This window comes from Klebsiella sp. KTE92 (assembly GCF_000398905.1).
In the GTDB taxonomy this organism is placed as follows: domain Bacteria; phylum Pseudomonadota; class Gammaproteobacteria; order Enterobacterales; family Enterobacteriaceae; genus Klebsiella; species Klebsiella variicola.
The window spans coordinates 5214970-5271755 of record NZ_KB976100.1; the positions used below are offsets into that span (position 1 = coordinate 5214970).

General features: G+C 57.0%; 55 protein-coding genes, 2 pseudogenes and 1 other annotated feature (2 of these 58 only partly in view). Of the genes and pseudogenes, 20 read left to right on the plus strand and 37 right to left on the minus strand.

The features are described from left to right. The 5 genes from uhpB to ivbL form a co-directional block, all read right to left on the minus strand. A protein-coding gene (gene uhpB / locus A1WC_RS01150; RefSeq protein WP_162493297.1) for a signal transduction histidine-protein kinase/phosphatase UhpB crosses the window boundary here: on the minus strand, positions 1-496 show its 5' end (the start). The gene continues 989 nt to the left of window position 1, outside the view; only the first 496 of its 1485 coding nucleotides appear in the window; its start codon is at positions 494-496; the stop codon falls past the left edge of the window. A gap of 17 nt (positions 497-513) precedes the next feature. Beyond that, positions 514-1107: a transcriptional regulator UhpA gene (gene uhpA / locus A1WC_RS01145; RefSeq protein WP_015369064.1), complete on the minus strand. Its 594-nt coding sequence runs from the start codon at positions 1105-1107 to the stop codon at positions 514-516. A gap of 150 nt (positions 1108-1257) precedes the next feature. After that, positions 1258-1545, minus strand: a complete 288-nt coding sequence (ilvN, locus tag A1WC_RS01140; RefSeq protein WP_016162014.1) for an acetolactate synthase small subunit — start codon at positions 1543-1545, stop codon at positions 1258-1260. A 3-nt stretch (positions 1546-1548) separates the two neighbouring features. Beyond that, on the minus strand, positions 1549-3237 hold the full coding sequence (gene ilvB, locus A1WC_RS01135; RefSeq protein WP_016162015.1) for an acetolactate synthase large subunit: 1689 nt from the start codon (positions 3235-3237) through the stop codon (positions 1549-1551). Positions 3238-3341: 104 nt separating this feature from the next. After that, positions 3342-3437, minus strand: a complete 96-nt coding sequence (ivbL, locus tag A1WC_RS26860; RefSeq protein WP_016162016.1) for an ilvB operon leader peptide IvbL — start codon at positions 3435-3437, stop codon at positions 3342-3344. A gap of 12 nt (positions 3438-3449) precedes the next feature. Between ivbL and A1WC_RS28130 the strand changes: the two are divergent. The 5 genes and pseudogenes from A1WC_RS28130 (at position 3450) to emrD (ending at position 6990) form a co-directional block, all read left to right on the plus strand. Next, positions 3450-3618 (plus strand): annotated as a pseudogene (locus tag A1WC_RS28130) (hypothetical protein). A gap of 452 nt (positions 3619-4070) precedes the next feature. Beyond that, positions 4071-4190, plus strand: a complete 120-nt coding sequence (tisB, locus tag A1WC_RS26865; protein ID WP_004145059.1) for a type I toxin-antitoxin system toxin TisB — start codon at positions 4071-4073, stop codon at positions 4188-4190. 90 nt (positions 4191-4280) lie between these two features. Continuing rightward, the gene (locus A1WC_RS01130; protein WP_012540266.1) at positions 4281-4727 is read left to right on the plus strand and encodes a GNAT family N-acetyltransferase; all 447 of its coding nucleotides are present in this window, start codon (positions 4281-4283) and stop codon (positions 4725-4727) included. A gap of 69 nt (positions 4728-4796) precedes the next feature. Beyond that, positions 4797-5630: a DMT family transporter gene (locus A1WC_RS01125; RefSeq protein ID WP_016162017.1), complete on the plus strand. Its 834-nt coding sequence runs from the start codon at positions 4797-4799 to the stop codon at positions 5628-5630. A gap of 175 nt (positions 5631-5805) precedes the next feature. Next, positions 5806-6990, plus strand: coding sequence for a multidrug efflux MFS transporter EmrD (emrD, locus tag A1WC_RS01120; protein WP_012540264.1), 1185 nt, complete (start codon positions 5806-5808; stop codon positions 6988-6990). Positions 6991-7109: 119 nt separating this feature from the next. On the opposite strand, the gene dsdC is transcribed toward emrD, so the two are convergent. Both dsdC and A1WC_RS28135 read right to left on the minus strand, forming a co-directional pair. Beyond that, a complete protein-coding gene (dsdC, locus tag A1WC_RS01115; protein ID WP_016162018.1) occupies positions 7110-8033 on the minus strand; it encodes a DNA-binding transcriptional regulator DsdC in 924 nt (307 codons plus the stop codon). A 13-nt stretch (positions 8034-8046) separates the two neighbouring features. Next, a pseudogene (locus tag A1WC_RS28135) lies at positions 8047-8166 on the minus strand (hypothetical protein); the annotation flags it as partial. Positions 8167-8257: 91 nt separating this feature from the next. Between A1WC_RS28135 and dsdX the strand changes: the two are divergent. Both dsdX and dsdA read left to right on the plus strand, forming a co-directional pair. Beyond that, positions 8258-9595 (plus strand): D-serine transporter DsdX, encoded by a 1338-nt coding sequence (dsdX, locus tag A1WC_RS01110; protein WP_012967014.1) that lies wholly within the window; start codon positions 8258-8260, stop codon positions 9593-9595. Between the two features lie 17 nt (positions 9596-9612). Then, positions 9613-10941: a D-serine ammonia-lyase gene (gene dsdA, locus A1WC_RS01105; protein ID WP_016162019.1), complete on the plus strand. Its 1329-nt coding sequence runs from the start codon at positions 9613-9615 to the stop codon at positions 10939-10941. 3 nt (positions 10942-10944) lie between these two features. Here the strand turns inward: dsdA and A1WC_RS01100 are convergent, their stop codons facing one another. The 5 genes from A1WC_RS01100 to A1WC_RS01080 all read right to left on the minus strand — a co-directional run bounded on the left by A1WC_RS01100 (position 10945) and on the right by A1WC_RS01080 (position 15183). Continuing rightward, positions 10945-11367, minus strand: a complete 423-nt coding sequence (locus tag A1WC_RS01100; RefSeq protein ID WP_032430009.1) for a hypothetical protein — start codon at positions 11365-11367, stop codon at positions 10945-10947. Positions 11368-11441: 74 nt separating this feature from the next. Then, positions 11442-11804, minus strand: a complete 363-nt coding sequence (locus tag A1WC_RS01095) for a DUF202 domain-containing protein (RefSeq protein ID WP_008806755.1) — start codon at positions 11802-11804, stop codon at positions 11442-11444. After that, positions 11794-12141, minus strand: a complete 348-nt coding sequence (locus tag A1WC_RS01090; RefSeq protein ID WP_002923305.1) for a YidH family protein — start codon at positions 12139-12141, stop codon at positions 11794-11796. The genes A1WC_RS01095 and A1WC_RS01090 overlap by 11 nt, the downstream gene beginning before the upstream one ends. A 100-nt stretch (positions 12142-12241) precedes the next feature. Further along, positions 12242-13564, minus strand: coding sequence for a 6-phospho-alpha-glucosidase (locus tag A1WC_RS01085; RefSeq protein WP_008806754.1), 1323 nt, complete (start codon positions 13562-13564; stop codon positions 12242-12244). Then, positions 13561-15183 carry an alpha-glucoside-specific PTS transporter subunit IIBC gene (locus tag A1WC_RS01080; RefSeq protein ID WP_008806753.1) on the minus strand — a complete coding sequence of 541 codons (1623 nt, stop codon included), beginning with the start codon at positions 15181-15183 and terminating at the stop codon, positions 13561-13563. The genes A1WC_RS01085 and A1WC_RS01080 overlap by 4 nt, the downstream gene beginning before the upstream one ends. Before the next feature lie 298 nt (positions 15184-15481). Between A1WC_RS01080 and A1WC_RS01075 the strand changes: the two genes are divergently transcribed. Continuing rightward, positions 15482-16228: a GntR family transcriptional regulator gene (locus A1WC_RS01075; RefSeq protein ID WP_008806752.1), complete on the plus strand. Its 747-nt coding sequence runs from the start codon at positions 15482-15484 to the stop codon at positions 16226-16228. Here the strand turns inward: A1WC_RS01075 and A1WC_RS01070 are convergent. The 3 genes from A1WC_RS01070 to ibpA all read right to left on the minus strand — a co-directional run bounded on the left by A1WC_RS01070 (position 16196) and on the right by ibpA (position 18961). Then, the gene (locus tag A1WC_RS01070; protein WP_012540259.1) at positions 16196-17857 is read right to left on the minus strand and encodes a putative transporter; all 1662 of its coding nucleotides are present in this window, start codon (positions 17855-17857) and stop codon (positions 16196-16198) included. The two genes, A1WC_RS01075 and A1WC_RS01070, sit on opposite strands and share 33 nt — an antisense overlap. Positions 17858-18002: 145 nt before the next feature. Continuing rightward, positions 18003-18431 (minus strand): small heat shock chaperone IbpB, encoded by a 429-nt coding sequence (ibpB, locus tag A1WC_RS01065; protein WP_008806750.1) that lies wholly within the window; start codon positions 18429-18431, stop codon positions 18003-18005. 116 nt (positions 18432-18547) lie between these two features. After that, the gene (ibpA, locus tag A1WC_RS01060) at positions 18548-18961 is read right to left on the minus strand and encodes a small heat shock chaperone IbpA (protein WP_004151523.1); all 414 of its coding nucleotides are present in this window, start codon (positions 18959-18961) and stop codon (positions 18548-18550) included. Next, positions 18955-19030: a sequence feature (ROSE (Repression Of Heat Shock gene Expression) occurs in the 5'-region of heat shock genes and acts as an RNA thermometer to modulate expression.), on the minus strand. Its footprint overlaps the gene before it by 7 nt. A 245-nt stretch (positions 19031-19275) precedes the next feature. Here ibpA and A1WC_RS01055 point away from each other — a divergent pair. Continuing rightward, positions 19276-19608 carry a YceK/YidQ family lipoprotein gene (locus A1WC_RS01055; RefSeq protein ID WP_004151524.1) on the plus strand — a complete coding sequence of 111 codons (333 nt, stop codon included), beginning with the start codon at positions 19276-19278 and terminating at the stop codon, positions 19606-19608. 1 nt (position 19609) lies between these two features. On the opposite strand, the gene A1WC_RS01050 is transcribed toward A1WC_RS01055, so the two are convergent. The 8 genes from A1WC_RS01050 to dnaA form a co-directional block, all read right to left on the minus strand. After that, positions 19610-20836, minus strand: a complete 1227-nt coding sequence (locus tag A1WC_RS01050) for a DUF3748 domain-containing protein (protein WP_016162020.1) — start codon at positions 20834-20836, stop codon at positions 19610-19612. A gap of 77 nt (positions 20837-20913) precedes the next feature. Then, positions 20914-22047, minus strand: coding sequence for a BamA/TamA family outer membrane protein (locus tag A1WC_RS01045; RefSeq protein WP_008806748.1), 1134 nt, complete (start codon positions 22045-22047; stop codon positions 20914-20916). After that, positions 22044-23126, minus strand: coding sequence for a hypothetical protein (locus tag A1WC_RS01040; RefSeq protein ID WP_077249697.1), 1083 nt, complete (start codon positions 23124-23126; stop codon positions 22044-22046). Before A1WC_RS01040 ends, A1WC_RS01045 begins: the two co-directional genes overlap by 4 nt. 149 nt (positions 23127-23275) lie before the next feature. Further along, positions 23276-24088 (minus strand): sugar-phosphatase, encoded by an 813-nt coding sequence (gene yidA / locus A1WC_RS01035; RefSeq protein ID WP_008806746.1) that lies wholly within the window; start codon positions 24086-24088, stop codon positions 23276-23278. A 200-nt stretch (positions 24089-24288) separates the two neighbouring features. Further along, positions 24289-26703, minus strand: a complete 2415-nt coding sequence (gene gyrB / locus A1WC_RS01030) for a DNA topoisomerase (ATP-hydrolyzing) subunit B (RefSeq protein ID WP_012967008.1) — start codon at positions 26701-26703, stop codon at positions 24289-24291. Positions 26704-26731: 28 nt separating this feature from the next. Next, positions 26732-27805, minus strand: coding sequence for a DNA replication/repair protein RecF (gene recF / locus A1WC_RS01025; RefSeq protein WP_012967007.1), 1074 nt, complete (start codon positions 27803-27805; stop codon positions 26732-26734). Positions 27806-27951: 146 nt separating this feature from the next. Continuing rightward, positions 27952-29052: a DNA polymerase III subunit beta gene (gene dnaN / locus A1WC_RS01020; protein WP_008806743.1), complete on the minus strand. Its 1101-nt coding sequence runs from the start codon at positions 29050-29052 to the stop codon at positions 27952-27954. Positions 29053-29056: 4 nt separating this feature from the next. Further along, complete coding sequence (gene dnaA / locus A1WC_RS01015; protein WP_012540254.1) at positions 29057-30460, minus strand: chromosomal replication initiator protein DnaA; 1404 nt, start codon at positions 30458-30460, stop codon at positions 29057-29059. Between the two features lie 621 nt (positions 30461-31081). Between dnaA and rpmH the strand changes: the two genes are divergently transcribed. The 10 genes from rpmH (at position 31082) to A1WC_RS00975 (ending at position 39187) form a co-directional block, all read left to right on the plus strand. After that, positions 31082-31222 (plus strand): 50S ribosomal protein L34, encoded by a 141-nt coding sequence (gene rpmH / locus A1WC_RS26875; RefSeq protein WP_000831330.1) that lies wholly within the window; start codon positions 31082-31084, stop codon positions 31220-31222. 15 nt (positions 31223-31237) lie between these two features. Next, on the plus strand, positions 31238-31597 hold the full coding sequence (gene rnpA, locus A1WC_RS26880) for a ribonuclease P protein component (RefSeq protein ID WP_004151535.1): 360 nt from the start codon (positions 31238-31240) through the stop codon (positions 31595-31597). Next, the gene (gene yidD, locus A1WC_RS26885) at positions 31561-31818 is read left to right on the plus strand and encodes a membrane protein insertion efficiency factor YidD (RefSeq protein WP_004151536.1); all 258 of its coding nucleotides are present in this window, start codon (positions 31561-31563) and stop codon (positions 31816-31818) included. The genes rnpA and yidD overlap by 37 nt, the downstream gene beginning before the upstream one ends. Positions 31819-31820: 2 nt before the next feature. Continuing rightward, entirely contained in the window at positions 31821-33467 is a 1647-nt protein-coding gene (yidC, locus tag A1WC_RS01005; protein WP_008806741.1) for a membrane protein insertase YidC, read from the plus strand. Positions 33468-33589: 122 nt separating this feature from the next. After that, positions 33590-34954 (plus strand): tRNA uridine-5-carboxymethylaminomethyl(34) synthesis GTPase MnmE, encoded by a 1365-nt coding sequence (mnmE, locus tag A1WC_RS01000; protein WP_008806740.1) that lies wholly within the window; start codon positions 33590-33592, stop codon positions 34952-34954. Positions 34955-35073: 119 nt separating this feature from the next. After that, on the plus strand, positions 35074-35493 hold the full coding sequence (locus tag A1WC_RS00995) for a GNAT family N-acetyltransferase (protein ID WP_012969248.1): 420 nt from the start codon (positions 35074-35076) through the stop codon (positions 35491-35493). A gap of 99 nt (positions 35494-35592) precedes the next feature. Next, positions 35593-36771: an MFS transporter gene (locus A1WC_RS00990; RefSeq protein WP_016162022.1), complete on the plus strand. Its 1179-nt coding sequence runs from the start codon at positions 35593-35595 to the stop codon at positions 36769-36771. Continuing rightward, the gene (gene yidZ, locus A1WC_RS00985) at positions 36746-37705 is read left to right on the plus strand and encodes an HTH-type transcriptional regulator YidZ (RefSeq protein WP_004151541.1); all 960 of its coding nucleotides are present in this window, start codon (positions 36746-36748) and stop codon (positions 37703-37705) included. Before A1WC_RS00990 ends, yidZ begins: the two co-directional genes overlap by 26 nt. A 309-nt stretch (positions 37706-38014) precedes the next feature. Next, positions 38015-38584: a 4'-phosphopantetheinyl transferase family protein gene (locus A1WC_RS27715; protein ID WP_162493349.1), complete on the plus strand. Its 570-nt coding sequence runs from the start codon at positions 38015-38017 to the stop codon at positions 38582-38584. A 36-nt stretch (positions 38585-38620) separates the two neighbouring features. Then, the gene (locus A1WC_RS00975; protein WP_008806736.1) at positions 38621-39187 is read left to right on the plus strand and encodes an NADPH-dependent FMN reductase; all 567 of its coding nucleotides are present in this window, start codon (positions 38621-38623) and stop codon (positions 39185-39187) included. Positions 39188-39232: 45 nt separating this feature from the next. On the opposite strand, the gene A1WC_RS00970 is transcribed toward A1WC_RS00975, so the two are convergent. Beyond that, entirely contained in the window at positions 39233-40570 is a 1338-nt protein-coding gene (locus A1WC_RS00970; protein WP_016162023.1) for an NCS2 family permease, read from the minus strand. 170 nt (positions 40571-40740) lie between these two features. On the opposite strand from A1WC_RS00970, the gene yieH reads away from it, so the two are divergent. Beyond that, positions 40741-41406: a 6-phosphogluconate phosphatase gene (yieH, locus tag A1WC_RS00965; protein ID WP_016162024.1), complete on the plus strand. Its 666-nt coding sequence runs from the start codon at positions 40741-40743 to the stop codon at positions 41404-41406. Between the two features lie 79 nt (positions 41407-41485). On the opposite strand, the gene A1WC_RS00960 is transcribed toward yieH, so the two are convergent. The 13 genes from A1WC_RS00960 to atpG all read right to left on the minus strand — a co-directional run. Then, positions 41486-42205: a glucosamine-6-phosphate deaminase gene (locus tag A1WC_RS00960; RefSeq protein ID WP_008806733.1), complete on the minus strand. Its 720-nt coding sequence runs from the start codon at positions 42203-42205 to the stop codon at positions 41486-41488. A gap of 49 nt (positions 42206-42254) precedes the next feature. Then, positions 42255-43421: an alpha/beta hydrolase-fold protein gene (locus tag A1WC_RS00955; RefSeq protein ID WP_012969244.1), complete on the minus strand. Its 1167-nt coding sequence runs from the start codon at positions 43419-43421 to the stop codon at positions 42255-42257. 38 nt (positions 43422-43459) lie between these two features. Next, entirely contained in the window at positions 43460-45094 is a 1635-nt protein-coding gene (locus tag A1WC_RS00950) for a carbohydrate porin (protein WP_008806731.1), read from the minus strand. Positions 45095-45576: 482 nt separating this feature from the next. Beyond that, positions 45577-46302: a phosphate signaling complex protein PhoU gene (phoU, locus tag A1WC_RS00945; protein WP_004145007.1), complete on the minus strand. Its 726-nt coding sequence runs from the start codon at positions 46300-46302 to the stop codon at positions 45577-45579. 50 nt (positions 46303-46352) lie between these two features. Next, on the minus strand, positions 46353-47126 hold the full coding sequence (gene pstB / locus A1WC_RS00940; RefSeq protein WP_004145006.1) for a phosphate ABC transporter ATP-binding protein PstB: 774 nt from the start codon (positions 47124-47126) through the stop codon (positions 46353-46355). Between the two features lie 47 nt (positions 47127-47173). Continuing rightward, positions 47174-48064: a phosphate ABC transporter permease PstA gene (gene pstA / locus A1WC_RS00935; RefSeq protein ID WP_008806730.1), complete on the minus strand. Its 891-nt coding sequence runs from the start codon at positions 48062-48064 to the stop codon at positions 47174-47176. Then, complete coding sequence (gene pstC, locus A1WC_RS00930; protein ID WP_004145004.1) at positions 48064-49023, minus strand: phosphate ABC transporter permease PstC; 960 nt, start codon at positions 49021-49023, stop codon at positions 48064-48066. The genes pstA and pstC overlap by 1 nt, the downstream gene beginning before the upstream one ends. Positions 49024-49151: 128 nt before the next feature. Then, positions 49152-50192, minus strand: coding sequence for a phosphate ABC transporter substrate-binding protein PstS (gene pstS / locus A1WC_RS00925; RefSeq protein WP_012543307.1), 1041 nt, complete (start codon positions 50190-50192; stop codon positions 49152-49154). Positions 50193-50529: 337 nt separating this feature from the next. Further along, positions 50530-52359 (minus strand): glutamine--fructose-6-phosphate transaminase (isomerizing), encoded by a 1830-nt coding sequence (glmS, locus tag A1WC_RS00920; RefSeq protein ID WP_008806727.1) that lies wholly within the window; start codon positions 52357-52359, stop codon positions 50530-50532. A 183-nt stretch (positions 52360-52542) separates the two neighbouring features. Next, positions 52543-53913 (minus strand): bifunctional UDP-N-acetylglucosamine diphosphorylase/glucosamine-1-phosphate N-acetyltransferase GlmU, encoded by a 1371-nt coding sequence (gene glmU / locus A1WC_RS00915; protein ID WP_016162025.1) that lies wholly within the window; start codon positions 53911-53913, stop codon positions 52543-52545. Between the two features lie 694 nt (positions 53914-54607). After that, entirely contained in the window at positions 54608-55027 is a 420-nt protein-coding gene (locus A1WC_RS00910) for a F0F1 ATP synthase subunit epsilon (RefSeq protein ID WP_008806724.1), read from the minus strand. 20 nt (positions 55028-55047) lie between these two features. Further along, a complete protein-coding gene (gene atpD, locus A1WC_RS00905) occupies positions 55048-56430 on the minus strand; it encodes a F0F1 ATP synthase subunit beta (RefSeq protein ID WP_008806723.1) in 1383 nt (460 codons plus the stop codon). Positions 56431-56456: 26 nt separating this feature from the next. After that, positions 56457-56786, minus strand: partial view of a F0F1 ATP synthase subunit gamma gene (gene atpG / locus A1WC_RS00900; protein ID WP_008806722.1) — the final stretch only. Its footprint extends 534 nt past the window's final position; 330 of the gene's 864 nt are visible here — the last part of the coding sequence; its start codon lies beyond the right edge, outside the window — the gene reads right to left on this strand; its stop codon occupies positions 56457-56459.

A 56786-nucleotide genomic window follows, 5' to 3' on the forward strand; every position in this document is an offset into this window, starting at 1 on the left:
GCCCCAGTGGCCTCCAGACGGTACTGGTAAGATAGTGCCAGATAACCAGGCAGGTCGGCGCCAGCGTCAGACCGCCGGTCAACGTCAACAACAGCGCGGTCAGTCCCTCACTGCCTTCTTGCGCCAGCCACGGCAGCGATTGCAGCAGCGAGGCGGCGATCAGCGCCCCGCCCTGGCGCAACAATGTCAGCCAGTCTCGCTGCTGGCGATAGCGTGAAATCAATGCCACCGGCAGCAGGGTCAGCAGACTTCCGGTCATCAATATTATCGGATGCGCCAGCGCCACCTCCTGCGCCAGCCAGAAGATAAGCAGCCACTCGGCGCCCAGCAGCACCGGCCAGTAGCCACGCGGGCACTGCAGCATCAGCCCTAAACGCAGGCCAAAGGGAAACAGCAGCACCGCCAGGTCCGCGCGTTCCACCAGATGCAGACTGATGCTCCACAGGCAGAACCAGGCGGCTGAGAAGATAAAGGCGCAGCCGATCACCGACAACAATCGTGAGACGACGGCCTTCATTGCCAGCTATCGAACATGCGGCGCGCCAGCTCAACGTCGTTACTGACGCCCAGTTTTTCCAGCAGGTTGGCGCGGTGAACGTGAACGGTTTTCGGCGACAAGCCGAGCTCGGCGGCGATCTCTTTCACCGCCATGCCCTGCGCCAGCTTTTCCGCCACCTGGCGTTCACGTTTGGTGAGCGGATCCTGGCGCCCTGCAGCCAGCTTCATGGCGATATCCGGCGTGAGATAGCAACCGCCCGCCGCCACCGTGCGGACCGCGGCGATAAGTTCATCCGGACTGCAGCGTTTCGACAGGAAGCCGCGCGCGCCGGCGTTCAGCGCCTGCTCGATCAGCGCCGGGCTATCGTGCACCGACAGCATGATGGTCGCCATCCCCTTAGGCAATTGGCTTAGCAGCTCCAGCCCGGAAATATCCGGCATTGAGATATCGCAGATACAGACCTGTACACCGCGCCCCGGTAGCCCCGCCAGCGCCTCCCGTCCACAGCCGAATTCAGCGACAACCTGAAAATCAGCTTCCAGCCCCAGCAGCTGAGCAAAACCGGAGCGGACAATCAAATGATCGTCAATAAGGGCGATGGTAGTCATGGTGTTTCCTGGTGCCTGAAAGCGCCGGATGGCGGCGTAAACGCCTTATCCGGCCTACGGATCCACTCCCTGTAGGCCGGATAAGCGCAGCGCTATCCGGCAAAGGCGCTTACCTTAGCGGTAAGCGCGTAGCTGTTCAAGCCTTGAGCGTTATTCGAAGAACACCGCAATTTTGTTAAACATGGTGGGATCGGACTGGTTACGCGCCACGTTGGTGACATCTTCCAGCTTTTCAATCTGGCTAATCATCTGCCCCAGCCGCTGGTCATCATTTACCAGCAGCCAGATGCGGCTGTGCTCGCTGCCCTGGATCGGCAAGCAGAGAATGCCTTCAACGTTAAACGCGCGGCGGGCAAATAGCCCGCAGACGTGGGTCATGACGCCAGGGTGGTTGCGGACGGTGAGTTCCAGAATGACGTTATCGTGTTGCTTTTGCATGGCTTATTCCCCCACCATCTCAGTATTGGCCGCACCCGGCGGTACCATCGGATACACTTTCTGCTGCGCGTCGATACGCACGTGGATCAACGCCGGACCCGGACGGTCGATAATCGCCTGCAGCGCCGCCTGCGGATCTGCTTCGTTATTTAAATCACAGGTTTGCAGACCAAAACCGGCGGCGATCTGCATAAAGTTAATCATCCCCGGATAGGTCGCGGCGAAGACGCCCTGTTGATAGAACAGGCTCTGCTGCTGATGCACCAGCCCCAGCGCTTCGTTGTTCATCAGGATGATTTTTACATCCAGCTGATTTTCGGCAGCGGTGGCCATCTCCTGAATATTCATCATCAGGCTGCCGTCGCCAGAAAAGCAAATAACCTTACGCTGTGGATTGGCCAGCGCCGCGCCGATGGCCGCCGGCAGGCCGAAGCCCATGGTACCGAGACCGCCGGAAGTCAGCCACTGGCGCGGACGGTTGAGCGGATAGGCCTGCGCCGTCCACATCTGATGCTGGCCAACGTCGGTGGTGATGATCGCCTCATCATCAACGCAGGCGGCCACGGCGTTAATCAGGCCGTAATGGGAGAGCGGGTCGCTTTCCTGCGGGATGGCGCAGGGGAATTCTCTTTGTAAATCAGCCACCAACTGGCGCCACTCATCACGCAGCTGCACTTCAATCTGCGGAATAAGCTGGGCTAAGACCTCCGCCACATCGCCCTGAATCGCTACGTGCGGTTGCTTAATTTTGCCCAGCTCCGAGCGGTCGATATCGACGTGAATAATCTTCGCGTTCGGGCAGAACTGCTCGGTCTTGCCAATCGCCCGGTCATCAAAACGCGCACCTAAAACAATCAGTAAATCAGCCTCTTGCAGAATAAAGTTAGTGCTGCGCGCGCCGTGCATCCCCAGCATGCCCAGCGACAACGGATGTGCCTTCGGCAGCATACCCAGCGCCATTAAGGTCATGGTGGTCGGCAGGTTGGCTTTTTCCGCCAGGTCCCGAATCGGCTGCGGCGCGTTAATCACGCCGCCGCCCAGATACAGTACCGGGCGTTTCGCCGCGTTGATCATTGCCGCCGCTTCACGCACGCTTTCAGGCGCGAATGCCGGTGCCGGGGCGCGCTCGCCTGGCTCCGGCAGCGTTTCCAGTTCAATCGTCGCCGACTGCACATCCTTAGGAATATCTATCCACACCGGGCCCGGTCGCCCGGACTGGGCAATACGGAAGGCGTCGCTCATCACCTGCGGCAGCTCGGCGATGTCGCGCACCAGGTAGTTATGCTTGGTGATGGGGATAGAAATGCCGTAGGTATCGACTTCCTGGAAGGCATCGGTGCCGATCATTGAGGCCGGAACCTGGCCGGTGATGCAGACCAGCGGAATAGAATCGAGGCGGGCATCGGCGATGGCGGTAATCAGGTTGGTGGCGCCAGGGCCGCTACAGGCCATGCAGACCGCGGGTTTACCTTCGGTACGCGCCATCCCCTGAGCGATAAAACCCGCCCCCTGCTCGTGGCGCGCCAGGATGTGGCGGATCTGCGTGCTTTGGCTCAAGGCATCGTAGATGGGCAGGATAGAACCGCCCGGAATGCCGCTGACCATAGTGATACCCTGGCGTTCCAGTAAATGAACAACCAGCTGCGCGCCGGTAAAGCGCATTGTGTTTGATGTGGTGCCCGAACTTGCCATGCTCCAGTCCTTTTATTCTGGGCCGACTTTACCGGGGGGCTCGCCAACAAAAAACCCCGCTCGGTTTGCGCCGGCGGGGTTTGGAATTCGTGTTGTTCCGGACCCTACGGCGCATTGCCGACGACGACCACCACAGACACGACGACCACCGCGGCAGGCGCGGTTTTTAGTAGGGTCGAAGTCATCATGGCAGCGTTCATTAGGGACCTGTTGTGTCGAAAAATAAGCTGAATTTATACAAACACAGGTTTTGCGTTTTCACAATGGATTTATTTTCATCCACGAGAATTTGCGCGAAAGATCACAATTCGCGACATCAGCGGCAGAAAACAAAAAACCCCGCCGGAGCGAGGTTTTTATCAGCATTTTTACGGGTGGTAGCCGCAAGCACACTGTATTACGTCAACGACAAAAGTATACGCGATCGCTGCAATTCGCGCAATTTAAGGTCGAAATTTCTCTGTCATAGAGTATGGATGGCGGGTGCGAATTTGTCCAAAAAATACTGTTCATACATACAGTATTTATCTATACTGGATGTGTTCACTTTGTGCCATTCGGGGGCCGCAAGTTTGACCGGCGCAACGAAGTCCTGGCTGAAACGGGTGGTGCCGTCAGTGCCTTAACCCCGAGAGAGCACACTGTGTTACGTCAACAACGTGCAGTCACTGGCCCGCGCGGCAACGCGTGGTTCAGCGCTGCGCACCCCTGTCGTTGCAGGCGGCGGGCCGGGAAGCCGTTCATGGAAAGAACGAACTATCGGCCAGGGCAGACGCCGCCAGCGACAGACAGGGGTAAGCTGGCAACGGGCAGCGGAAAGGTACGTCAGCTTATTGTGCTCCTTAACCACAGGAGACGCGCGTATGGGCGGAATGGATATTATTATTTTAATCCTGAAACTCATGGTTGCTGTGTTGCAACTACTTGATGCAGTCCTGAAACAGTTCCGCTGATTCAGGTTCAAGTCGCACCTGAGGGGGGCGGGAAACCGCCCCCCTGCAGGCGCCCGCCGGGCGTCCCGGGATGACTTGATGGAGGAAACTATGCCACCCCTGTTAATTGCCGCCACAACGCCGGACGATCCGGGGTTCGTTGCGCTGCGCACTGAAAGCCTTGAACAGCATTTCAACATGCTGCGCCGCCTGGCGGAAAACTGGCAGAGCGGCAAAAACCGCTTTAACGCGCCGGGCGAAACGCTGCTGGGCGCATTCGTCAACCACCAGCTGGTAGGGGTATGCGGCATCAATAGCGATCCCTTCAGTCCGCAGCCGCGGGTCGGGCGCATTCGCCATCTCTACATTAGCGAACGTTACCGTCGCCGGGGCATCGGCCAGCAGCTGCTGGTCTCGGTCATTACCCACTCCAGCGCCTGGTTCGATTTTCTTAACACCCATGCCCCGGCGCAGGCCTGGCCCTTTTATGAAAGGCTTGGTTTTCGCCCGGTTTACGATGAACCGCGGGTGACGCATCGCCTGTTTTGTTCGCTTTAACCCCCCCGCTGGCAGGCAGCGCGGGCGCGTGTTACATTCCGGTGACCTTCACTGTTGAACCTGTCTGCGATGACCCTCACCGTATTCTGCATTTTGCTGTTCGCCGCCCTGCTGCACGCCAGCTGGAACGCTATCGTCAAAGCCAGCGGCGATAAAATGTACGCGGCGATCGGCGTCAGCGGCTCGGCCGCGCTGATCGCCCTGGTGATGCTGCCCTTTGCCCCGCAGCCCGCGCTTGCCAGCGCCCCCTATCTGCTGGCGTCGTGCGCGTTACAGGTGGTGTATACGGTGCTGGTGGCGAAGACCTATCAGGTGTCGGATATGAGCCAGACCTATCCGCTGATGCGCGGCACCGCGCCGCTGCTGGTCGCGGCTATCAGCGTGATATTTCTCGGCGATCGCTTATCGCCGCTGGCCTGGCTGGGCATCGGCGTTATCTGCCTGGCGATTCTGGCGATGGCCTTTCACGGCCGCGTTAGCTCTCGCAAAGGCATCGTGCTGGCGCTGATCAACGCCTGCTTTATCGCGGGATATACACTGGTGGACGGCACCGGTGTCCGGCTGGCGGGCTCGGCGCTAGGCTACACCCTGTGGACCTTTTTTATGAACGGTTTCTGCCTGCTGTGCTGGGCCATGGTGGCACGACGGCGAGAGGCCAGTCGTTATTTACGTCAGCACTGGAAAAAGGGCATCCTCGGCGGTGTCGGCACCATGGGCTCCTACGGCCTGGCACTATGGGCGATGACCCAGGCCCCGCTGGCGGTGGTCGCCGCGCTACGTGAAACCTCCATTCTGTTCGGCGCGCTGATCGCCTTTATCGTTCTGAAAGAACAACTGATGCCGCTGCGCATCGTGGCCGCCTGCGGGATTGCCGCCGGGGCGATCCTCCTGCGGCTGTCATAGCCTGAAATGGCAACATTAGTTGCCGAACCTGTTTACATAATCTGCCTGGAATTCCCTCAACAATCGGCGCTTTGCAGTTGTCCTGTCATTTTAATATGGTAGATTCCTCCATCGTTTACGGTATGTGCCAGTCACATATTCTTCATTTCTCTTTACTCGCAAAGTATTCATCGACATGAAACGGCATAAGAACTTCAATTTGTTGTTGATGCTGGTACTGCTGGTGGCCGTCGGCCAGATGGCGCAGACCATTTATATTCCGGCTATTGCCGACATGGCGGTCGCGCTGAACGTCCGCGAAGGGGCGGTACAAAGCGTGATGGCGGCCTATCTGCTGACCTATGGTATTTCACAGCTGTTCTACGGCCCGCTCTCGGACCGCGTCGGTCGCCGTCCGGTGATCCTCGTCGGGATGTCGATTTTTATGCTGGCGACGCTGGTAGCTATTACCACCCATAGCCTGCCGGTGCTGATCGCCGCCAGCGCCATGCAGGGGATGGGCACCGGGGTCGGCGGCGTAATGGCGCGCACCCTGCCCCGCGACCTGTACGAAGGCGCGCAGCTGCGTCATGCCAATAGCCTGTTAAATATGGGTATTCTGGTCAGCCCGCTGATTGCGCCGCTGCTCGGCGGCATCCTCGACACTCTGTGGAGCTGGCGCGCCTGCTACGCCTTCCTGCTGGTGCTGTGCGCGGGCGTGACCTTCAGCATGGCGAAGTGGATGCCGGAAACGCGCCCGGAAGGGGCGCCACGCACCAAACTCCTGACCAGCTACAAAACGCTGTTCGGTACCGGGGCGTTTAACTGCTATCTGCTGATGCTGATCGGCGGCCTGGCCGGGATTGCGGTGTTCGAAGCCTGTTCCGGGGTGCTGATGGGCGCGGTGCTCGGCCTGAGCAGCATGGCGGTGAGTATTCTGTTTATTCTGCCGATCCCGGCGGCGTTCTTCGGCGCGTGGTTTGCCGGCCGGCCGAACAAGCGTTTCCCGACGCTGATGTGGCAGTCGGTGATCTGCTGCCTGCTGGCAGGTTTGATGATGTGGATCCCTGGACTGCTGGGCATCATGACCGTCTGGACCCTGCTGGTGCCGGCGGCGCTGTTCTTCTTCGGCGCCGGGATGTTATTCCCGCTGGCCACCAGCGGCGCGATGGAGCCGTTCCCGTTTCTCGCCGGAACCGCCGGGGCCCTGGTGGGCGGCTTGCAGAATATCGGCTCCGGCGTGCTGGCCTGGTTGTCGGCGATGATGCCGCAAACTGGTCAGGGCAGCCTCGGCCTGCTGATGATGCTGATGGGCCTGTTGATTCTGCTGTGCTGGCTGCCGCTGGCCTCGCGCTTCACCCACCATCAGCAGCCGGTATAAGCGCGGCGGTCGTTCCCCGGATGGCGGCTGACGCCTTATCCGGGCTACCGGACTGTAGGCCCGCGCAAGCGCAGCGCCGCCGGGCGATTATCAGGCACCGAGCCGTTGCTCACCTCTTTTCAGGTCAGGCTGTGCAGCCATTCGATAAAAGCGTCGATTTTCGGCCACTGACGGCCCGGCAGGGTCGTCACGTAATAATGCTGATGGCATTTCAGCGTCATGTCGCCAAAAGGCGCAATCAGCTCGCCGCTCTCCAGCCGCTTCTGCACCAGCCGTTTACGCCCCATCGCTACCCCCACATGATTCATCGCCGCAATCACCGCTAAATCAGAACGATCGAAGCCAATGCCCGATGATGGCGGCAGTTCCACCGCAAATTTCTGCGCCCAGCTATACCACTCATCGGTCCCCGAGTCGTTGCTCCATGCCTGGCGATCGTGGAGCAGTGTGCAGTGGCGCAGATTGTCAGGATGCTGCGTTAACTGGTGCTGGCGGGCATAATTCGGCGTACATACCGGCACGATCGCCTCATCCATCAGAAAATGATGGCTCAGCTGCGACGACGGCGCATCATCAAAATAGATTGCCAGATCGATACCCGCCCGCTGCAGGTTGACGTTATCGTTGCCGGTCAGTACAGTCAGCGAGATGGCCGGGTAGCGGTGAGTGAAATCCCCCAGCGCCGGCACCAGCCAGCATTGGGCTATCGACGGGCGCGAATAGACCGTCAGGCTGCCAGAGAGCTCCTGGTTTTTGATGTCCAGAATCTCCTGATTGAGGCCATCCAGCGACGACTTCAGCGCCCAGTAAACGCGCTTCCCTTCTCGCGTCAGCTCCACTTTGCGGTGCGAGCGGACAAAGAGCTGGATCCCCAGCTCCTCTTCCAGCTGATTAATCCGGTGACTGACGGCGCTTGGGGTGAGCGCAAGCTCGTCTGCGGCCAGGGCGAACGACTCGTGCCGCGCCGCCACCTCAAACGTCGACAGCCTGGAGAGTTGCCAGCCGTTGAGCAACCGGGTACCTAAGGTTTTGAGTACATCCATTATGCGCTCCTGGCAAAAAAGGGGATCTGGATGATAAAAAAATAACGCCAGAACTTCCGCTCAAGGATGAATTAATTTGACCCATAGCATATTCATAGGTCGCTTTTAGAGCTAAATCACCTTTTTGATTCAATTTGGCTCACCTGAAAGGCCATTTATATCGTTTGTCAGCCCATGCCGAGTTTCTGTTCAATAACCACACGTTACTTACGGCGAGGTGGGGTATGGAATCGCAAATCTGGGTTGTGAGCACGCTGCTGATTAGCATCGTGTTAATCGTCTTAACGATCGTCAAACTGAAGTTTCATCCGTTTCTGGCGCTGCTGCTGGCGAGCTTTTTCGTCGGGGCGATGATGGGGATGGGCCCGCTGGAGATGGTCAACGCCATTGAGAGCGGCATCGGCGGCACGCTGGGCTTCCTGGCGGCGGTGATCGGTCTCGGTACCATCCTCGGCAAGATGATGGAAGTCTCCGGCGCGGCGGAGCGCATCGGCCTGACGCTGCAGCGCTGCCGCTGGCTGTCGGCGGACGTGATTATGGTGCTGGTCGGCCTGATCTGCGGTATTACCCTGTTTGTCGAAGTCGGCGTGGTGCTGCTGATCCCGCTGGCGTTCTCCATCGCTAAAAAAACCAATACCTCGCTGCTGAAGCTGGCTATTCCGCTGTGTACGGCCCTGATGGCGGTGCATTGCGTGGTGCCGCCGCATCCGGCTGCGCTGTTCGTGGCGAATAAACTGGGCGCCGATATCGGGACGGTTATCGTCTATGGCCTGCTGGTCGGTCTGATCGCCTCGCTGGTCGGCGGCCCGCTGTTCCTCAGGCTGCTCGGCAACCGCCTGCCGTTTAAATCGGTGCCAGCCGAGTTTTCCAACCTCGACGTTCGCGAAGAATCGACGCTGCCCTCGCTCGGCGCTACGCTATTTACCGTGTTGTTACCGATTGGGCTGATGCTGGTGAAAACCGTCGCTGAACTGAATATGGCGCAAGGCGGCACGCTGTATACAGTGCTGGAATTTATCGGCAACCCCATCACCGCGATGTTTATTGCCGTCTTTGTCGCTTATTACATTCTCGGTATTCGTCGGCAGATGGGCATGGGCGTCCTGCTGACTCATACTGAAAACGGCTTTGGGTCGATCGCCAACATTCTGCTGATTATCGGCGCCGGCGGCGCGTTCAACGCGATTTTGAAATCCAGCGGCCTGGCCGATAGCCTGGCGGTGATCCTCTCGAATCTGCATATGCATCCGATTTTGCTGGCCTGGCTGGTGGCGCTTATCCTGCACGCCGCCGTCGGCTCCGCTACCGTGGCGATGATGGGCGCTACCGCCATCGTTGCGCCGATGCTGCCGCTTTATCCTGGCGTAAGCCCGGAGATCATCGCCATTGCCATCGGTTCCGGCGCCATTGGCTGCACGATCGTCACCGATTCCCTGTTCTGGCTGGTAAAACAGTACTGCGGCGCCAGCCTCAGCGAAACGTTCAAGTACTACACGACAGCGACATTTATCGCGTCACTACTTGCACTGGCCGCCACCTTCCTGCTTTCTTTCATTATCTGAGCGCAAAGAGACGTATGATGAAACACGCTGACCTGACCACCTTAACCGCGACCTTCCCGCTTGTGCAGGATCTGATCGCCCTGAAAGAAACCACCTGGTTTAACCCGGCCACCACCACCCTGGCGCAAGGGTTACCTTACGTCGGTCTGACCGCCGACGATGTGCAAGACGCCCATGCCCGCCTTCAGCGCTTCGCGCCCTATCTGGCGGAAGCTTTCCCGGAAACGGCCGCCAGCGGCGGGATTATCGAATCGGAAGTGGTTGCCATTCCGGCAATGAAACGCAGCCTTGAGCAAAAGTTCGGCCAGCCGATTAGCGGCGATCTGCTGCTGAAAAAAGACAGCCACCTGCCGATTTCGGGTTCCATTAAGGCGCGTGGCGGGATTTATGAAGTGCTGACCCATGCGGAAAAGCTGGCGCTGGAGGCCGGACTGCTCACCACCGCAGATGATTATCGCAAATTGCTGACACCGGAATTTAAACAGTTCTTCAGCCAGTACAGCATCGCTGTCGGCTCCACCGGCAACCTCGGGATGTCGATCGGCATCATGAGCGCGCGCATCGGCTTTAAGGTTACGGTACATATGTCGGCGGATGCCCGGGCGTGGAAAAAAGCCAAACTGCGCAGCCACGGCGTGACGGTCGTTGAGTACGAAGAGGACTACGGCGTCGCCGTCGAACAGGGGCGCAAGGCAGCGGAATCCGACCCGAACTGCTTTTTCATTGATGATGAAAACTCGCGCACGCTGTTCCTCGGCTATGCCGTAGCCGGCGAGCGCCTGAAGGCGCAGTTTGCCAAAGCAGGGCGCGTGGTCAATGCCGATCACCCGCTGTTCGTCTACCTGCCGTGCGGCGTTGGCGGCGGCCCCGGCGGCGTGGCATTCGGCCTGAAGCTGGCCATCGGCGACCACGTTCACTGCCTGTTCGCCGAACCGACCCACTCGCCCTGCATGCTGCTCGGCGTCTATACCGGGCTTCATGACCAGATTGCGGTGCAGGATTTAGGCATTGATAACCTGACCGCTGCCGACGGTCTGGCGGTCGGCCGGGCGTCCGGGTTCGTTGGCCGGGCAATGGAGCGCCTGCTCGACGGGTTCTATACCCTTGATGATCAGACGATGTACGACATGCTGGGCTGGCTGGCGAAAGCGGAAAACATTCGCCTTGAACCGTCCGCGCTGGCCGGAATGGCCGGGCCGCAGCGGGTCTGCGCCAGCAAAGCGTACCATCAGCTGCAGGGACTGAGTGAGCAACAGCTGCAGCAGGCCACCCACCTGGTGTGGGCCACCGGCGGCGGCATGGTGCCGGAAGAGGAGATGGCGCAATATCTGGCGAAGGGGCGCTAATCTTCAGCGCAGCAGCGGCATCAGCGCCTCTGGCGGCCGCTGCTGTCGGCGCAGGTCCCGCATCACTCGCATATAGGGCCCGCTAAGATCGTAGAACTGCCGGTAACCCGCGCACAGCGGGTCTTCCTGTTCGCCGCAGCGGCACAGGCGCAACCACGGGCAGCCGTAGCAGGTACTGTTGGCCGCTGGCGCGCCTGGCTGGGTCAGCGTCTCGCCGCACCAGGCGCTCAGCGTCTCACTAAACAGCAAAATATTGATGCGCCCAATATCTTCCCGCACCCAGCGGTGAAAGACAGCACAGAGAAACTCCCCCCAGAGCGCGGCGTCGCCGGCCGCCAGCTGCGGAATAAAATGGATAGCGGTGAGCCCCTGTTGACGCAGTTGTGCATAGAACGCCTGCGGCTGATGGCAATGATGCGCCTCCACCACGACAGCCTGAAAGGGTGTGTCATGTTGCTGGCCGGGGGCATGAGTGAGAGGCAAATTCGCCGGACATCCTGTCATGACATATCCCTAATGAATAAAACGATCGGTTGAAGGTGAGTAACAGCAAACAGGAATGCCAGAGAAAGTACTGCGAGTGCGATCAAAAATTTGTCACGAACCGCCCGCGGCTGTAAAAAATCGCTATCGTCGACGTCCATCAGATGACGACGGCGGGTATAGCCCCAGAGGATCACCGCCACTATCGCCAACACGCCGATCGACAGCCAGAACGGCAGGCCGGCGCGGTGCCAGCTGTGTTTAATCGCCAGCGCCATCAGCGCGCCATAGCCCAACAGAGTGCGAAACCAGGCCAGCGAGGTGCGCTCTGGCTGTAGTCCCGGATCGCCTTCCCGCCGCGCCCGGCGTTTATCCGCCATACACCACCAGCAGCATCACCGCGGCCACCACCGCCAACAGCAGGATGCTAATCACCAGCAGCGTGCGGGTATAGGGAAGGTCCTGTTTCAGACGCATCGCTTTCTCGTTATTCAGCCAGCGCAGATAGCCATAGATGGCCATGCCGCCGGCAAAGAGACACAGCAGCAGGGCAAGAATTTCACGGATCAGCGGCGTGGCAAAGTCCGGCGCTAACTGGTCAAGGCCGACGCCGGCGGCGAGAAAACCGAGCGCCGTGCGGATCCACGCCAGAAAGGTGCGTTCGTTAGCCAGCGAAAAGCGGTAATCCGGCGCTTCGCCGAGGCGGGAGATTTTCATTACAGTTCCTTGTTCATCGCGCTGCAGGCTTCAGCATAGCGTAAATCAGGAACCGGGGAGAAGAACCGGCGCCCCGCGGGCGCCGGTCAAACAGCGGGGATTAATGCAGCTCAGGCCAGTAATCTTTGTTGGCTGCAATCAGGTCGTCGAGGATCGCTTTCGCCACTGAGGCGCTCGGTACGGTTTTCGACAGGGTAATCGCCTGCCACAGCTTGTGGTAAGAGCGCTGTTCCCAAGCATCGACCACCAGTTTTTCCACTGCTACCTGCTGGCTCATCATCCCTTTCTGGAAGTGCGGGATGTCGCCAACCGTCAGCGGTTCCGGTCCGTTGTGACCCACCAGACAAGGGATCTCCACCATCGCGTCAGCGTCAAAGTTATGGATCGCGCCGTTGTTTGGCACAATCAGCAGCATCCTTTCCTGCGTGTTAAAGGCGATGGCCGTCGCCAGATCGACGATATACGACGCATGCTCGTCAATCTCCAGATCGCCAGCGGTGGATTTCCCGGCGGCAATAATCGCCCGGCAGGCGCTGAAGACGTTTTTCTCCCGATGATCCATCACCTCATTGGCGCGGGTACGCTCCGGGTTGGAGTGAGCCACCACGTAGTCCGGGAACAGGTAATATTTCAGGTAGGTGTTCGGCATGGTCTGCGGATCCAGCGCCTGCACGTCTTTCGCTTTAGCAAAGGTATCGTTCCAGCTGGCCTCGGTGTGCGGATCGTTAGAGGGCGGCACATAGCCATATTTCGCCACATATTCACGCAGTTTCGGCATCAAATCGTTGCCGTCGAGGTCCTCAATCGATGTCCACCAGCCGAAGTGATTGAGGCCGTAGTAGCGCACGCGCATCTGTTTGCGATCTTTGAGGCCGACAATCTGTGCCATCCGCCCTTCAATGCCGATCGGCATATCGCAGATATTGAGGATTTTGGCGTTCGGCCGCAGACGTCGGGTGGCTTCCGCCACAATCGCTGCCGGGTTGGAGTAGTTAAGCATCCAGGCGTTCGGCGAATATTTTTCCATATAATCCACCAGCTCCAGCACGCCGCCGATAGAGCGCATACCGTAGGCGATCCCCCCCGGACCGCAGGTCTCCTGGCCCAGCACGCCGTGGCGCAGCGGGATTTTCTCATCCTGTTCACGCATCGGATATTTACCGACGCGGATATGTGCCATGACGAAATCAACATCGGTAAACGCCGCCTGCGGATCGGTGGTATAGCTGAATTCAATCTCCGGCGCCTGCTCTTTGAGGATCACTTTGCACGCCTCGGCGATGGTCTCCTGACGCGCGCCGTCGTTGTCGTAAAATTTCAGCGACCGCAGCGGAAAACGATCCTGGTTTGCCAGCAGCATCAGAACAATGCCCGGGGTGAAGGTGCTGCCGCCGCCTGCGATAACAACTGAGAATTTTTTCATGATACTGCCTCCGTCATGGTGGTATGTTCGGTCGAAAGAGAATCTTTCATCAGGTTTTCCAGCTGGTCGCGCACCTGGGGAACGTGCAGGCCGACGATGACCTGAATCCCGTTGCCGCGGCGTACTACCCCGTGGGCGCCCAGCGCTTTAAAGACGTCGTCACTTTGCGTTTTCGCCATATCGACCAGCGCGATGCGCAGTCGGGTGGCGCAGTTGTTGATGCTTTCAATGTTGTCGGCGCCGCCGAGGGCCTGCAGGAAGCCAGCGGCCTGACCCAGCCGGGTCTCTGGCGCGGCGGCGGCCGTGGTTTTACCTCGTGCCGCCTGGTAATCGGCCTTGCTGTAGAGCTTGATTTCGCTCTCTTCCCGGCCAGGCGTCTTCAGGTTCAGACGCAGGATCAGGGTGCGGAAGACCACGAAGTAGAGGGCGGTGAAACAGAGGCCGATGCCTATCTGAATGAACATCATCGAGGCGTGGTGATGGAACATCGGGATCCAGTTTTGCGGCAAGAACTGGTCGAGCAGGCCGCCGCCGAAATTGCCTACCACGCCGCAGATGTACATCACCGTCGCCATGGTCGCCGCCAGCACCGCGTGAACGGCGAACAGCAGCGGCGAGATGAACAGGAAGGTGAACTCCAGCGGTTCGGTGATCCCGACCAGCATCGCGGTCAGGGTGGCGGGGATCAGCAGGCCGGCGACCTTGACGCGATTTTCCGGCGCGGCAGTGAAGTAGAGCGCCAGCGCAATCCCCACCGAACCAAACACTTTCGAGTTACCGTGCAGAGCAAAGCCGCCCTCCGGGAACAACGTCTTCAGCGGTTCCGTACTCTGACTGAACGCCTGCAGATGCTCCGCCCAGTAGACCTGCAGACCGCCCTCCACCACCGCCGGGCCAAAGATGAACGGGCCATAGACGAAGTGGTGCAGGCCGGTGGGGATCAGAATGCGCTCAAGGAAGATGTAGACCCACACCCCAAGCGCCCCGGCTGAGCGCAGGAAGGCCTGCAGCGATTCAATGCCCAGCTGAACCTTTGGCCAGCCGAGCAGGGTCAACCAGGCACAGGGGATCATCGCGAGGAAAGCGACAATGACCACAAACGATGATCCCTGAAAGATGCCGAGGAACACCGGCAGGGGTTTATCGAAATAGCGATTGTGCAGGGCCGTCACCAGACCGGAGATGACGATGGCGCCGATAATGCTGGTGTCGAGGGTTTTGATCCCGGCAATCATCGTCAGGCCGCTGCCTGCCGTGGGTTCAACGGAAAAGTCGACGCCGAAGAAGTGGCCCCAGGTCATCCCCATGGCGTTAATAAAGTAGTTCCAGGTGAGAAAACTCACCAGCACCGCCAGACAGGCCCGGCCCTGGGCCTGTTTCGCCAGGCCGATCGGCAGACCGACGGCGAAAATCAGCGGCATATTACGAAAGACGGTCCAGCCGCCCTCTTCAATGATGTGAACGATCTGGGCAAACAGGCTGTCGGGTGCGGTCAGCGCTTCGCCGACGAACATCGGGTTGCGCAGCATGATGGCGATACCGACCACGATTCCGGCAAAAGGAAACAACAAAACCGGAGTAAACATGGCGCCGCCAAAGCGTTGTATTTGACTGAGCATTTGAAAATCCTCATGTAACAACTCGTAGGGTGAGTGGCCTTCTTTTTCTTGATTACCGGCCTGACTCGAGAATAGAAATTTGCCCGTCCGACAACATGCCGCGCCGTTGCGATTCGTGATCCCATTCATGGTTTTAATTTGGCCAAAGTCGTCTACTTCGATAACCAAAGTTAGACATCGATAAGTCAGACAGTGGAATTAACGAAATGAATGAGTATTAATTACTTGTAATAAATCTATTTTTTTAACGAAAAGAGAAGACAGCGACATTCCACTTTCCTGCACAAGAGGACTACTGGTGATCTACAAATCCATTGCTGACCGCCTGCGGCTGCGGCTGAATTCCGCCGACTTCGCCATCGGTAGCCCGCTACCGGGAGAGAAAAAACTGGCCGAGGAGTTCGGGGTGGCGCGCATGACTATCCGCAAAGCCATCGACCTGCTGGTGGACTGGGGATTGGTTGTGCGTCGCCACGGCTCGGGGACGTTCGTGGCGCGTAAGGACGTCCATCATGAAACCAGCAATCTCACTGGCCTGGCGGAAGTGCTGCGCAAGCAGGGTAAAGAGGTGGTGAGTCAGGTGCTGGCCTTCGAGGTGATGCCTGCTCCGCCGGCCATCGCCAGCCTGCTGCGGATTAAAATTGATGAACGGATCTACTTCTCACGGCGGGTGCGCTACGTCGATGGTAAGCCGCTGATGCTGGAGGATAGCTATATGCCAGTGAAGCTGTTCCGCAACCTGTCGCTGAGCCATCTGGAGGGTTCGAAATTTGATTATATTGAGAAGGAGTGCGGGATCATCATCAGCGGGAATTATGAAACGCTGACGCCAGTGCTGGCGGACAAGCAGCTGGCGCGCTCAATGAATGTCCCTGAGCAGACGCCGCTGCTGCGTATTACCTCCCTTTCCTACAGCGACAGCGGCGAGTTTCTTAACTATTCCGTCATGTTCCGCAACGCCAGCGAGTATCAGGTGGATTACCACCTGCGCCGCGTCCAGGCGCAAAGCCCGCTAGCTCAGCCCCCAGAACAGCACGGCGAGTAGCTGCGGGGTGATAATCCGCAGGAACATCACCAGCGGATAGACGGTGGCGTAAGAGAGCGCCGCCGCGCCGCTGGTGGCGTGCAGATTGTTGGCGAAGGCCAGCGCCGGTGGGTCAGTCATGGAGCCGGCCAGCATGCCGCACAGCGTCAGATAGTTCATTTTCGCCAGCATGCGCGCGAGAATGCCTACCGTTAGCAGCGGAATGGCGGTGATGAAAATGCCGTAGGCGATCCAGCTCAGGCCCTCGCCCTGGGTCAGAGTGGCGACAAAGTCGCCCCCCGATTTTAGCCCGACCACCGCCAGAAACAGCACGATCCCCAGCTCGCGCAGCGCCAGGTTGGCGCTCGGCGGCATAAACCAGTACAGCTTGCCGATGCTGCCGATACGCCCGAGGATCAGCGCCATAATCAGCGGCCCACCGGCCAGCCCCAGCTTCAGTGCGGCAGGAAAGCCGGGAATAAACAACGGGATAGACCCCAGCAGTACCCCGAGTCCGATGCCGATAAACACCGGCAGCATCTGGACCTGCTGCAGCTTCTGCTGAGCGTTACCCAGTTCGGCGGCCACGGCGTCAATCGCCTCCTGACGACCGACCAGGTTGAGGATGTCACCAAACTGCAGGCTGGCGCTGCTGCTGGCCACCAGCTCGACGCCAGCGCGATTCAGCCGGGAGATCACCACGTCATAGCGCTGTTTGACGTGCAGATCGCGTATTTTCTTCCCCAGCACTTTTTCGTTAGTGACCACCACCCGCTCGACTTTCAGATCGGTGCCGCGCGTCGACAGCGAGGTGGCCACCTCCTGGCCAATCACCAGCTGCGCATTGTGCAGATCCTCCGGTCGCCCCACCAGGTGCAACAGGTCGCCCGCCTGAATAAGGGTGCCCGGCGCAGGTACCATCAACAGCTCACCGCGCTTCAGCCGCGAACAGACGATGTTGTCGCTATTGAGCATCGGCACATCCTGAATCGCCATCTGGTTGAGGTTGGGGTTCTCCACCCGCACGTTAATGGTGTGCAAATGAGCGTGGCCGTTGCCGCTGCTCTCCTCAAACCGCTGGGCCTCTTTCTCCACATTGATTCGGAAGAACAGGCGCACCAGCCACATGGTCAGCAGAATGCCGCAGATGCCGAACGGATACGCCATCGCGTAACTCATCCCCATCTGATCGACCACCTCGAACGGTACGCCGAGATCGCGGAGAATTTGCTGCCCGGCCCCCAGCGCTGGCGTGTTGGTCACCGCACCGGAGAAGATACCGAGCACCACCGGGAGAGGAATATCGAACAGTTTATGCAGCACCGCGGTCACCAGGCCGCCGAGGATAACAATAAGGATAGCGAACAGATTGAGCCGCAGGCCTGAGACCCGCAGCGAGGCGAAAAAGCCCGGCCCCACCTGAATACCGATGGTGTAGACGAACAGGATCAAGCCGAATTCCTGAATAAAATGCAGCATCGGGCTGCTGAGGGCGACACCCGCCTGATCGACAAAGTGGCCGACAATAATCCCGCCAAACAGGACACCGCCAATGCCAAAGCCGACGCCGCGGATTTTGACATTGCCGATCCACAACCCCACTACCGCCACCAGCGCCAGCACGCTGACCGTCAATGCTATCTCACTCATGGTATCGTCCCTGTGAATAACACCATTAACTACAGGGATTATGACCGCTGCCAGACGGGTTGTATGCCGCCTGGCGCACAATACCAGCAAACAGACCGGCACAAAAAAGCCCCGAAAAACGGGGCCTTATCAGTAGGTTACTTTATTAGCTATTTAGCGCCGGTCGTTCGCTGATGGCGATACGCTGCGGGGCAATCTGCTCAGGCTCATTGCGGGTCAGATCGATATGCAGCAGGCCATTGGTGAAGGTCGCGCCAGAGACCTCCATGTTGTCGGCGAGGGTGAAGCTCAGGCTGAAGGCCTGGCTCACCAGCCCCTGGTGCAGCCATGTGGTCTCTTTTTCCGGCTGCTGCGGCGTGCCTTTCACCACCAGACGGGTGCCTTCCAGTTGAATATCCAAATCTTCCTGACGGAAACCGGCCAGCGCAAGGGTAATGCGATAGTGGTTATCGTCGCTTTTTTCGATGTTATAGGGCGGGAAGCTCTGGCTTTCACCGGCGGTTTGCAGGGCGTTGGCCAGTTTGTCAAAACCGATCCATTGACGCAGCAGGGGGGATAAATCGTAGTTACGCATAGTGTTTTCTCCTTCTAAGAAGCGAGTGAATACCTGCGAATTCTGTAAATTCGCATCTGCTCCCTGACGGCGAGCAGGTTGTGACATCAGGCCGCCACGCGGCCTGAAACGGACAATTAGTTGATTTCGATGCGGCGCGGCTTGTTCGCTTCCGGGATCACGCGTTCCAGATCGATATACAGCAGGCCGTTCACCAGGTTGGCGCCGCGGACGTGAATATTTTCCGCCAGCTGGAATTTGCGCTCGAAGTTGCGCTCGGCGATCCCCTGATACAGGTAGGTCCGCTCTTTCTGCTCGGCGGCGTGGGCGCCTTTGACGATCAGCAGATTGTCCTGGGCCGTGATCTCCAGCTCGCTTTCAGCAAAGCCAGCCACCGCGATAGCGATGCGATAGTGGTTTTCGTCTACCAGCTCGACGTTATACGGAGGGTAGCCGCCGTTGCTCTGGCTTTGATTGTTTTCCAGCAGGTTGAACAGGCGGTCGAAACCAATGGCTGAACGATATAGCGGGGAAAGATCGAAGTTACGCATAGTAAATAGCTCCTGAAAATCAGCGAGAATCAAATGACCTTCCATCGTGGACAGGCCGCGGTAATCCGGAATACCCCTCAGGCGTATTCTCAGTGGGTTACACCTATAAAATGGGTTTCTCCCCGTGCTTTTCAAGGGATTGAGGGCGAATTTTTTTGCAGTTTGCCGATGATTGCTTAGACTGGGGGGAGGAGCACAAAAAGCAAAGTGCGATGCCCGCCACAGTGCGGCGCAATAACGCTATGCATTCACGGGTTGGCCCGATATAACCGCTGGAAGGTTATCTCAACGCCCGAAACGACGATGGAAGAACAATGAAAAGCAGACGACTGTTAAAGCTGGTCCTGTTCAGCGGGATAATAAGCCTGAGCGGTTGCTCCAGCGTAATGTCACATACCGGTGGCAAAGAGGGAACCTATCCGGGCACGCGATCCAGTGCGCAAACGCTGGGAGACAGCGATACCAACTGGGGTGTGAAATCACTGGTGGCGCTGGACATGCCGTTCACCGCCGTCATGGATACCCTGCTGCTGCCGTGGGATATGTTCCGCACCGACAGCTCAATCAAATCACGGGTCGAAAAAAGCGAGAAGGCCACGCTGGCGACCAACTCGGTGATACCGCCAGCGCCGATGCCTGCCCAGTAAGTTATCGTCCGGTCTGTGTGACCCACAGCTGGCGATAACCGTCCACCTCCTCCATCCAGGCAATCTGTTTACCGTCTGGCGAAAAGACGATCGCATCAGCCGAGGGCGCATGCGCATGCACCTTGGTTAAAAAGGTGATATCGCCTGTGCCGGCATGGCAGCAGGCAATCCGATCCTCCAGCACAAAGCCCAGCCACTCTCCTGATGGATGCCAGTTAAACGCCGACTGGATACCCGACGCATGATACGTCAACTGACGCGGCTCGCCCCCCTGCGGTGAAATAAGCCACAGCTGCACCACGCCGGCGTCATCGCACATCAGAAAGGCTATCGCCGTCGCCTGGGGATTGGCGCGCACCCAGTGGCGCGGGACGTTCACCAGTCCCGGGTAGCGGCGATGGTGGGTGAAGGTCAAACGACGCTGACTGACGCCCGCCGGCGGCGCCGGCATTGTGGTTGCGGTACCGGCCAGCGGCGCCCCGCCAGGCTGCTTCCAGCCGGCTTCATCCTGCGGCAGATCGACAATAAACAGCTCAGGCACTTTATCGCCATTTTCCGCCAGGGTATCGCCAATAAACGCCAGCGCATGGTTCCCGACCCAGCCCTCTTCATAGGCGCGATTAATCTCATCGCTGCCCGGCACGGGAGTCGGTGTCGTGCGGCTTACCAGCACGCACCAGTGGCTGCCGCTATATTCGCGCGGATGCTTTCCCTGCGGCGTCACCGGCCCATATGGCGCCGCCACGCCGACGTTGCGCAAGTCCAGCGCCGGGTCGCGCTCGTGCAGCACGTGGTCGTTATAGGTAAAGCTGACGAACTGACCGTTGGGGCTATAGACATGGACGTGGCTGCCGCCGCGCAGCGCGCCGGGCGTGTAAGGGGCGGTAATGTCCATGGCGTCCAGATTCTCGACGGCTCCCTGAAAGGCCACCACCCCGCGGCGATGATGAAAATCATACTGCCACTGCGCATCCGGCTGCTCGGGGCCATGAATAAACACATAGCGCTCCTGGGTTGGATGCACGGTCACCACGCCAACGCGCGCGCCTTGCGTGGCATGATAGACGGTCTCCACAGTACCGCTGTTTACGTTCACTCGCTCAATGGTTTCACCGGTGAACGACGCGCCGGACGGGCGGACGTCGAACACCAGCCACTGGCTGTCGGGGGTCCAGGTGCGGGTGTTAGTGAGCTGGTGGTTGCGAGGGGCAAAGGTAACTTGTTTCATGGCGTGCTGACCTGGCCGATATAAGAGTGGCGTTAGCATACCGCAATCCGCGCGGGGTTGAATGCCCGACAATGTGCTTAAAACGCTTCTCCAACCTGGAAATAGAACCCGCTGCTGCCTTTGCCGATGCCGTAATCAAGACGGATATTGACCCGCGGCTTGAACTCGAAACGATAGCCAACGCCGCCAGTAGGCAGCCAGCGGCCATTGTTCAGCGATGACAGCGACGGCCCCATGGTTCCCGCCCCGACCCAGGCCACAATCCCGTGCCGCCAGGTGAGCTGCCGACGGTATTCCAGTTGGCTGCTAACGACGTTTTTATCCCGGTAGCGCCCCTGATAGTAGCCGCGCATCCGCTCGTCGCTGCCCAGCAGGGGCATCATGCTCCACGGTACATCCCCTTGGGTGAAGGCGCCATCGGCCTCCCAGGCGAGCACGCTTTTCTCGCTCAGGGCATGATAATGGCTATAGTGCAGCTGAAATTCATCAAAACGGGTATCGCTGCCTAACCCGGGGGCGTAATGGGTGTAGCGGAAGTTGGCATACTGGCCCCGGCGCGGGTTGGGGACAAAGTCGCGATCGTCCCAGTTGATATCGATGCTGGCGCCAGAGCTGAATACCGACGGTCCCTGTGGGGTACTTTCTATTTTCGGTAAATCGTCGTGGTCCATCTCATCGGCATTCTGCGCCGCCAGCGACCACCCCGCGCCGAGATAAACATTGTCGATCAGTTGCCGGTAGATTGTCGGGCGCAGGGTCAGCACCTGGGCGGTATATTTTTCCTTCTCGTTGTCTTTATCTCCGGCGTGAAAACCCTGCCCCCAGTAGTAAGTCGGGGTATTGGCCATCGACCCTTCAACAAATACGCGCCACAGATCGTTGTCGAAAAAGGCGTAGTTTTTCACGCTGAGGCCAAACGCGCCGGTGGAGCTGGCGTAGCCGCTGAGCGTCAGGGTGGAATTCTGGCTGGTGGTATCCTGCGGATCGGGGCGATACATGCCGACGACCGCGGTGCCGATGCCCAGCCCCAGCTCCGGCGTATAGAACGGACCGGGCATCACGCCCCAGTCGATGCCTTTGCTGGCGTCGAACTTATCGCTGGCGCCGAGATGCTGCAGCCAGCCGTCGATTTTCTCGCGGCTGAGCGTCTCGGCCTGGCTGCAGATCGGGTAGGTTAACAGCAGCAGAAAAAGGATAAACAGTCGGCTCAAAAGCGATACTCACCGGCGATAAAAAAACTGTTACGTTCGGCAAAGCCAAACTCGGTAGTAATATTGAAATGCTGCGTCAGCTCGTACTGCGCGCCCACCAGTACGTTCCACGGCGACTGTAAATGCTGTTTCACATCGAAGCGGCCGTTATTGTCCTGATTGGCCAGATTGACCATATTTTGCAGCATCGGCGACGGCATTGAGAGATCGTTGAGACTGCCCTTAAACTCCTGCTGTACGTCCTGATACATGCTGCCGACCCACAGGTTCAGCTTTCCGGCGGGGAGATGCAGCGTATCGACCGATGGCGTAGTGAAACGATAGCCTACGCGTGGCGAAAAGGTAAACGCGTCGATACTGCCGTCGAGGATATCAAAGCGCGTTTGCGTGTAGTTGGCGTCCAGCACGGTAAACCAGTTGCCGACGCCGCCCACCAGGGTGGTGCCCATCCCGTAGGTGGCGCCTTTAAAATCGAGGCGAAAGTCGAGATCCTGCATCCCCGGCAGGGGGACCACTTTACCATTCGGCCCCTTCAGGCCGACGGCAATCTGCGAAATCGAATGTCCTTCGGTGTGTCCGACGAGGCCATAAACGTTCATAAATGGCAGCAGCCAGGCATCCAGCTTAAGCGTCTCGGTTTTGCTGCTTTCCCGCGTATTACCGACGCCAATCTGGAAGGCGTTATCCAGCGAGACCGGCCCATTAGCGAAAATGTTATTCACGGCGTGTTTGCAGACAGGATCCTTACCGCAATCGATGTTACGGCCATCCAGCGACAGCCCGGTGAAGTTAATGCTGTTGACATTAATATTCTGCCGCATATCCATATAGTTCATGCTGACGCCGAACGGCAGCGGCAGGACGTAGCCGCGCTTTCTGGCCTCATCGCCTAAAAAAGGCAATATCGCGGTTGGTTCCGCTACTGCAGTCTCGGTTTTGACCGGCGCAGGCAGATCCGCCGGTTCTGCGCCGTGATAGGCGTATACCGGCTCAAGCGGCGCCGTTGGTTCCGCGGCCACGCAAATCTGTACAAAGGCGAATGGCAGCGCAACCAACATCAAACGGTGGTATATATTCATGAAAATTATGATGTTAGTGAAGCATTGCGAAAAAGAGGGCGGGTAGCTTATAGAATCCCCTGTACGGAATAAGGGATTTAAATGCGGATTAACATCTGTTCATGAAAAAAGAGAAGATCGGCCCGGACAACGCCGGGCCTGAAGAACGCTTACGCTAAAACGTATTTTTCAATGGCGAAGGCGACGCCATCTTCGAGGTTAGATTTGGTGATGAAGTTCGCCGCTTCTTTGACCGCGGGAATGGCGTTATCCATCGCCACGCCGACGCCGGCAAACTCAATCATCGCGATATCATTTTCCTGATCGCCAATCGCCATAATCTCTTCCGGTTTGATACCCAGCGCATCGGCCAGGGACTTCACGCCAGTGCCTTTATTGACGCGTTTATCCAGAATTTCGAGGAAGTACGGCGCACTTTTCAGCACGGTGTACTTCTCTTTCACTTCCGCCGGGATACGGGCGATGGCCTTATCCAGGATCGCCGGCTCATCGATCATCATCACCTTCAGCAGCTGGATCTCAGGGTCCATTTTTTCCGCTTCACAGAACACCAGCGGGATGGTCGCCACGTAGGATTCGTGGACGGTGTAGTAGCTGATATCGCGGTTCGCGGTGTAGAGCGTGTTGCGATCGAGCGCGTGGAAGTGAGAGCCAACCTCGCGGGAGAGCTGCTCGAGGAAACGATAGTCGTCATAGCTTAGCGCGGTTTGCGCAACGGTACTGCCGTCACCGGCCTTCTGCACCAGCGCGCCATTGTAGGTAATGCAGTAATCACCCGGCTGCTCCATATGCAGCTCTTTCAGATAGCTGTGGACGCCAGCGTAAGGGCGACCGGTGGTCAGCACCACGTTGACACCCCGCTCGCGCGCCGCGGCAATGGCGGCTTTCACCGCAGGAGAGATGGTATGGTCTGGCAGCAGCAGCGTGCCGTCCATATCGATTGCAATCAGTTTAATAGCCATAGGATCCCCGGGTAAGATGAGTCTTCCCTCATGCTAACGCGATTCCGCTCAAAAAACAGTAAAAGTGTCGGGCAGAAAGGGGGATGGAAGCGGGAGCGAAGAATCCCCTTTTAGCAGCAAAAAAAAGCCCGGTCACGCGATGCGACCGGGCTTATACATCCTGTTGCCCCGGTAAAACGCGTTACCGGGAAATACGCGACTTAAATATCGATATTCGCCGCTTTCAGGGCGTTCTCTTCGATAAAGGCGCGACGCGGCTCAACGGCATCGCCCATCAGGGTGGTGAACAGCTGGTCGGCAGCGATCGCATCCTTAACGGTTACGCGCAGCATGCGGCGGCTGTCCGGATCCATGGTGGTTTCCCACAGCTGATCCGGGTTCATCTCGCCCAGACCTTTATAGCGCTGGATGGAGAGACCGCGACGGGACTCCTTCACCAGCCAGTCGAGGGCCTGCTCGAAGCTGGCTACCGGCTGACGGCGTTCGCCGCGCTCGATGTAGGCATCTTCTTCCATCAGGCCGCGCAGTTTCTCGCCCAGGGTGCAGATACGGCGATATTCCGGCCCCATGATGAACTCGTTATCCAGCGGATAGTCGGTATCCACCCCGTGGGTACGGACGCGGATAATCGGCTCAAACTGCTGCAATTCACCGTTCTCGCGGACATCAAATTTCCACTGGCTGCCGTGCTGCTCTTTCTCATTCAGCTCGGAAACCAGGGTGTTCACCCAGCGGGTTACCTTCTGCTCGTCAGCCAGATCGGCCTCGGTCAGGGTCGGCTGATAGATAAGCTCTTTCAGCATCGCTTTCGGGAAGCGGCGCTCCATGCGGCCAATCATTTTCTGGGTGGCGTTGAACTCGGCAACCAGTTTTTCCAGCGGTTCGCCCGCCAGCGCCGGCGCATTGGCATTGGTATGCAGGGTCGCACCGTCAAGAGCGATAGCGATCTGATACTGATCCATCGCTTCGTCGTCTTTAATGTACTGTTCCTGCTTGCCTTTCTTCACTTTGTACAGCGGCGGCTGGGCAATGTAGACATGGCCGCGTTCGACGATTTCCGGCATCTGACGGTAGAAGAAGGTCAACAGCAGGGTACGAATGTGCGAGCCGTCGACGTCCGCATCGGTCATGATGATGATGCTGTGATAGCGCAGTTTATCCGGGTTGTACTCATCGCGGCCGATGCCGCAGCCAAGGGCGGTGATCAGCGTCGCCACTTCCTGGGAAGAGAGCATTTTATCGAAGCGGGCTTTCTCAACGTTGAGGATTTTACCCTTCAGCGGCAGGATCGCCTGGTTCTTACGGTTACGACCCTGTTTAGCAGAGCCGCCCGCGGAGTCCCCTTCCACGAGGTACAGTTCAGACAGCGCCGGGTCGCGTTCCTGGCAATCCGCCAGTTTGCCCGGCAGGCCTGCCAGATCCAGCGCGCCTTTACGGCGGGTCATTTCACGGGCGCGACGTGCGGCCTCACGGGCGCGCGCGGCGTCAATAATTTTGCCGACCACGATTTTGGCATCGGATGGGTTTTCCAGCAGGTATTCGCTCAGCAGTTCGTTCATCTGCTGTTCTACCGCAGACTTCACCTCAGAGGAGACCAGCTTGTCTTTGGTCTGTGAGGAGAATTTCGGATCCGGCACTTTCACCGATACCACGGCGATCAGACCTTCACGCGCGTCGTCGCCGGTGGCGCTGACTTTCGCTTTTTTGCTGTAGCCTTCTTTATCCATGTAGGCGTTGAGGGTACGGGTCATCGCCGCGCGGAAGCCCGCCAGGTGAGTACCGCCGTCACGCTGCGGAATGTTGTTGGTAAAGCAGTAGATGTTTTCCTGGAAACCGTCGTTCCACTGCAGCGCCACTTCCACGCCGATACCGTCTTTTTCGGTGGAGAAATAGAAGATATTCGGATGGATCGGCGTTTTGTTCTTGTTGAGATACTCAACGAACGCCTTGATGCCGCCTTCGTAGTGGAAATGATCTTCTTTGCCGTCGCGCTTATCGCGCAGGCGGATAGAGACCCCTGAGTTCAGGAACGACAGCTCGCGCAGACGTTTCGCCAGGATGTCATATTCGAATTCAGTAACGTTGGTGAAGGTTTCATGGCTCGGCCAGAAACGCACCATGGTGCCGGTTTTATCGGTCTCGCCGGTCACCGCCAGCGGCGCCTGCGGTACACCGTGCACATAAATCTGTTTGTGGACTTTGTTATCGCGCTGGATAACCAGCTCCAGCTTCTGCGACAGGGCGTTAACCACCGAGACGCCTACGCCGTGCAAACCGCCGGACACTTTATAGGAGTTATCATCAAATTTACCGCCGGCGTGCAGGACGGTCATGATAACTTCCGCTGCGGAGACGCCCTCTTCCGGGTGAATGCCGGTTGGGATGCCGCGACCGTCATCCTGTACGGAGACGGAGTTATCGCTGTGGATGGTGACAACGATATCTTTGCAGTAACCCGCGAGCGCTTCGTCGATAGCGTTATCCACAACCTCGAATACCATGTGGTGCAGACCGGTGCCGTCATCCGTGTCGCCGATATACATACCCGGGCGCTTACGCACCGCATCCAGCCCTTTCAGGACTTTGATACTGGAGGAGTCATAAGAATTCGACATCAACGTTTCTCGCTCATTTAATCTTGGGTTAATCCGTTATTTTACCTTTTTCCACGCGGAACATCTTCGAATTTTTGTCCGACATGTCCATAACGTGTTCAGCGCTGATCGCGCTGACGAAAACCTGCGACTGCGTCGCTTTCAGGCGGCTGGATAACAGACCGCGGCGGGCATCATCAAGTTCCGAGGCAAAATCATCTATCAGGTACAGGCAGCGCCGCCCGCTGACGCGGGTGAGGAACTCACCTTGCGCCAGACGCAGGGCGCACATCAGCAGCTTAAGCTGCCCGCGCGACAAGGTATCTTCCACCGGCGCCCCGTCGGCGCGAATACGGAAATCCGCTTTATGCGGGCCGTGGGCGGTGTAGGTTAACATTCTGTCGCGTTCGAAATTCCGCTCCAGCACCTCGGCGTAGTCCGTTTCTTTTTCCCAGCCGCGCTGGAAAGAGAAGGTGAGGGTGAATTCCGGTAAAAATTGCTGACAGGTATCCGCCATGTCTTCGACAATAGCGGCGCTGTATTCGGCACGCCAGCGGCTGATCTGCTCCGCCAGCGGGATTAATTCCAGATCCCACGGCCGCAGCTGGGCATAGCGGCTCACCTGGCGTAGCGCGGCGTTGCGCTGCTTGACCAGGCGCTTCAGGTTGCTCCAGGCGGTGAAGAATCCGGCTTCGTTGTGAAAACATCCCCAATCGAGGAATGCTCTTCTGTATTTGGGGCCGCCGTTGAGTAAAGTAAACCCCTCCGGCGTAATCAGCTGCATCGGCATCAGGTGCGCCAGTTCCGCCACTTTGTGGCCGTCGGTGCCGTCGATGCGCACCTTGCTGTCGCCCTGTTTGTCTTTGGTCAGGCCGATGGCGGTTTCCCGCTCTTCGCCCTGCAGGCGGCCGTGCAGAACAAAAGCCTCCTGCTCGTGGCGGATCACCCGGCCAATTTGCAAACTACGAAACGCCCGGCCGTGACCGAGCGTATAGATAGCTTCCAGCACGCTGGTTTTACCGCTGCCGTTTGCGCCAACCAGGAAGTTAAAGCCGGGAGATAAAGCGAGATCCGCATTTTCAATATTGCGGAAGTCTTTGATGAGCAAGCGCGTCAGTGACATATCAGCGTTCTTTGGGCCAGGGCGTTATCGGCGCAGCCAGTTTCAACGCGGACTGCGCGCAGACCCTGGAGCGTACACGAAGTACGTGACAGGGGCGAGCACAGCCCAGGTTGAAAATGGCAAGTAAGATAGCCTGATATTTTCCACTACAATCTCATAGGCATGACGACATAGGCGGCGGATTGTGAAGCCGCATCCTCAATCTGCACGCTCGACACCGAATCCGTCAGCAGAATGCGCACATTCTCGCATTTCAGCGCATTGAGCACATCCAGCACGTAGCTAACGTTGAAGCCAATCTCCATCTCCGTTCCGGCGTAGGTCACATCCAGAATCTCTTCCGCCTCTTCCTGCTCCGGGTTGTTAGCGGTGATTTTCAGCTGATTTTCGCTGACGTACAGCCGCACGCCGCGGAATTTCTCGTTCGAGAGGATTGCCGCGCGGGCGAAGGCCTGCTTGAGAATGTCACAGCCAGCATCGAGATGTTTATCCGGATTTTTCGGCAATACGCGGCGATAATCCGGGAAACGGCCATCAACCAGCTTCGACGTAAAGATAAAATCGCCCACATGAGCGCGGATATTGTTGCTGCCAATCTGCACGCGCAGCGGGGTATCGCCGCCGTCAAGCATCCGCATCAACTCAATCACCCCTTTACGCGGCACGATCACCGAATGGTTCGGCAGCGACGCTTCCAGCGGCATCGAACAGACCGCCAGGCGGTGACCATCGGTGGCCACCGTGCGCAGTTCGCTGCCTTCGGTTTCAAACAGCATGCCGTTTAAGTAGTAACGAACATCCTGGTGCGCCATCGAGAACTGAGTGGCTTCGATCAGACGCTTCATGGTCGCCTGCGGCAGGGTAAATTCCACTTCGCTCTGCCAGTCATCCAGATTCGGGAAATCGGCAGCAGGCAGCGTCGACAGCGAGAAGCGGCTGCGGCCGGAACGCACCAGCATCCGATCGCCTTCCAGCTGAACCGCGATCTCCGCGCCTTCCGGCAGGCCGCGGCAGATATCAAAGAATTTCCGTGCCGGAACGGTCGTTGCGCCCGCTTCGTGCGGCTGAACCAGCGCCACGCGCGCCACCATCTCCATTTCAAGATCGGTACCGGTCAGCGACAGCGCGCCGTCCGCGACCTGAAGCAGCAGGTTACCGAGAATGGGCAGCGTCGGACGACCACCTAACGGACCGCTCACCTGTTGCAGCGGTTTTAATAAATGTTCACGTTCTACGGTAAATTTCATAGCGTCACGAGGATAATGTTCTGATTAAATTGGAAAAATCTTCTTTAATGTCGTGGCTTTCTTCACGCAACTGCTCAATCTTACGGCAGGCGTGCAGCACGGTGGTATGGTCGCGGCCGCCAAACGCATCGCCGATTTCCGGCAGGCTGTGGTTGGTCAGCTCTTTGGCCAGCGCCATCGCCATCTGGCGAGGACGCGCCACCGAACGGGAGCGGCGCTTGGACAGCAGATCCGCTACCTTAATCTTGTAGTACTCCGCCACCGTCTTTTGAATATTGTCGATGGTGACCAGTTTTTCCTGCAGCGCCAACAGATCGCGCAGCGCTTCGCGCACGAAATCGATGGTGATCGCCCGGCCGGTGAAGTTGGCGTTGGCGATAACGCGGTTCAGCGCCCCCTCCAGCTCACGCACGTTTGAGCGCAGTCGCTTGGCAATAAAGAACGCCACTTCGCCCGGCAGGCGAATGTCGTTTTCATCGGCTTTTTTCATCAGGATCGCGACGCGGGTTTCCAGCTCCGGCGGCTCGATCGCCACCGTCAGACCCCAGCCGAAGCGGGATTTAAGACGATCTTCTACGCCGTTGATCTCTTTTGGATAACGATCCGACGTCAGGATGATCTGCTGATTACCTTCCAGCAGGGCATTGAAGGTGTGGAAAAACTCTTCCTGGGATCGCTCTTTATTAGCAAAGAACTGAATGTCATCGATCAGCAGGGCGTCAACGGATCGGTAGTAGCGTTTAAACTCTTCGATGGCGTTGTTTTGCAGCGCTTTGACCATGTCCTGGACGAAACGCTCGGAGTGCATATAGACCACTTTGGCGTTCGGCTTACGCGCCACAATGCCGTTACCCACCGCGTGCAACAGGTGGGTTTTCCCCAGACCGGTGCCGCCATAAAGGAACAGCGGGTTGTAGGCCCCGCCCGGGTTATCCGCCACCTGACGCGCCGCCGCGCGGGCCAGCTGGTTAGATTTACCTTCGACGAAGTTATCAAACGTGTGTTTCACGTTAACGTTAGAGCGGTAGGTCGGCTCCGCTGGCGCCGGGACATTATCCCAGCCTGGGCGCACGATCGTCGGCGCCACGCGCGCGGTCTGCACCTGCGCCGCCGGAATGGCCGCCGCAGCCGGGCTTACCGCTCCTTTCTGCAGCGAGCTGGCTGGCTTAGCACCCACCTCAAAACGCAGCTGCGGGGCATCAGCACCGCAAAAGTCATTGAGGAGTCCATTGATATTATTGAGGTATTTGTCCCTTACCCAGTCGAGCACAAAACGGTTTGGCGCATACAGTGCCAGCGTGTTATCGCTCAGTTCCGCCTGCAATGGGCGGATCCACATGCTGAATTCTGTGGCTGGTAACTCATCCTGCAATCGGGCAAGACACTGCTGCCAAAGCGAAAGTGACACGGCGGACTCCACTCGAACATAAAATCGATATCAAAGAAAAACAGAAACAATCATGATTGTTGGCACACGTCGACAAGACCCTGCATTAGCCGAAAAGCCCCTGCACAAAAGGGGTGACGTGCGAACCGCTATCTGCGGTTATTACCCGTTGCGGATCCGTGGATCGCGATCGGGACCGGGGATCATAGCCTAAACTGAGAAAGAGATCTTGTGTTTCTCAACAGATTCTTCCCGATTTATCCACAGGAAGGATCGAAACCGGGTAAGTGTAATCGATCCTGGGGAGAGTGAAGCACGATTTCCGCCGCATATTGGAAAAATTAATGAGCTATGCTGGTTTTGGGCGGAAACGATCTAACAAAGATCCTTCAGGATCCTTGCGCTTTACTGGCCAGGCCGTATAATCCCCCACCCGGCGCGTAATGCCCGTTTTCGTCACGCGTCTCAGCTTATTTTTTGTGCGACGAGGTGCGAGAAATAAGGAAAGAGAATTGACTCCGGAGTGTACAATTATTACAATCCGGCCTCTTTAATCACCCACGCTGAGGCGTAAGTCGTTCGAAGTTCGTTCGGGTCTACGCAAAAGTCAGTGAATTTATTCAAGTTTAGGTAGAAATCGCCATGAAACGCACTTTTCAACCGTCTGTACTGAAGCGCAACCGTTCTCACGGCTTCCGTGCTCGTATGGCTACTAAAAATGGTCGTCAGGTTCTGGCACGTCGTCGTGCTAAAGGCCGCGCTCGTCTGACCGTTTCCAAGTAATAAAGCTAACCCTGCGTGGTTAAGCTCGCATTTCCCAGGGAGTTACGCTTGTTAACTCCCAGTCATTTCACTTTCGTCTTCCAGCAGCCACAACGGGCTGGCACGCCGCAAATCACCATCCTCGGCCGCCTGAATTCGCTGGGGCATCCCCGCATCGGTCTCACCGTCGCCAAGAAAAACGTGAAACGCGCACATGAACGCAATCGGATTAAACGTCTGACGCGTGAAAGTTTTCGTTTGCGTCAACATGAACTCCCGCCAATGGATTTCGTGGTGGTGGCGAAAAGAGGGGTTGCCGACCTCGATAACCGTGCTCTCTCGGAAGCGTTGGAAAAATTATGGCGCCGCCATTGTCGCCTGGCTCGCGGGTCCTGATCGGCCTGATTAGAGTTTATCAGCGCCTGATTAGTCCGCTACTCGGGCCGCATTGTCGTTTCACCCCAACCTGTTCTCAATACGGAATTGAGGCCTTACGCAGGTTTGGTGTGATAAAAGGCAGTTGGTTGACAATGAAACGCGTATTAAAATGCCACCCTTTACACCCTGGTGGTGACGATCCCGTCCCGCCTGGACCATTTGATACCAGAGAACACTAACGATGGATTCGCAACGCAATCTTCTTATCATCGCTTTGTTGTTCGTGTCTTTCATGATCTGGCAAGCCTGGGAGCAGGACAAAAATCCGCAGCCCCAGCAGCAGACCACGCAGACTACGACCACAGCAGCGGGTAGCGCCGCCGACCAGGGCGTACCGGCCAGTGGCCAGGGGAAACTGATTACGGTTAAAACCGACGTGCTTGAACTGACTATCAACACCAACGGTGGCGATATTGAGCAGGCGCTGCTTCTGGCGTATCCAAAAACGCTGAAGTCGACCGAACCGTTCCAGTTACTGGAAACCACGCCGCAGTTTGTCTACCAGGCGCAGAGCGGCTTAACCGGCCGTGACGGTCCGGATAACCCGGCGAATGGCCCGCGTCCGCTGTACAGCGTCGATAAAGAGGCGTTTGTGCTGGCAGATGGCCAGGATGAAATCGTCATTCCGCTGACCTACACCGACAAAGCCGGCAACGTCTTCACCAAAACCTTCACCCTGAAACGTGGCGGCTATGCGGTGAACGTCGGTTATAGCGTGCAGAACGCCAGCGAGAAGCCTCTGGAAGTCTCGACCTTCGGTCAGTTGAAGCAGACCGCGGCGCTGCCGACCAGTCGCGATACGCAGACCGGCGGCCTGTCCACGATGCATACTTTCCGTGGCGCAGCGTTCTCGACTTCAGATACGAAATACGAAAAATATAAATTCGATACCATTCTGGACAACGAAAACCTGAACGTCAGCACCAAGAACGGTTGGGTTGCCATGCTGCAGCAGTACTTCACCACCGCGTGGGTGCCGCAGAATAATGGAACGAATAACTTCTACACCGCTAACCTCGGCAACGGCATTGTGGCTATTGGCTACAAATCGCAGCCGGTACTGGTGCAGCCTGGTCAAACCGACAAACTGCAGAGCGTGCTGTGGGTCGGCCCGGCTATTCAGGACAAAATGGCTGCCGTTGCGCCGCACCTGGATCTGACCGTCGACTACGGCTGGCTGTGGTTCATCTCCCAACCGCTGTTTAAGCTGCTGAAATTCATCCACAGCTTCCTCGGCAACTGGGGCTTCTCGATCATCGTTATCACCTTTATCGTTCGTGGCATCATGTACCCGCTGACCAAAGCGCAGTACACCTCCATGGCGAAGATGCGTATGCTGCAGCCGAAGATTCAGGCCATGCGCGAGCGTCTGGGCGACGATAAACAACGTCAAAGCCAGGAGATGATGGCGCTGTATAAAGCGGAAAAAGTGAACCCACTGGGTGGCTGCTTCCCGCTGATTATTCAGATGCCGATCTTCCTTGCGCTGTACTACATGCTGAGCGCCTCGGTTGAACTGCGTCATGCGCCGTTTATCCTGTGGATCCACGACCTGTCTGCACAAGACCCGTACTACATCCTGCCGATCATCATGGGCGCGACCATGTTCTTCATCCAGAAGATGTCGCCAACCACCGTGACCGACCCGATGCAGCAGAAGATCATGACCTTTATGCCGGTCATCTTCACGGTGTTCTTCCTGTGGTTCCCGTCTGGCCTGGTGGTGTACTACATCGTCAGCAACCTGGTCACCATTATTCAGCAGCAGCTGATTTACCGTGGTCTGGAGAAGCGTGGCCTGCATAGCCGCGAGAAGAAGAAATCCTGATACTCTTCATTCTTCAAGCCAACGCATCTGCGACTTGGATAATTTAGAGTAGTTACGGTAACGTTAATGCCAGAGAAGGCGGTCAATGGACCGCCTTTTTTACATCTACATAGAGAGTCACCATGAGCCATAACGACACTATCGTCGCCCAGGCAACCCCTCCGGGACGCGGTGGGGTGGGCATCCTGCGTATCTCCGGCCTTAAGGCGCGCGATGTCGCGCAGGCGGTGCTGGGCAAGCTGCCGAAGCCGCGTTATGCCGACTACCTGCCGTTCAACGACGTTGACGGTACGCCGCTGGATCAAGGGATTGCGCTGTGGTTCCCCGGGCCGAACTCCTTTACCGGCGAAGATGTGCTTGAGCTGCAGGGCCACGGCGGCCCGGTCATTCTCGATCTGCTGCTCAAACGTATTCTGACGTTGCCCGGCGTACGCATCGCCAGGCCGGGCGAGTTTTCCGAGCGCGCGTTCCTCAACGACAAGCTCGACCTGGCGCAGGCAGAAGCCATCGCCGACCTCATCGACGCCAGTTCAGAACAGGCGGCGCGCTCGGCGTTGAACTCCTTGCAAGGGGCCTTCTCCGCGCGGGTTAACCACCTCGTGGAAGCGCTCACTCACCTGCGCATCTACGTGGAAGCGGCGATCGATTTCCCGGATGAAGAAATTGATTTCCTCTCCGACGGCAAAATTGAAGCCCAGCTGAACGGCGTGATGGCCGACCTCGACGCCGTCCGCGCGGAAGCTCGCCAGGGCAGTCTGCTGCGCGAAGGGATGAAAGTGGTGATCGCCGGGCGACCTAATGCCGGTAAATCGAGCCTGCTCAACGCCCTGGCGGGCCGCGAAGCGGCGATCGTCACCGACATTGCGGGCACCACCCGCGACGTGCTGCGCGAGCATATCCATATCGACGGCATGCCGCTGCATATCATCGATACCGCGGGCCTGCGCGACGCCAGTGACGAAGTGGAGCGTATCGGCATCGAGCGCGCCTGGCAGGAGATTGAGCAGGCGGATCGGGTGCTGTTTATGGTCGACGGCACCACCACCAGCGCCGTTGATCCGGCGGAGATCTGGCCAGACTTTATCGAGCGCCTGCCCGCTAAACTGCCGATTACCGTGGTGCGCAATAAAGCCGACGTCACTGGCGAAGCGCTGGGTCTCAGCGAAGTCAATGGCCACTCACTGATCCGCCTGTCGGCGCGAACCGGCGAAGGCGTGGAGGTGCTGCGGAACCACCTTAAGCAGAGCATGGGCTTTGATACCAGCATGGAAGGCGGCTTCCTCGCCCGCCGCCGTCACCTGCAGGCGCTGGAAGAGGCGGCGAACCATCTGCAGCAGGGCAAAGCCCAGCTGCTGGGCGCCTGGGCCGGGGAGCTGCTGGCGGAAGAGCTGCGCCTCGCGCAGCAGGCGCTGAGCGAGATCACCGGGGAGTTCACCTCCGACGACCTGCTGGGCCGCATCTTCTCCAGCTTCTGTATCGGCAAATAACGTTTAGTCCGTAAACGTTCACTCACCCGCATTAACGCCGCGTTAATGCGGGTTTTTTCTTGCCCTTTGCGGCGCAACGTTCTCTACTTTTATCTCCCCTTTTACCACGAGACTAAAGCATGACCGTTGAATATACCGTGATCGAGAAGGTGCCCTCCGCCGAAGCGTTTTGCCACCTGCGGGTGGCGGCAGGCATGTCGCCACGCCCCCTGGAAGGCGCCAGAGCCGGGCTGCCGCATAGCTGTTACGGCGTACATATCCTCTGGCAGGAGACGCCGATCGCGATGGGACGCATCGTCGGCGACGGCGCGATTAATTTCGATATTGTCGACGTCGCCGTCGATCCGGCTCATCAGGGAAAAGGCCTTGGCCGGCTGGTGATGGAGAAGCTGATCGCCTGGCTGGACGCTAACGCCTTTGACGGGGCCTACGTTACGCTGGTGGCGGATGTGCCGGAGCTGTATGCGAAGTTCGGCTTTGAAAGCGTTCGGCCGGAAAGCGAAGGGATGGCCCGCGTCTGGCGTACCCGGAGTCGTTAACTCGCGTTTCCTGCCAGGAAAAGAGCGTTGTCCAAATGGCAACTCGTCTTGTGGCGCGTTCCTCACTATGCTGAACGCCATTCACATCGCGAGGATCCCATGACACGCTTTCTTCTCTGCAGTTTCGCCCTGGTTCTGCTCTATCCCTCCGGCATCGATATGTATCTGGTCGGCCTGCCGCGTATTGCTCAGGACCTGGGGGCCAGCGAGGCGCAATTACATATTGCCTTTTCAGTCTATCTGGCCGGTATGGCTTCCGCGATGCTGTTTGCTGGTCGCATCGCCGACCGGTCAGGACGTAAGCCTGTCGCCATTGTGGGCGCGGTGATCTTTGTTGTCGCCTCCCTGCTCTGCGCCCAGGCGCACGCCAGCAGCCACTTCCTCGTTGGACGCTTTATCCAGGGGATCGGCGCCGGCAGCTGCTACGTGGTGGCTTTCGCTATCCTGCGCGATACGCTGGACGATCGCCGCCGCGCCAAGGTGCTGTCGTTGCTCAACGGCATTACCTGCATTATCCCCGTCCTGGCGCCGGTGCTTGGCCACCTGATTATGCTGAAATATCCGTGGCAGAGCCTGTTCTACACCATGACCGGCATGGGCGTCATGGTCGGTTTGCTGTCGGTCTTTATCCTGCGCGAGACGCGCCCGACGGCACCTCCGCAGACTGCGACACCGCAGCATGGCGGCAGTGAGTCGCTGCTGAACCGCTTTTTTCTCAGCCGCATTCTCATTACCACCCTCAGCGTGACGGCGATCCTGACCTACGTGAACGTCTCTCCGGTTCTGATGATGGAAGAGATGGGGTTCGATCGGGGAACTTACTCAATGGCGATGGCCCTGATGGCGATGATCAGCATGGCGGTCTCCTTCTCGACGCCGTTCGCCCTGTCGCTGTTTACCCCCCGCACCTTAATGCTGACTTCGCAGGTACTGTTCCTGGCGGCAGGCCTGGCGCTGAGCCTCGCCACCCGCCAGACCCTCACCCTGATCGGGTTGGGCATGATTTGCGCCGGCTTCTCCGTTGGATTCGGCGTCGCAATGAGCCAGGCGCTGGGGCCGTTCACGCTGCGCGCGGGCGTCGCCAGTTCGGTCCTCGGCATCGCGCAGGTGTGCGGTTCATCGCTGTGGATTTGGCTCGCCGCCATCATCGGACTCAGCGCAATGAATATGCTGATCGGGATACTCATTGCCTGTAGCATAGTGAGCCTTGTTTTATTACTGGTCGTCACCCCGCCGCGGGTTGCGCAATACGATGAAGAAGCCGCTGTCGAGTCTTGATCTTAATTTACTCCTCTGCCTGCAGCTCCTGACCCAGGAGCTCAGCGTTACCCGTACGGCGAAGCGGATGAACGTTTCGCCGTCAGCGGTGAGCAAGTCGCTGGCCAAACTGCGCGCCTGGTTTGACGACCCGCTGTTTGTGAAAACCCCGCTGGGTCTGGCGCCTACGCCGCTGGTCAGCAGCATGGAGCAGGATCTGGCGGACTGGATGCAGATGGGCAACCAGATCCTCGATAAACCACACCACACCATGCCCAGCGGCCTCAAATTCGAGCTGGCGGCGGAAACGCCGCTGCTGATGATCCTGTTTAATACCCTCTCCCAGCGCATCTATCAGCGCTATCCGCAGGCATTGATTCGTTTGCGCAACTGGGACTACGACTCGCTGGACGCCATCATTCGCGGCGAGGTGGATATCGGCTTCTGCGGGCGTGAAAGCCATCCACAGTCGCGGGAGCTGCTGAGCCTGCTGCCGTGGTATATCGATTTTGAGGTACTGTTCACCGACCTGCCGCAGGTCTGGCTGCGCGCCGATCATCCAGCGCTCAGGGAAGAGTGGGATCTGGCGGCATTCTTACGCTATCCGCATATCACTATCTGCTGGGAACAACGCGATACCTGGGCGCTGGACGATGTGCTGCAGGAGCTGGGGTATAAGCGTAACGTGGCGCTGACCGTGCCAGGGTTTGAACAATCGCTTTTTATGGCCGCTCAACCGCAACACACCATGCTGGCTACCGCGCCGCGCTACTGCCAGCACTATAATCAGCAGCACCAGCTGCCGCTAGTCTCCCGGCCGCTACCGCTGGAGGCGCAGCATCTGGAAAAGCTGCGCGTTCCCTTCACCCTGCTATGGCATAAGCGCAACAGCTACAACCCGAAGCTCGTCTGGCTTAGAGATACGCTGAAAGCACTCTATTCCGGTACGCTGTAAGCCTTGTTTCGTGTCTATCGCCCCTTATTTGCGCAAGAATTTGTAAAATTCAAACAAATTCCCTTTTCAAGGGGGGATTTCGGCATTAAAACCTGTTAATACCAGGCGATAATAGCGCCCGCAATTTTATCCAGACCATTACTCACGGAGCGACGTATGGCAACGCATTTTGCAAGAGGGATACTTAGTACCGGGGAGCCGCTATCGACACGTTTGTCAGCGGCCTGTCATCAATCCGCACGCCTACTCCCTGAATACCGCCAGGCTCGCTTTCGCGCTTCGCGTTCGCTACTCGCCGAACTGCTGTTTATGCTTTACGGTATCAGCGAGCTGCCTGAAATCATCAATGAAGCCAATGGCCGACCGGTTTTTAGCGATCGTCATCTTCCTCGCTTCTCTATCTCTTATACTGGCAATATTGTTGGCGTCGCGCTGACCACCGAGGGGGATTGTGGCCTCGACATGGAACTGCAGCGCACGGTGCGTGGTCACGACGCCGACCGGCACAATTTCAGTAACAATGAAAATCTGTGGATTAACATTCAGCATGACCCGGATGAAGCGCGTAGCCAGCTGGTGGCCCTGCGGCGAAGCGTGTTGAAACTGACCGGCGAAGCATCAACGCAGCTGCTGCCGGGTTCTGGCCGCCTGCGCACCGCCGGTAGCCAGCCGATCGAAGCCGTCTGTGATGCCGAATCGCTGCTGGTGTGGTCGATTGCCGCCAGCCCAAATATCGGCTCGCTGAAGGTCTGGGAATATGATGCTAAGGGGGGCGAATGGCGCAGCCTGCCGGATGCTCAGCAGCGCGCACGCGAACCGTCGGCCCGTCTGATGCGTTTTACCAGCTTACCGATGGAAAAAACCTTATCCCTCAATTGACCGGTTTTGCCGGCATCATGATACAAAGGAGCAATCATGTCAGATACCTTAAAAGTGGTTACGTTACTCGGCAGCCTGCGCAAAGGGTCGTTTAATGGAATGGTCGCGCGCACCCTGCCCGGCATCGCGCCAGCGGGCATGGATATCTCCGCGCTGCCGTCGATCGGTGATATCCCGCTGTACGATGCTGATATGCAGGAGGAAGAGGGGTTCCCACAGCGCGTGCAGGATATTGCGCAACAGATCCGCGAAGCGGATGGCGTGGTGATCGTCACTCCCGAGTATAACTATTCCGTGCCTGGCGGCCTGAAAAACGCTATCGACTGGCTGTCACGCCTGCCCGAGCAGCCGCTGTCCGGCAAACCGGTACTGATTCAGACCAGCTCAATGGGCGCCATCGGCGGTGCGCGCTGCCAGTATCATTTGCGCCAGATTCTGGTCTTCCTTGATGCGATGGTAATGAATAAACCGGAATTTATGGGCGGCGTCATCCAGAACAAAGTGGATCCGCAGTCGGGTGAAGTAGTCGATCAGAGCACCCTCGACCATCTGCGTGGCCAGCTGACCGCCTTTGGCGACTATATTCGGCGGGTTAAAGCATAAAAAAAGCCCGGCAGCGATGCCGGGCTTTTTCATCATGCGTGCGGATTAATGTGCATCGATAAAGACAATTTTCAGCACGAACAGCAGCGAGACGATAATCACGCACGGGCTGAGCTCGCGCAGACGGCCGGTACCGATCTTCATCACGCAGTAAGAGATAAAGCCTAAGGCGATACCTTCGGTGATTGAGAAGCTAAACGGCATCATCACCGCGGTGATAAACGCCGGTACCGCTTCCGTCAGGTCATCCCACTTCACGCGCGCCAGGCTGGAGGTCATCAGCACGCCAACGTAAATCAGCGCGCCGGCGGCGGCATAGGCCGGAACCATCCCTGCCAACGGTGACAGGAAGATAACCAGCAGGAACAGGATCCCAACGACAACGGCGGTCAGGCCGGTGCGTCCGCCCACGGAAACGCCGGAGGAGGATTCGATATAGGCGGTCACCGAAGAGGTACCAATAAAGGAACCGGCAACGGACGAGACGCTGTCGACAAACAGCGCTTGCTTCATGCGCGGGAATTTACCCTGTGCATCAGCCAGACCCGCTTTATCGGTGACGCCAATCAGCGTCCCGGAGGAGTCAAACAGGTTGACCAGCATAAACGAGAAGATCACGCCGGACAGGCCCAGGTTCAGGGAGCCCGCCAGATCGACATGACCAATCACCGACGTCACGCTCGGCGGCGCGGAGACGATGCCGGTGTAGTGCACATCGCCCAGCATCCAGCCCAGCAGGGTAGTGACCACAATAGACACCAGGACCGCGGCATGAATGTTACGTGATGCCAGAATCGCGATGATAAAGAAGCCCAGAATGCCCAGCAGCACACTGTGGGAGGTCAGATGACCAATGCTGACCAGCGTTTCCGGATTAGCGACGATAACCCCGGCATTTTTCAGACCCATCATGCCGATAAACAGGCCGATACCGCTGGTGATACCGACGCGCAGGCTCACCGGAATATTGGCGATCATCCAGTAGCGTACACGGAAAATCGTCAGCAGCAGCAGACCGACGGCGCCCCAGAAAATCGCGCCCATGCCTACCTGCCACGGCAGGCCCATCGCCTGCACCACCACAAAGGCGAAGAAGGCGTTCAGACCCATCGCCGGCGCAAGAGCCACCGGCAGGTTCGCGAACAGGCCCATCAGGATACTGCCGAACGCAGCAATCAGACAGGTAGTCACAAACACGGCGCTGGTATCCATGCCCGCTACGCCAAGAATTTGTGGGTTAACAAAAACGATATACACCATCGTCAGGAACGTGGTGAAACCGGCGATCGCTTCCGTGCGCACTGTGGTGCCGTGCTCGCGCAGTTTAAATACGCGCTCCAGCAGACCCTGGCCAGAAGACTGGCTGGTTTGTTGTTGACTCATTATCGGTTTCCGAACGTAAAGGAGGGAAAATTCGAGGCTATCCTATACCAAAACAGGGCACCCGGCGCAGTTGTATGGTAATTTTTTTCATTTATTTTGCTTATACGGCAACGATTGCGTCGCGGCATTGGGCATGACGAAAACGTTAAACTTGTTAATACGGAAAGACTATGACTCAACCAGAAGCAGTATTTTTTGACTGTGACGGCACACTGGTCGACAGTGAGGTGATTTGCTCCCGCGCCTACGTTCACATGTTCCAGGAATTCGGCATTACGCTGGACCTTGCCGAGATTTTTAAGCGCTTCAAAGGGGTGAAGCTGTACGAAATTATCGACACCATCAACGCTGAGCATGGCGTTAACCTGCAAAAAGCGACGCTGGAGCCAATTTACCGTGCGGAGGTCGCTCGCCTGTTTGATAGCGAACTGGAGGTGATTGCCGGAGCCCAGGCGCTGCTGGATGCGGTAAGCGTCCCGATGTGCGTGGTCTCCAATGGTCCGGTCAGTAAAATGCAGCACTCTCTTGGCCGCACCGGCCTGTTGCACCATTTCGCTGACCGCTTGTACAGCGGCTATGATATTCAGCGCTGGAAGCCTGATCCGGCGCTGATGTTTCATGCGGCAAAGGCCATGCAGGTAAAAGCCGAAAACTGTATCCTGGTGGATGACTCCAGCGCCGGTGCTCAGTCGGGGATTGCCGCCGGCATGGAGGTGTTTTATTTCTGCGCCGATCCGCATAACCAGCCGATCGATCATCCCAAAGTGACGACCTTTACCGATCTGGCAGAGCTGCCGGCATTGTGGCAAGCGCGCGGCTGGGATATCACGCGTTAAGGGCCTGGTGAGCGGCACGTTGGCATCGATGTAGCCCCGCTAAGCGTCTGTGCAAGCGGGGAATAGAATCAGCGACTGGTTATGGCTGCAATTCAGTGACTGCCGCTTTATCGGCAATAATCACCAGTGAAGGGTGTAATTTGAGCACCGACGCCGGCACCTGCTCGCTGACCGGGCCTTCAACCACCTGCTTAAGGGCTTGCGCCTTCGCCGCGCCGCTCACGATCAACAGCAGATTTTTTGCCGCCATCACGCTTCTCGGCCCCATGGTGACATAGCTATCGGGCACGACGGAAAAATCCCCGCCCATCTCGCCGTTAGCGACAATACCAATCATTTCCCCATGAATCGGCACTTCGACCGTCTGATCATGAAAGCGGGTGGTATTCGGCAGGTTGCCGCAAAAATGGCCGTCAGCCCCCAGCCCCAGCACCATCAGATCAAGGCCGCCAGCCTCTTCCAGCTGGCGATCGTGCTGAGCGGCGTTGTCCAGCGTCAGCTTGTGAATGTTCTCTTCTTTGATCTGCGCCGGGGTAAAAAACAGCTGGCGCAGATTAGATATCGTGACGCCTTCTCGCGACTGGCCGCGAAAGGGGATCTCATCGAAGTTGTAATAGTGCACCCGATCATAGAATGCTTTGCCTTTCACGGCGGCGGTTAGATGCTCATACATCCGCTTTGGCGTGCTGCCGGCCGTCACGGCGAGATTCACCCGCCGCGGTGCCGTGATATAGCCCAGAACATGATGGCTGGCGACCAGGCTCATCTCTTCATAATCTTCGGTCACAATCATTTTCATCTTGTCGTCCTTCACAAGCACAAAACGGGGGCTGAAGGCCCCCTAACGGTTATTTAAACAGTTTCTGCACAAACTCGGCGTAGGCCGGGCGCCAGACGTCCATTTCATGGTTCAGGCCAGGATACGAGTGATAGTCGAAGTTGATCTTCTGTTTTTCCAGCTCGCGTTTCAGACCCGCGATATCGTTGCCGGTGACGGAATCTTTTTCCCCGACGACCACGGTAAAGTTGCGCAGCTGCTTATTGATCGCGTCAGGCTGCTTCAGCTGCGCTTCCACGCCGGCATTCGGCACTGTCGTGGTCGTGACGCCGCTAAAGGTGGCGAGCCAGCCAAAGCTATCCAGATGGTTCATTCCGGAAACCAGCGCCTGATAACCGCCCTGTGACAGGCCAGCCAGCGCCCGGCCGTCGGCATCTTTACGCACGTTAAACCGGGTATCGATCAGCGGAATGATATCCTGCATCAACTCGTTATCCGCCGCCTGCGCATTGAGCGGATAGAAGTTTTTGCGCCGCTCCTGCGGCGGAAAGTTTTCCGCTATCGCTTCCGGGGTATCGGTTTCGGTATCCGGGACCACCACCAGCATCGGCTTGATTTTGCCCTCCGCCAGCAGGTTATCCATGATCTGCGGGATACGCCCCTGATCGATGGCCGACAGACCGCTGTCGCCAAAGCCATGATAGAAATAGAGCACCGGCAGCGGATCGCCGGTTCCGCTATAGCCCGGCGGCGTCCAGACATAGAGACGACGTTCGGCGTTCAGTGCCTTCGAGTGATAGGTGAGGGTGCGCAGATCGCCATGCGCGACCGCCCGATCGTCGAGAATACTACCAGGTACCAGAATCAAACTGGTATTCACCTGGCGCTGCGGCTTCTGATAGCGGCTGCCGGTATCCACCGAGCGGAAGCCATCCACATCGAAATAGTATTCATAGAGATTGGGTTTCATCGGCTCACTTTTCCATGTCCACACCCCCTGAGCCTCTTTGGTCATGTCGTGAGAGACAAAGGAGTCCGGCGTGGCGCCGGTCACTACCGACACCCGCCGGGCATCAGGAGCAAACAGGCGATAAGTGATACTCTTATCCGCGTTAACCTGGGTAATAAAGTGGCTCACCGGCAGGGTGGGATCCGGCATCGCGGGTAATGGCGCCGCCTGGAGGGTAAATGCCGCGCCCGCCAGCGCCAGTGCGAAATACATTGCATGTCGTTTCATCGTTAGTCCTCTTCCGTTGTGTCCGTTCTGTTATCGTCTTACCACCAGATTTCCGCCTGCGCCCCCACGGCAAACTGATCGTTTTTACCGTCTTCAAAAATGCTGGTGGTATTATTCGCTGCCTTATCCAGGTCGATATCCTTCGCTTTAATATAGGTGGCATAGAAGCGAATTTCCGGGCGCGAGGTCAGCATACTGGTATTGACTTTGAAGGTATGGAACAGCGTGGTCTTGTAGCCGGACTCGTTATATTTCTTGCCGGTAACATCTTTGTTTTGCTGTTTGAAGTATCCTAGCTCAACGCCGGTCTGGTTATATTTATCCCAGATATAAGCCGGTCGCAGGACCGTGCGAATGGATTCAAAATCGGAGTGGGCCCCGGTTTCGTAGCTATAGACATCGTTACCAAAGGAGTAGACGATGGCATTCGCCATAATAACGTCATCGCGTAAATAGGTTTCCCCCTGCGAGGTTAAGCGCACGGCGGTGCCATTGGTATGATCGCCATAATAGCGGCCGTTAAAGGTGGTATAGGGGCTGGATCCGGCATAGCGCGAGAAGCTGCTGGCAATAGAATTATTCGCCAGTAAGAAAGAGAATTCATTAAAGCCGCCGTTTGCCCATTTCTGTGTTAACGAAGTGCCTGCCATCCAGGTATCTTTCCACGGATAATAACCTTCATTGCCCTCTTTATATTTCTCTGAGGAACTTTGATTCGCGGCGACATAGCGTCCGCTGACCATCAGGCTGGCTTTATCCCACAGCGGAATCTCTTTGTAGCGAACGTCCAGAGTATTGGTGTTAATTTGCTGCTTATTGCTCAAAGAACGATCGTAATCATCGACATCTTCGCGGACCAATGCGATATCGAATTTCCCGGCGCCCACCTGCCAGTTTTCCAGCCCCACGCCGGCCGCCGCATCGGTTCTCTGCGTTTTCCAGTCCAGCATCTGGATTTCGATTTTTGGCGCCCCGTGTTTGCCGACCCAGAAATCGGCTTCCGGGGCAAACGGCAGGAACCCTTTGGTGTTAACGTACATATCCGAGAACTGGATGTAGTTTTCGCCGCCGGCATTGTCACCAAACCAGCCTGAGGAGTACTGCTGGCCGACGTTCCCGTCGAGCATCACGATGGCATCAACGCGTTTATCACCTTCCTGAAACACCCGCTGCTTCAGCTGCAGATCGAACCAGCCGGAATATTCATTGCCCAGGCGGCCAAGCGAACCGATCGCCCACGATTTTGGCGAGCCGTGCGAGGCGGTGCCCCAGCCGGAACGGAAGTAGCCGTTATAGCTGAAGCCAATTTCATCTTTCACGAACGTGCTAAAATCTTTCAGCGTCATCGCGCTGTAGGCTGGCGCGCCATCCGTGGCAGGTTGTTGATTTTTAACCAGCACCGCATCCGGTTTAACCGCCGTTTTCGGACCGGCGGCCGCCACCCCTGTCTTACGCTTCTGACCTTCCGCAGGCGGAGACCATGAGGCCCAAATCTGGTCTCTTTTTCTCTCCTGGTCCTGATATTTTTTGAGCTCTTTTTGCGTGTCTTTGAGCGCTTTCTCCAGCAGCTCAAGTCGTTGCTCCACCGTCAACGGGCTTGCTATCAGAGTGGTGGAATAACAAAGAGGCGCCAGCAAGACTATCGCCGAAGCGATCCTGTTTTTTCTCATCATAATATTCCTTTATATAAGCATTGGCGTAAATAAAACACGACAGCAACAACCATCCCGCGCAGGTTCTAATAGCCCTATCCATACCGTTTGAGGTCGCGGCGGCTGTTATTTTTGCAGTTAGACAAAAGCAAAAAAAAACCTGAAGAAGACCATCTGCCTTAACAGATAATCCTCTTCAGGTTTTGCCCGCACATCGCGGTAGCAACCCTCATTCAGCCATTATTGGCCCGCATAAAACAAAAAAACCTGATACCGCCGCCGTAGGGGCAATATCAGGTTTTGCCTGCTGTCGCAGTCACAATCCGTTTAAACCACCCTGAGCGTTTAAGCTCAGGAGTGGGCGTTGATTGTTACGCGATAAAATGAATAACTCAAACGGGCAGATTGTTAATTGTGACGATAATCTCAGCAATCTCGCTGCCACGAGATAAATCATATCTAATTCTGATAAAGCCATTTACCAGAATTAGACAGAATGATTATTACTCTTTCGGATCTTTGCCGGCGAGCAGTTTATCCAGCTCATCGCCGCCAACGTGACGGAAATCCTGACCTTTGACGAAGTAGAAAATATATTCGCAGATATTCTGGCAGCGGTCGCCAATACGCTCGATGGAGCGCGCGCAGAACAGCGCGGTCAGGACGCTGGGGATAGTGCGCGAGTCTTCCATCATGTAGGTCATCAGCTGGCGTACGATGCCTTCATACTCCTGGTCGACTTTTTTATCTTCGCGATAGATACGTACCGCTTCGTCGAGATCCATACGCGCAAACGCATCCAGTACGTCATGCAGCATCTGCACCGTGTGACGGCCCAGCGATTCGAGGCTCACCAGCAGCGGCTGGTGCTGCTGGGAAAACTTCTCCAGCGCGGTGCGGCAGATTTTATCCGCCACGTCGCCGATGCGTTCCAGCTCAGCGATAGTCTTGATGATCGCCATCACCAGGCGCAGGTCGCTGGCGGTCGGCTGGCGCTTGGCGATGATGCGCACGCAGGCCTCGTCGATCGCCACTTCCATCATGTTGACCTGCTTGTCGCCGTCGATGACGCGTTTCGCCAGATCGCTGTCCTGGTTATGCATGGCGGTGATCGCATCAGAAAGCTGTTGCTCCACCAGCCCACCCATGGTCATCACCTGGGTGCGGATATACTCCAGTTCAGCGTTGAACTGGCCGGAAATATGTTTGTTAAGATTTAGGTTGTCCATGGTGTCTCCTGATTGCCCAACTGGTGAGAGCCTGAAAGCACAAGGGCAAATCAACCGTAGCGGCCAGTAATATAATCTTCAGTTTGTTTCTTCGCGGGCTTGGTAAACAGGTCGTCCGTGTTGCTGAATTCAATCAGCTCGCCAAGATACATAAATGCCGTATGGTCGGAGCAACGCGCAGCCTGCTGCATGTTGTGAGTCACGATAACGACGGTGTAGTCCTGTTTCAGCTCGGTGATCAGCTCTTCGATACGCCCGGTGGAGATCGGGTCCAGCGCGGAGCACGGCTCATCAAGCAGCAGCACTTCCGGGCGGATCGCGATACCGCGGGCAATACACAGACGCTGCTGCTGACCCCCGGAGAGAGAATACCCGCTCTGGTGCAGTTTATCTTTGGTTTCGTTCCATAATGCGGCTTTGGTCAGCGCCCACTGCACGCGCTCGTCCATATCGGCACGGGACAGCTTTTCAAACAGGCGCACGCCGAAGGCGATATTGTCATAAATGGACATCGGGAACGGCGTTGGTTTCTGGAACACCATGCCAACCTTAGCGCGCAGCAGGGCGATATCCTGGGTGTTGGTCAGAATGTTGTCGCCATCCAGCAGGATCTCGCCTTCCGCACGCTGCTCCGGATACAGTTCGAACATTTTGTTGAACGTGCGCAGCAGGGTGGATTTACCACAGCCTGACGGACCGATAAACGCCGTCACCTGGTTTTTGGTGATATCCAGGTTGATGTTCTTCAGGGCATGGAATTTGCCGTAGTAGAAGTTCAGGTTACGAACTGAAATCTTACCCGGAGCTGTATTCACCATACTCATCTCTATCTCTTCCTCATTCAGCGCAGCAGTCGCTGCGCCGCAAAAAATTAACCGTGTTTCTTCTTGGCGAAGATAACGCGCGCCAGGATGTTCAGCAGCAAGACGCACAGGGTGATAATCAATACCCCGGCCCATGCCAGTTGCTGCCACTCCGCAAACGGACTCATGGCAAATTTGAAAATGGTCACCGGCAGGTTAGCAATCGGCTGCATCATGTCGGTGCTCCAGAACTGGTTGGACAGCGCAGTGAACAGCAGCGGCGCCGTTTCCCCGGCGATACGGGCGATAGCCAGCAGGATCCCGGTCATAATCCCTGAGACGGACGCTTTCAGGGTGATCGCCGAGATCATCTTCCACTTCGGCGTCCCCAGCGCATAGGCCGCTTCACGCAGGCTATCCGGCACCAGCTTCAGCATGTTTTCGGTGGTACGAATAACGATAGGCACCTGCAGCAGCGCCAGTGCGATAACGCCCGCCCAGCCCGAGAAGTGCTGCATCTGCGCCACCACGATGGTGTAGACAAACAGGCCGACCACGATAGACGGCGCGGAAAGCAGAATATCGTTGATAAAACGGATGATTTCCGCCAGCACCGATTTGCGGCCATACTCCGCCAGATAAATTCCGGCAAGGATACCCAGCGGCGTACCAAAGACGGTTGCCCACAGGATCAGCAGGCCGCTGCCGGCGAGGGCGTTAGCCAGGCCACCGCCCGCCGTATTCGGCGGCGGCGTCATTTCGGTGAAGAGCGCCAGACTCATGCCATCGAAACCGCGGGTTATCGTCGCCATCAGGATCCAGATAAGCCAGAACAAACCAAACGCCATGGTCGCCATCGACAGCGCCAGAGCGATACGGTTCTTCATACGACGTTTGGCCTGCATCTTGCGACGGGACTCCGCCAGCTCGGTAGAGGTTTGCAATTCAATGGTCGCCATTAGCGTGCCCCCTCATTCTTCGCGAGGCGCATAATCATGAACTTAGACGCGGCCAGAACGATAAAGGTGATAACGAACAGGATCAGGCCCAGCTCCATCAGCGCCGCCACGTGCAGGCCGGTTTCCGCTTCGGCGAACTCATTAGCCAGCGCGGAGGTAATACTATTCCCTGGCATATACAACGAGATGCTGTCGAGCTGGTAGGTGTTGCCGATAATAAAAGTTACCGCCATGGTTTCACCCAGCGCGCGGCCCAGACCGAGCATCACCCCGCCGATCACCCCATTCTTGGTGAACGGTAAGACAATGCGCCAGATCACCTCCCAGGTGGTGCAGCCGATGCCATAGGCCGACTCTTTCATCATCACCGGCGTCTGTTCGAAAACATCACGCATGACCGCGGCGATATAAGGGATGATCATGATGGCCAGAATGACGCCAGCGGCGAGAATACCGATACCAAACGCCGGGCCGGCAAACAGCGCGCCGACGAACGGGATGGTCGACAGGACGTTACCGACCGGCTCCTGGAAGTAAGTCGCAAACAGCGGGGCGAAAATAAACAGGCCCCACATGCCGTACACGATACTCGGGATTGCCGCCAGCAGCTCAATCGCAATGCCCAGCGGACGCTTGAGCCAGGCGGGGGACAGTTCGGTCAGAAACAGCGCGATGCCAAAGCTCACTGGGACGGCGATCAGCAGCGCGATAAAGGAGGTCACCAGGGTTCCGTAAATCGGTACCAGCGCGCCGAAGATTTCGTTGGGCGCATCCCACTCTTTGGTCCACAAAAAAGCAAAGCCAAACTTTTGAATGCTCGGCCAGGAAGAGATGATCAGGGAAACGATGATGCCGCCCAGCATCAATAGCACAATCAGCGCAGCCAGTTTTACCAGCGCACTGAAAATCATGTCACCCTTTTTCCCCGGAGGGGTAAATGCAGGCTTGGTTGCAGCCATAGATTACTCTTTACGTATTAAAACTTGTTCGAATAAATGCCCGGTGGCGTTCGCTCCCGGGCCTACAGTCTGAACCGTAGGGCGGGCAGCGCCTGAACGCCCCCGCCATCTTCGTCAAAAATCTACTGTTAGTACAGCGCTTTACCGCTGCTGTCTTTGACGTTGGTTTTCCATGCCGCGCGAACCTGCTCTACCACGCTTTCCGGCAGCGTCGCGTAATCCAGCGCATTCGCTTCTTTCCCGCCGTTTTTATACGCCCAGTCGAAGAACTTCAGCACTTCAGCGGTCTGTTCCGGCTTGTTGGTCGCCTTATGCACCAGGATGAAGGTGGTTGAGGTGATCGGCCATGCATTTTCGCCTTTCTGGTTGGTCAGGTCCTGAGCGAAAGACTTGCTCCAGTCAACGCCTTTTGCGGCGTTAGCGAAGTTGTCTTCAGTCGGGCTAACCGGCTTGCCGTCGGCAGAGACCAGCTTGGTATACGCGAGGTTGTTTTGCTTGGCGTAAGCGTATTCAACGTAACCAATCGAGCCCGGCAGACGCTGAACAAAGGCGGCGATACCGTCGTTGCCTTTACCGCCCAGGCCGGTTGGCCAGTTAACGGTAGAGCCGGCGCCGATTTTCGATTTCCACTCTTCATTCACTTTGGACAGGTAGCTGGTGAAGACGAAGGAGGTACCGGAACCATCGGCGCGGCGGACCACGGCGATGTTCTGCGACGGCAGCTTCAGGCCCGGGTTGAGTTTAGCGATCGCTGCGTCATCCCATTTTTTAATTTTACCCAGGTAGATATCACCGAGGGTTTTGCCATCCAGCACCAGTTCGCCGGATTTCACGCCAGGCAGGTTAACCGCCAGTACCACGCCGCCAATCACGGTCGGGAACTGGAACAGACCTTCCTGGGTCAGTTTGTCATCAGCCAGCGGAGCATCAGAAGCACCGAAATCAACGGTGTTGGCAATAATCTGCTTAACGCCACCAGAGGAACCAATACCCTGGTAGTTCACTTTATTGCCGGTTTCTTTCTGATAGGTGTCAGCCCATTTGGCATACACCGGCGCAGGGAAAGTTGCGCCTGCGCCAGTCAGGCTTGCTGCTGCGAAGGCAGAGAAAGCGCTCATCGATAAGGTCGCGGCGACAACTGTTGCGACGGTGGTACGCATAACGTTCATAATGTCTCCTGCTGGGATTCGTAAATCATTGTTTCGAGGCTATGGTGAGCAAAATAGGTCAAAGAGGTGACAGTAAAATGTACGAATTATGACAGTTTTATGACAGGCAGAAAGAAGGGATTTTACAGCAAATAATAAATATATAACTCAGATAGTTATCTGTAATCATGACCGTGCAATGACAGAATAATTTTCTTTTTATGACAGCGAAATCGGACCGCAAAACGTTCGTTTGTCACCTACCGCCAGCCAAAATATTTCGCGCAAGTTCGGTAATAAACAGCAGGTGAAAATAAAAAGGGCCGCCGCCGGCAGCCCTTTGCAAGTAATGATGGTTTTACTCAACCGTTACCGATTTCGCCAGGTTACGCGGCTGGTCAACGTCAGTGCCTTTGATCAGCGCGACGTGATAAGCCAACAGCTGCAGCGGTACCGTATAGAAGATAGGGGCGATCGTCTCTTCGACATGCGGCATCTCGATGATGTGCATGTTGTCGCTACCGTTGAAGCCGGCTTCACCGTCGGCGAAGACATACAGCTCACCGCCGCGGGCTCGAACCTCTTCGATGTTGGATTTCAGTTTTTCCAGCAGCTCGTTGTTCGGCGCCACCACAATCACCGGCATTTCCGCATCAATCAGCGCCAGCGGGCCGTGCTTAAGCTCGCCCGCCGCATAGGCTTCCGCGTGAATGTAGGAGATCTCTTTCAGCTTCAGCGCCCCTTCCATGGCGATCGGGTACTGATCGCCGCGGCCAAGGAACAGCGCATGGTGCTTATCAGAGAAACGCTCCGCCAGCTGCTCAATACGCTTGTCCTGGGAGAGCATCTGCTCGATACGGTTCGGCAGGGCCTGAAGGCCGTGCACGATATCATGCTCGATAGACGCATCCTGACCTTTCAGTCGCGCCAGCTTCGCCACCAGCATCAACAGCACGGTTAGCTGAGTGGTAAAGGCTTTGGTCGAGGCCACGCCGATTTCCGTTCCGGCTTTGGTCATCAGCGCCAGATCGGACTCACGCACCAGTGACGAGCCCGGTACGTTGCAGATAGCCAGCGAGCCGAGATAGCCCAGCTCTTTCGACAGACGCAGCGCCGCCAGGGTATCGGCGGTTTCACCCGACTGGGAGAGGGTGATCATCAGGCTATTGCGACGCACCGCGGACTTGCGATAGCGGAATTCCGAGGCGATTTCTACATCGCATGGGACGCCGGCTAATGCTTCGAACCAGTAACGGGAGACCATCCCGGAGTTATAGGAAGTCCCGCAGGCAACAATCTGAATATGTTCAACCTGAGCCAGCATTTCATTGGCGTTCGGCCCCAGCTCGCTGAGATCCACTTCGCCATGGCTGATGCGCCCGGTCAGGGTGTTCTTAATCGCGTTCGGCTGCTCGAAAATCTCTTTCTGCATATAGTGGCGGTAGATACCTTTATCGCCAGCGTCATACTGCAGATTGGATTCGATCTCCTGGCGTTTCACTTCCGCGCCAGATTTATCGAAAATCACCACCGAGCGGCGAGTGACTTCGGCAATATCGCCCTCTTCGAGGAAGATAAAGCGGCGGGTCACTGGCAGCAATGCCAGCTGGTCGGAAGCGATAAAGTTTTCGCCCATTCCCAGGCCAATCACCAGCGGGCTACCGGAGCGAGCCGCCAGCAGGGTTCCCGGGTCACGGGTATCCATGATCACCGTACCGTAGGCGCCGCGCAGCTGTGGAATAGCGCGCAGCACGGCTTCACGCAAGGTACCACCTTGTTCCAGCTCCCAGTGCACCAGATGGGCGATAACTTCGGTATCGGTCTCGGTGACGAAGACATAGCCGCGAGACTGCAGCAGGGCACGCAGCGGCTCATGGTTCTCAATGATCCCGTTATGGACCACCACAATGTGTTCAGAAACATGCGGATGCGCATTGCTCTCGGACGGTTCGCCGTGCGTCGCCCAGCGAGTATGGGCGATCCCGGTACCACCATGTAACGGCTGCTCTTCTACCGCCTGAGCCAGCATCTGAACTTTACCCAAGCGACGCACGCGGGTCATATGACCTTCGCTGTCGACCACCGCCAGACCGGCAGAGTCATACCCACGGTATTCCAGACGACGTAAACCTTCGAGAAGGATTTCAGCAATATCACGCTGCGCGACTGCGCCAACAATTCCACACATAGTTAAATTTCCTGATAATGGCGATATGCCATGCGTTGTCGCTGACCTGTATTTGCCCGTTTTCCGGGCGCCCCGAGCCTTGTAGAGAGTGGGGTTATTGTTATGGTACTGCCTGCGGACGGGGGTCTATATTGACCCTCTCATCCTGGTTCGCCGGGCATATTTCCCCGGCGACAATCCAAATTATTTCTTCTTCACCGGACGCTGCCAGCCCTGTTTGTGGACCTGCGGTACGCGGCTCAACACCAGTTCGTTATCGGCGATATTGCGCGTGACGGTGGTCCCGGCGGCGATAGTGACGCCGTTGCCTACCGTGACGGGCGCCACCAGCTGGGTATCCGAGCCGACAAAGACATCATCGCCAATAATCGTTTTGTGTTTATTCGCGCCATCGTAGTTGCAGGTGATGGTGCCGGCGCCGATATTGACGTTATCACCGATCTCCGCATCGCCCAGATAGGTCAGATGACCTGCCTTGGAGCCTTTCCCGAGACGCGCTTTTTTCATTTCCACGAAGTTGCCAACGTGGGCGCCTTCCAGCAGTTCGGCGCCCGGGCGCAGACGGGCAAATGGGCCGATGGTGCAGGCAGCCTGCAGCTGGGCATCTTCCACCACGCTATAGGGGCTAATTTCGCAGTCATCGCCGATGGTGCTGTTTTTGATCACGCAGCCGGCGCCGATTTTCACACGATCGCCCAACACCACATTGCCTTCCAGAATAACGTTAGTATCGATCTCCACATCGCGCCCGTGCTGCAGCGTACCGCGCAGATCGAAACGCGCCGGATCGCGCAGCATCACGCCCGCCAGCAGTAATTTTTCTGCCTGCTCAGCCTGGTAGACGCGCTCCAGGCGCGCAAGCTGCAGGCGATTGTTGACGCCTTCGACTTCGCTCAGGCGCTGCGGATGCACCGCGACGATCTCGCGCCCTTCCTGATACGCCATGGCGATGATATCGGTGATGTAGTATTCGCCCTGAGCGTTGTTATTGGTGAGCTTCGCCAGCCAGCGCTTGAGGTCTGCTCCGCCGGCGATTAGGATCCCGGTGTTGATTTCCTGGATCTGGCGCTGGGCCTCGCTGGCATCTTTGTGCTCAACGATACCCGTCACCTGGTCATTTTCACGGGTAATGCGGCCGTAGCCCGTTGGGTCATCCAGCTTCACCGTCAGCAGACCAATGCCACCCAGTGGTTTCGCGGCGCGCAGGCGCTGTAGCGTCTCAACCGAGATCAGCGGCACGTCGCCATAGAGCATCAGAATGTCTTCATCATCATTGAAGAAGGGTGCCGCCTGCTGCATAGCGTGTCCGGTTCCGAGCTGCTCAGCCTGCAGCACCCAGTTCAGGTTGTCTTCATGGAGGGTCTGACGCAGCAGATCGCCACCGTGACCGTACACCAGATGCACCGCACATGCGCCTAAATCGTTAGCGGCATCAATGACATGCTGCACCATTGGCTTCCCGGCCAGGGTATGCAGCACCTTAGGAAGATCGGAATACATGCGGGTCCCTTTGCCTGCGGCAAGGATAACCACGCTCATCGCACTATTTGACATACTCATCCTGACGGTAGTTAGAACGGAAAGTAAAAGCCTTTCACGTTGAAATTTCTACATATTTTTCATCATAAAACGAGACGTGGAGAAAACGCCCAAGCCCGCGGTTATACACCATTTTATGACGCTATTTTTAACCACTGCAAATCAGTTTAACGCTGAAAAAGGGGGGTGGGGAGGGTAATCATTGACTATCTCACTGCTTTTGCTGTTTTTTCGCCACCTGAATAAAGCGGCAGAGCGCGGCCCTATTGACGGAGATTAACAGGAGATGAGCCGACTGAGTGTAAATCAGCCGCAGGCAGGGGAGAGCTGAAGTGATTGGTGGCATCAATAAAATACAAAAGGCCACCGTCAGGTGACCTTCATTTACCGGTTGCACATCGCCAGTGTTGTCGTTTTGATGGGCGATACGTCGTGCAAGCCGGGGGATAGCGCGTGGCTTAGAAGCTCAGTACGCTGAATTTGGCGATGATTTTATGGAACAGTTTCATGATGATTTCCTGACGCAGGTGCAGTTTGATAACGCTCTTTTATGTGACATACATCACAAAAATAGAGTCTACGCCTCATCATTTAACTAATCAATAACAATTAAGGGTGGATCCTGTTTTCACTTTATCCGCTCGCCAGCTGCTGGCCATAAAAAAAGCCAGCCTGGAAACCAGACTGGCCTTTTACGTTCAAGCCGGTGTTACATCGCTTTTTTGGTCAACTCGATAACGCGCAGTTTAGCGATCGCTTTGGCCAGTTCCGCAGACGCCTGAGCGTAATCCACATCGCCATGGGAGCTCTTAATGTGCTCTTCGGCTTTGCGTTTCGCTTCCAGCGCTCGCGCTTCGTCGAGGTCCTGACCGCGAATTGCGGTATCCGCCAGAACGGTCACGCTGCCAGGCTGCACTTCAAGAATGCCGCCAGACAGATAGATAAACTCTTCATGACCGTGCTGTTTAACGATGCGAATCATACCAGGCTTAATGGCGGTGAGCAGCGGCGCGTGTCCCGGGTAAATACCCAGTTCACCTTCGCTACCCGTTACCTGGATTTTTTCGACCAGACCAGAGAACATTTGTAACTCTGCGCTGACGACGTCCAGGTGGTAAGTCATTGCCATATCACCCTCCGATTAAGGCGTTAAAGTTTTTTGGCTTTTTCCACGGCTTCGTCGATGGAACCGACCATGTAGAACGCCTGCTCTGGCAGGTGATCGTATTCGCCTTCCATGATGCCTTTAAAGCCACGGATAGTGTCTTTCAGCGCCACGTATTTGCCCGGAGAACCGGTAAAGACTTCTGCTACGAAGAACGGCTGGGACAGGAAGCGCTGGATCTTACGTGCGCGAGCTACCACCAGTTTGTCTTCTTCAGACAGTTCGTCCATACCGAGGATGGCGATGATGTCTTTCAGTTCCTGATAACGCTGCAGGATGGACTGAACGCCACGCGCGGTGTCGTAGTGTTCCTGACCAACAACCAGCGGATCCAACTGACGGCTGGTGGAATCCAGCGGGTCAACCGCCGGGTAGATACCCAGGGAAGCGATCTGACGGCTCAGTACTACGGTTGCATCTAAGTGAGCAAAGGTAGTGGCTGGGGATGGGTCAGTTAAGTCATCCGCCGGTACGTATACCGCCTGTACGGAGGTGATAGAACCGGTTTTGGTGGAGGTGATACGTTCCTGCAGAACGCCCATCTCTTCCGCCAGAGTCGGCTGATAACCTACCGCTGAAGGCATACGACCCAGCAGTGCGGATACTTCAGTACCGGCCAGGGTGTAACGATAGATGTTATCGACGAACAGCAGAACGTCACGACCTTCGTCACGGAATTTCTCAGCCATGGTCAGGCCGGTCAGCGCAACGCGCAGACGGTTTCCCGGCGGCTCGTTCATCTGGCCGTACACCAGGGATACTTTATCGATAACGTTGGAGTCGGTCATTTCGTGGTAGAAGTCGTTACCCTCACGAGTACGCTCACCGACGCCCGCAAACACAGAGTAACCGGAGTGCTCGATCGCGATGTTACGGATCAGCTCCATCATGTTTACGGTTTTACCTACACCCGCACCACCGAACAGACCAACTTTACCGCCCTTGGCGAACGGACACATCAGGTCGATAACTTTGATACCGGTTTCCAGCAGTTCCTGAGAGCTGGACAGCTCTTCATAGGAAGGTGCTGCGCGGTGGATAGCCCAACGCTCTTCTTCACCGATGTCGCCTTTCATGTCGACCGGCTGACCCAGGACGTTCATGATACGACCCAGTGTTGCTTTACCTACCGGGACTTCGATTGGGTGCTCGAGGTCTTTTACTTCCAGACCGCGGCGAAGACCATCGGAAGAACCCATGGCGATGGTACGAACGATACCGCCGCCGAGCTGCTGCTGAACTTCCAGCACCAGAACTTCTTTACCATTCTGCACCTCAAGAGCTTCGTACACGCGCGGTACGGCATCCTGAGGGAATTCGACGTCAACTACGGCGCCGATTACCTGGACAATTTTTCCAGTAGCCATCTTGAATCCTCTACGAATTAACCTGGTTATACCGCGGATGCACCACCGACGATCTCGGTGAGTTCCTGAGTAATGCTGGCCTGTCGAGCTTTGTTGTATACCAACTGCAGCTCTTTAATCAGGCTGCCGCCATTGTCGGTCGCGGCTTTCATCGCCACCATACGTGCGGCCTGCTCGCTGGCCAGGTTTTCTACCACGCCCTGATAGACCTGAGATTCGACATAACGACGCAGGAGGGTATCCAGCAGCGCTTTCGGATCGGGTTCGTACAGGTAATCCCAGGATTTACGTTTCAGATCAGCGTCTTCTGATGCCGGTAACGGCAGCAGCTGAGTGATCGTCGGAACCTGAGACAT

Coding starts and splice junctions, on each gene's coding strand:
- uhpA (WP_015369064.1), bottom strand. CDS start 1,107: ATGACTACCATCGCCCTTATTGACGATCATTTGATTGTCCGCTCCGGT.
- ilvN (WP_016162014.1), bottom strand. CDS start 1,545: ATGCAAAAGCAACACGATAACGTCATTCTGGAACTCACCGTCCGCAAC.
- ilvB (WP_016162015.1), bottom strand. CDS start 3,237: ATGGCAAGTTCGGGCACCACATCAAACACAATGCGCTTTACCGGCGCG.
- ivbL (WP_016162016.1), bottom strand. CDS start 3,437: ATGAACGCTGCCATGATGACTTCGACCCTACTAAAAACCGCGCCTGCC.
- A1WC_RS01130 (WP_012540266.1), top strand. CDS start 4,281: ATGCCACCCCTGTTAATTGCCGCCACAACGCCGGACGATCCGGGGTTC.
- A1WC_RS01125 (WP_016162017.1), top strand. CDS start 4,797: ATGACCCTCACCGTATTCTGCATTTTGCTGTTCGCCGCCCTGCTGCAC.
- emrD (WP_012540264.1), top strand. CDS start 5,806: ATGAAACGGCATAAGAACTTCAATTTGTTGTTGATGCTGGTACTGCTG.
- dsdC (WP_016162018.1), bottom strand. CDS start 8,033: ATGGATGTACTCAAAACCTTAGGTACCCGGTTGCTCAACGGCTGGCAA.
- dsdX (WP_012967014.1), top strand. CDS start 8,258: ATGGAATCGCAAATCTGGGTTGTGAGCACGCTGCTGATTAGCATCGTG.
- dsdA (WP_016162019.1), top strand. CDS start 9,613: ATGAAACACGCTGACCTGACCACCTTAACCGCGACCTTCCCGCTTGTG.
- A1WC_RS01095 (WP_008806755.1), bottom strand. CDS start 11,804: ATGGCGGATAAACGCCGGGCGCGGCGGGAAGGCGATCCGGGACTACAG.
- A1WC_RS01090 (WP_002923305.1), bottom strand. CDS start 12,141: ATGAAAATCTCCCGCCTCGGCGAAGCGCCGGATTACCGCTTTTCGCTG.
- A1WC_RS01085 (WP_008806754.1), bottom strand. CDS start 13,564: ATGAAAAAATTCTCAGTTGTTATCGCAGGCGGCGGCAGCACCTTCACC.
- A1WC_RS01080 (WP_008806753.1), bottom strand. CDS start 15,183: ATGCTCAGTCAAATACAACGCTTTGGCGGCGCCATGTTTACTCCGGTT.
- A1WC_RS01070 (WP_012540259.1), bottom strand. CDS start 17,857: ATGAGTGAGATAGCATTGACGGTCAGCGTGCTGGCGCTGGTGGCGGTA.
- ibpB (WP_008806750.1), bottom strand. CDS start 18,431: ATGCGTAACTACGATTTATCCCCCCTGCTGCGTCAATGGATCGGTTTT.
- ibpA (WP_004151523.1), bottom strand. CDS start 18,961: ATGCGTAACTTCGATCTTTCCCCGCTATATCGTTCAGCCATTGGTTTC.
- A1WC_RS01055 (WP_004151524.1), top strand. CDS start 19,276: ATGAAAAGCAGACGACTGTTAAAGCTGGTCCTGTTCAGCGGGATAATA.
- A1WC_RS01050 (WP_016162020.1), bottom strand. CDS start 20,836: ATGAAACAAGTTACCTTTGCCCCTCGCAACCACCAGCTCACTAACACC.
- A1WC_RS01040 (WP_077249697.1), bottom strand. CDS start 23,126: ATGAATATATACCACCGTTTGATGTTGGTTGCGCTGCCATTCGCCTTT.
- yidA (WP_008806746.1), bottom strand. CDS start 24,088: ATGGCTATTAAACTGATTGCAATCGATATGGACGGCACGCTGCTGCTG.
- gyrB (WP_012967008.1), bottom strand. CDS start 26,703: ATGTCGAATTCTTATGACTCCTCCAGTATCAAAGTCCTGAAAGGGCTG.
- recF (WP_012967007.1), bottom strand. CDS start 27,805: ATGTCACTGACGCGCTTGCTCATCAAAGACTTCCGCAATATTGAAAAT.
- dnaN (WP_008806743.1), bottom strand. CDS start 29,052: ATGAAATTTACCGTAGAACGTGAACATTTATTAAAACCGCTGCAACAG.
- rpmH (WP_000831330.1), top strand. CDS start 31,082: ATGAAACGCACTTTTCAACCGTCTGTACTGAAGCGCAACCGTTCTCAC.
- yidD (WP_004151536.1), top strand. CDS start 31,561: ATGGCGCCGCCATTGTCGCCTGGCTCGCGGGTCCTGATCGGCCTGATT.
- yidC (WP_008806741.1), top strand. CDS start 31,821: ATGGATTCGCAACGCAATCTTCTTATCATCGCTTTGTTGTTCGTGTCT.
- mnmE (WP_008806740.1), top strand. CDS start 33,590: ATGAGCCATAACGACACTATCGTCGCCCAGGCAACCCCTCCGGGACGC.
- A1WC_RS00995 (WP_012969248.1), top strand. CDS start 35,074: ATGACCGTTGAATATACCGTGATCGAGAAGGTGCCCTCCGCCGAAGCG.
- A1WC_RS00990 (WP_016162022.1), top strand. CDS start 35,593: ATGACACGCTTTCTTCTCTGCAGTTTCGCCCTGGTTCTGCTCTATCCC.
- yidZ (WP_004151541.1), top strand. CDS start 36,746: ATGAAGAAGCCGCTGTCGAGTCTTGATCTTAATTTACTCCTCTGCCTG.
- A1WC_RS27715 (WP_162493349.1), top strand. CDS start 38,015: ATGCTTTACGGTATCAGCGAGCTGCCTGAAATCATCAATGAAGCCAAT.
- A1WC_RS00975 (WP_008806736.1), top strand. CDS start 38,621: ATGTCAGATACCTTAAAAGTGGTTACGTTACTCGGCAGCCTGCGCAAA.
- A1WC_RS00970 (WP_016162023.1), bottom strand. CDS start 40,570: ATGAGTCAACAACAAACCAGCCAGTCTTCTGGCCAGGGTCTGCTGGAG.
- yieH (WP_016162024.1), top strand. CDS start 40,741: ATGACTCAACCAGAAGCAGTATTTTTTGACTGTGACGGCACACTGGTC.
- A1WC_RS00960 (WP_008806733.1), bottom strand. CDS start 42,205: ATGAAAATGATTGTGACCGAAGATTATGAAGAGATGAGCCTGGTCGCC.
- A1WC_RS00955 (WP_012969244.1), bottom strand. CDS start 43,421: ATGAAACGACATGCAATGTATTTCGCACTGGCGCTGGCGGGCGCGGCA.
- A1WC_RS00950 (WP_008806731.1), bottom strand. CDS start 45,094: ATGATGAGAAAAAACAGGATCGCTTCGGCGATAGTCTTGCTGGCGCCT.
- phoU (WP_004145007.1), bottom strand. CDS start 46,302: ATGGACAACCTAAATCTTAACAAACATATTTCCGGCCAGTTCAACGCT.
- pstB (WP_004145006.1), bottom strand. CDS start 47,126: ATGAGTATGGTGAATACAGCTCCGGGTAAGATTTCAGTTCGTAACCTG.
- pstA (WP_008806730.1), bottom strand. CDS start 48,064: ATGGCGACCATTGAATTGCAAACCTCTACCGAGCTGGCGGAGTCCCGT.
- pstC (WP_004145004.1), bottom strand. CDS start 49,023: ATGGCTGCAACCAAGCCTGCATTTACCCCTCCGGGGAAAAAGGGTGAC.
- pstS (WP_012543307.1), bottom strand. CDS start 50,192: ATGAACGTTATGCGTACCACCGTCGCAACAGTTGTCGCCGCGACCTTA.
- glmS (WP_008806727.1), bottom strand. CDS start 52,359: ATGTGTGGAATTGTTGGCGCAGTCGCGCAGCGTGATATTGCTGAAATC.
- glmU (WP_016162025.1), bottom strand. CDS start 53,913: ATGTCAAATAGTGCGATGAGCGTGGTTATCCTTGCCGCAGGCAAAGGG.
- A1WC_RS00910 (WP_008806724.1), bottom strand. CDS start 55,027: ATGGCAATGACTTACCACCTGGACGTCGTCAGCGCAGAGTTACAAATG.
- atpD (WP_008806723.1), bottom strand. CDS start 56,430: ATGGCTACTGGAAAAATTGTCCAGGTAATCGGCGCCGTAGTTGACGTC.